Genomic DNA, 57,671 nt, shown 5'->3' with positions numbered 1-57,671 from the left:
GCCGCTTTTGATTAGCGTTCCGATCATGGCCTTCGACAAGAGCCGTCCGGTAGATCGCCCCGTATGATTTTTTAAAAGCTGTCTCGCATAGGCATGGCCTAGGTCGAGACAGCTTTTTTAGCATCGACAAATTTCTTTGCTAATTAATCTGCCTCTCCTGTTCCAGATAGCGTAGCAGCAAGATGCCTTCGCGTTCGAACTCGACGGGGTTTAAAACGCTGGCGACGCCGAGGACGGGGATGTTGACCTGGCTTTGCAGCCCGGCGCTGAATACATCGGGAGTGATGATCAAGTCGCACTCCAGCGATACGGCTTGGATCAGATCGGCGGTGATGACGGTGGTGTTAAAATGGCGGCGCAATTCGAGAACGTCTTCAATGCGCCGTTTCAATACTGCACAGCTCACCACGCCAAAACCGCAGACAACAGCAATTTTCAATCGCTTATCCATGCATGATTCCTCCTTTTGGGGTTTATAAATTATATTTGAACCACAGCACCACAGAAGCCGCGTCGCGGCTTGCATGGTAAAACAGCTAAATCGCAGCGCGATTGCTGTGGCGGCAACGTCGCCTGTGGTTTAAGATCTCACTCATACCTTTGGCAAATTAAATTTGATAATGGTGTGCTCATCCGCTTTCCTTAGCTCTTTCCGCATCAGAAATTTTACCTGAACACGTACTCGTCCGTCAGACATAGTCCTCGCAGCCTGCAACCTCAGAAATTCCAGATGCATGCGCCATCCATGGCTTAGCATCCGCGCGAAGCGTCCTGCTTCGCGTTTCTAAGTTCTGGTCTGCGACTCCTTGTCTGGCTCTCCTCATCCTAAACGTTCCGGAAAAACCTCTGACGCGGGGCTTGGGGGAACGGAGATCGAAGTCGCCGCCGTCTTTGTGCGGCCGCTCAAAAAGTGCCAGGTACTAGGCGCGACGAGGAGTGCGTAGCGCCGCGTACAATAGGTACGCAAGCAAACACCCGCAAGAAGCAACGACGTAGATGGTGCTTTTTCAGCGGCCTCACCTGAGGTTGATCAAAAAGCATCAGATACTAGGCGCGACGAGGAGTGCACAGTGCCGCGTACATGTGGGTACGCAAACAAACACCCGCAGGAGTAACGACGTAGATGATGTTTTTTCAGCGGCCTCACCTGCGATCGATCAAAAAGCATCAGATACTAGGCACAACGAGGAGTGTCAGCGCCGCGTATAGTTGGTACGCAAACAAACACCCACATAAACGATAACGTAGATATGGCTAATACTTTTTCAGCGGCCGCCCCCTGAGGCCGATCAAAAAGTATTAGCTACTAGGCACAACGAGGAGTGTGCAGTGCCGCGTACATGTAGGTACGCAAACCAGCACCCGCAGGAAGCAACGACGTAGATGATACTTTTTCATCGACCTCTCTCCTTCCAGTTTAAGATTTGCCTCACCTGCGCCTCCGTCTCCGCCCTGCAAATCCGATTCATCCGTCCCGGTCGCGCGATCAATTGCGCCACCGCATCGAGCTGCCCCATCTGCTCTGCAACCGTTCGTGCGGCGAGCGCCATGACGACTTTCACTAAATTGATCTCCCCGGCGTCAAAGGGAACCGGGCGGTGCAGTGTGACCAAGCCCATGCCCGATTGCATCACGTGCTGCTCGTCCTGCAAATGTACCAACGCCAGCCAAGGAGAGATGACCATGCAATCTTCGCTACCAAGGTTCCGGCTAACCGCGTCGACATAGCGCGTTGTGACGCAACCATTGGAGAGAAGAAGTTTGCCAGCTGCTTCTACTGCTTGAACTCGGTTCACGACGGGAATGTTGATTTTTAGATGCACTTTTGATAGTCGATTCATAAATCTTGCCTCCTTTAGATTTCTGAATGTACTTATATGAAATTTTTAATACGACGAGAATCCATTGGCTATTCATCATCTTTGCAAATTCAACTTGATAGTGATGTGATTGTTTGTGTTCTTTAGCTCTTTCCGCATCAAAGGTTTTGCCAGAAAGGTCGGACTCGTCGGACGCTAATGCCATCCTTGGCGCGTCCGACACTAGGAGCATCCGGCTCCGTCGCGGGCCAGTCATGGTTGAAACAGCCTGCGTCCGACTACATACCAGACGCAATGCGCCATCCGTGCGCAGCGTCTGTCATCGGCATCCATGCCGCTGCTGCTGTCGTACTTGTCTATTTCTCCCTGTCTGGCTGTCCTCGTCCTTAAACATTCTGGAAAAACCTTCGACGCGGGGCTTGGGGTACGAGAAACGAAACGATGAGCAAGAGACGATGAACAAAATTTTTCCTCCACCACTTCTGCTTTCTGTATTGTGTGCTAAAAATTCGATACGTAAAACGAAAAGCAGCGCCCCTCCTCCCTGGGATCGCTGCTTTACCGATATTCTGACTGTAAGTGCGTTTACGGAAATAACTGGATGCGATATAATAAGTTTATGTGTGTTCCTTTAAACCTGCTTCGTAGTGGTCAGAAATAATACGGCCCTATCCCAGATGGTGTTCTGTATTATTTTTTCTGTACATAGAGCCGCTTTTGCGCTGCAGTTGTTATTGTATGAAGTGACGCACACTCTAGAGAAAACGAATCGATCTGCTTCCCGGCGACAATTCGTTTCCTTTCCATGCTTCACCGTGCTGCGATTTTTGTTGTAGTTGCTAGCATGATTGATTTCCTGGGTAGTTAGAGTTAAAAAATGCCGCCTCCTTTTTTTGTTTTGATTAGCTTCGCGCTACATTTTTATTGCGGAACTTTTGATTCCTCTTTCATTTTAGCGGAACCTTTAGCTCCTGTCAATAATTAGGGAGATGATTGTTCATGAATTTTTCTAGTCGCTTAAAAGAACTACGAATACAAGCCGACGCATCACAAAAAGACCTCGCTGCTCTAGTCGGTATATCGCCCCGCTCATTCCGCTATTATGAATCCGGCGAGAAAGAGCCGAACATTGCTACGCTTATTACGCTTGCCGATTATTTTAAGGTTTCTTTGGATTACTTGGTCGGGCGATCTGATACGAAATAACCAAATTGAAACGGGCCAACTCTTATCATGACGATAAAAGTCGGCCCGTTTTGTTTTAGTCCTAGCACTGTCATTTTTGCAACGAAATAACTGTGTCTAATTTAGTATTTCTGTTTATCAGGAATAACGACCATCAGAAGCAAGGTACGCGTCCCCTTGTTTTCTGTGGGTGCAGTTCAATTTAGCCAGACTCTTTTTTTCTTTTAGGATCCCAAGGTAATGCTCTCACCTGTAACAACCATCGTTTGATTGTCCAAACAATAACTCAGGCATTCTTCCAGACGCGCCTGCACTTGTTCGCCGCTGCGCTGGAAGCCAAATAGCCTTGCCGTTTCCTGAATCAGGCTTTCTCTGGAAATTCCAATTGCTTCTTGCAGAATCAACTGCATCGCCTGACATATTTCTTCCGATGCAATATGCTCAATCTTTCGTTGACTTTCCGGCCGGCCTTCAATCGGCACGCGCACGCAAATCTGTTCCGGCAAAGGCAGCGGCCACAAGAAGCCGTTCCGTTCCCGAATCGCCCCTTGTTGTTGCGCTTCTTCGCAGGCCGCATCCACCGTTCGTCGAATTTTCGACCCGACTCGTGCCAGACTCCACGCGTCAGCCAAACGTTTGGCCACCACATCAATGTGGATCGGTCCTTCTTGCTTGGCCAACTTCGTCATATTGCTGATATGCGACCACCGCGCCTCTAGCTGATGGAAATCATAATGCGAGCTCACGCCGCCTACAGTATAACTCTGATAGACTTCCGTGCCGTTGAGCATCGGGCTTTCCTCGGAAAAACCAGCTTCGACCGACTCCAATGGAACTTCGATTTGATATTTCCTCATGCTGTCATCGCGCTTTATTTTGACCGGTGCATCTACTGCCAGCTCCAGCGCCGCCTTCAGGCTTTCGATTCCGGCTTCACGCCGTTGAAACCAGTCCGGCGACCAAATGCGATGAAACCGCCACCCTAACCCTTCGAGAACTTGTTGGCGCAAACGATCCCGATCACGAGCCGTCGGCGCCGAATGATACGTCCGTCCATCACATTCAACGCCGAGAATAAACTTGCCCGGCTGGGCCGGATGGACAACTCCGATATCAATGCGATATCCGCTGCAACCAACCTGCGGGATCGCCGTATAACCAAGCTGACGGATCACCTCGATCACGTCATCTTCGAATGGCGAATCCGTATCTTCCAAGCCGCCAGGATTGTTCAGTTCAAGTGCGCTTTCACCAAGTTCCGCAAAACGCAGATATTGATACAAATTCAATACGCCCGCCGCCTTCGTCGCATTTATATTCATATCACCTGCCTTGATCGAGCTCACCAACACAACCTTTTCTCTGGCCCGCGTAATCGCGACGTTCAAACGCCGTTCGCCGCCATCCTTGTTTAGCGGACCAAAATTCATCGCCATTTTTCCCTGCGCGTCTTTGCCGTAACCAACGCTGAAAATAATGATGTCCCGCTCGTCCCCTTGCACATTTTCAAGATTTTTGCAGAAAAATCCATCTAGACGATTTTCCTTAAACAGCGTTTCCAGACTTGGATCCTTCTGACGTTTCAAATCCAATACATCCTGAATCGCCATCATTTGCGACTGACTGAAGGCAACCACGCCAATGCTCTTATCCGGCCGGCGGCGATGATGTTCAATCACAATCTCGGCTACACGCTGCGCTTCGACCGGATTTATTTTCTTGCCACCCCGTTCATAAATACCATCCGGCACATACTCAAACTGAATGCCCAGCTCTTCGCTTTCACGCTGCGCCGCCGGGAAAGTTACCAACTTGCTGCCGTAAAACTGGTGATTGGAAAAAGCAATCAACGATTCATGTTTGCTGCGATAATGCCAGCGCAGCATCGACGTCGGGAAAATCGGCCCACACTCATCGAGTACGCTGCTAAAGTCGGCGCTGGAGGTTTCATCCTCGTCCTCTTCGTTATATTCCGCATCGCCGTTTTCCGCAGCGCGGAAAAAGTTCGTCGGCGGCATTTGCTTGCTGTCGCCGGCAATTACGACCTGCTTGCCCCGATACATTGCAACCACCGCATCCTCAGTAAAAATTTGCGAAGCTTCGTCAAAGATGACCAAATCAAACGAAAAGCAGTCCGGCTGGATATACTGGCTGACCGATAGCGGGCTCATCATCAGACACGGCTTCAATCGCAACAGCAAGTTAGGTATTTTTTGAAACAGTTTCATCAGCGGCATATGCCGCCGTTTCTTTTCCGCTTCCGTTCGCAGCACATTTATTTCCGCTGTGTTTGCTGAAATCACACTGCGTCCCATGGGCTTATTCTGATTGCATGCTTCCATGATTGGTAGCGGCGCCCGCGCCACTAATTTGCGATCCAGATCCTTAAATTCTTCAATTAACTGCTGATGGTTTCGACCTCTGAACTGCAGCAAGCGCGGCTCTTTTCCAAACACATCATTAACCTGAGCCTGGTAAAACGCCCGGGCAAACGCCTCCAGCAACAACGCTTCATCTTTCAGCTCTGCTTCCGCTTGCGCTACAAAGTCCTGCAGCCCCTGTCCGGCCAGTCGCCCTTTGACCTGCACATATTCCACCCAGTTGTCCAGTTCATCGACCCGTTCTTCCAACGTGCGAAAGAACCCGGCTAGTTCTTTCAACTCAACCAATGCTAATCGGCTTTCGCCATTTACCATCGGTCGCTCGCTTGCGAACTGCGCTTTGAATTGCTCAGCAAAATATAGACTGAAGGCCGCCAGCGAATTTTTCAGCTTTGTCGCCTCCGCCTCGGGCGCTCGCTGCAGATTGGTCAGATAGCGTATCACATCGTCTGACATCTTCTCGCCAGGCAGCAGCCGCCGAAGCTGCAACGTCCATTTGATCGCCTCCATCACTTCATCCCATCGCGTCGTCACGCCCGTGAAACGATGGCCGAAATGATCCTGCAACCGATTTTCCTCACGCTGAAGTTCCGCCTGAATGCCGCGCAGGCGCGCAAGGCACCGCAAATCATCCTGCATTCCCTTGACAGTATCTGGCGCGTGGCCATAACGCTGCAACAAGTCGTCCAACAACACTGCCGCCTCGCGTAATCCATCGCTGCGCGTCCGACTCCATTCTTCCAAGAGGCCAAACGACAATTGCCAGAACGGCACGCCACTGCCCAGCCAGTTTTCCTGAACTACACACGCGTTCAATTCCTGCAGTTCACATTGCCACCTCTGCCGCTGCTTCAGCAATGCTTCCACGCCAGCTTGATAACTCTTAGGCAACGCGGCCTCCGTTGACAAGTAGCCCGCCAATGACTCCACAAAGGATTCGCCATCGTTCAGCTCCAGCAATCCTTCCGCCTGCTTCAAGGCCGCTTCTACCTCGTCAAACCGCGTCGCAGCATCGCAGAAATAGCTGCCCAGAGCCGAACTTGTCTCAGACCGACGCGTTGCCAGTTTTTCGCTTAAAGCTTGTAGCGCGCGGACTGACAGCAGATCTGCAACTACGGTATCAGGCAGGCAAAAGTCTTTCGTACAGCGCACAATCTCTTTTTTCGCCGCATAATACCCTGGATTGAAAAACTTGAACACGCCCTGGTATGACCAATGATTGAATGATTCCAGCAAACGCACTGCATCCACGTCAAAAATAGTTTCTTCATAGCGAACCAGCAACTCTTCCCGCCGCCGATTGTACTCCGCATACAATGGTTTAACCGCCTCAACAATGCCGGATACTTCTTTGCATCGCTTACTGTTCAGCCATGCTTTCTCCGGTTTCAACTCGCTAAAGCAATGTTCCATAATCTCCGCCAGACGGAACAATTCCTGCGGCGTTTCCGGCACAGCACTTACTCCGGTCGCTGCTAAAAGCCCCGTCGCATATTGTCGGCATTCCTCCACTTCACGCGGCAACGCCGCCGCAAAATCGGCCAGATGCCGATACTGCGTTTTGTAGGCACGTCCGTCAGCATCCAGTTTGGGAAACATTGACCGCACCGCATCCCAGGCCGCTTGCAATTCCGCCTCAAACTCTTCCGGCAAAGAAAAATACTCTTTCTCTACCGTCTGTTCCAGCGCCTCTTTTTCTTGCCAGTATAGGCGGCTGCATTCGCCGTACCGTTTGGCTTCCGCCATAATGTCCGCCATTCCGTCCGTAGTCAGCCAAATTGCCGCCGGCACGACGCCCTGATCGATTAGCTCGGCAACCTGAATCAGCCAATCCACATCTTCCAGTGTCACCGCTAGCGGCAGACCAGTCTTTTGGCTGTATGCATTGGCATCGCCCCTTAAATCCGTCAGCGTTTCCTGAAGGCCGCGCAACAGCTTCATCCATTTTTCCCGCACTTCCGGCCGGAACACCGTTTCCTTAGCTCCCCGCCAAGGAAAATCATCGCCTTCCGTCACAACACCCCAAACCCGACTCAGGGCTTTCATTTCCGTCTGCCAGCGTTGGCAGTTTTCGCTCGTCAGTCGTTCCGGCTCGACGCCCAGCGTCAATAGCGGCGCTTTGACATGTCGGGCCACCAGCGCCATGACATCATAAACACTGCCCCCTAGCTCCAGACGTTCTTCATGTAACGCCGCCACATAATCATTTAACTCTTGGCGCAAGCGCTGCAGCTTCTGATAATCGGCCGCGCTCGGCACCGACTGCGGCTTCGGCGACTGTTCCGCCGCCTCTTTCAACTCCGCCAGCACTTCTTTTTTATTCGCCTTGCGGCTGTGCAGTTCCAGACAGTAATGTCCCAGATTGCGATCATCCAGCCTTTTATACACCACTTCGAGCGCGGCCATCTTTTCACTGACAAACAGCACTGTCTTCTTCCGCGCCAAGAATTCGGCAATGATATTGGCGATAGTCTGGCTCTTGCCCGTGCCCGGCGGCCCTTGCAGCACCAAGCTGCGACCTTGCAAGACCGCCTGGATGCATTGCTGCTGGCTGCTGTCGGCATCAAGTATCTGATATGTTTCCTCCGGCTTTTGGCACTCGTCCAGCGGCACATCCGCCACCTCTCCGCCAGCCAAACCATCGCGAGATACGCCGCTCAGCCCAAGAATTGCCGGGTGAACGGCAAGATGTGCGATGTTCTTCTCCAAGTCATGATACATACCGAGCTTTTCAAATGAAAACATCCCCAGCACCGCCAGCGGCTCGACCTCCCAGCCGTCCTGCGGCAACCAAGCCCGCACAGCCGCCAAATAGTCGCCTACCGGTAGCTCGCTTTCCGCTTCATCCAGTTCCGGCAGTTCCAGTTGATAGTCTTTTTTAAGCTTTACAGCCAACGCCGGATTCAAGATCAGATCTTCCTCTGCCAACGCCAGCTCAAACGGCTTGTTGGCATTCTCCCGGTTCAACGTCACTGGACACAACAAGAGCGGCGACGAAAACGAATCCTGCTTCGCGCCGCCTAACGGATCCGACCATTTCAGCATCCCAAGACCCAAATGCAGCACATGAACGCCCCGCTCTTGGTACTCTTCGCGCGATTTGCGAAACAGGTTGGTAAGGATTCGCTTCAAGACCGTTGGATCGGTTTCGCCGCTGATCAATTCGTCTTTTTTCGCTTGCACCGTGTCGGTCAGCAAATCCAACTGCTTGCTTTTCTCTTTTTCCGGCAACAGTTCAAGTTGCTGTTCTTCCAGTTCTGGCTCTGCCGGCATAAACACTTTCCATGACGCACCGTCGCCAGCCAAGTGCTCATACATCTTATTCAGATCCTGCTCGCGAAATTCCAACGTGGAGCTTTTATTTTTGCGATAATTCAACAGTTGATTCCGCTTCGATAGGTCAATCAGACGACTGCGCCATTCATCAATCCGCTTTTTTAACTGCGCTGGTACTGCATTTCCTTCCGGCATTTGATCTAGTCCTTTCCTCTCACGATTCAGCCTGTTATCGTCGAGCTTGTAACGCTTTATCACAATATACTTTCTACACCTTTCGTCCTATCCCTTCCCACTTTGTTCCCACGAATTACATTTTATGTCTTCCACTATACGCAGCAAAGGACGCAGCCCGTCGAAGCGCTTCTCGCTCCGTAGCTACGTCCTTTTTCTTGCATGTATGTTTTAGTCGCGCTCCTGCAGCACGGTTTTCAACAATTCCAGCGCACTCTCCTCCGCCGGATCGTTCGTCCCCAGCTCGCCGCGAAACGCGCGGGCCAGGATCGCTTTTTTTAGCTGCTCGATTCGCTCGATCACGTCGCACAGTTCGCTGGCTGTTTGCTCGTTTTCCAGCAGGTGATCGAGAATGCGAACGATTTCTTGCTGTTCTCTTGTTCCTGGAAGAGGGACTGTAATTTTGTTTATATTCTGCAATGATAATTTCCCAAGCGTTGCAGAAGCAATGCTATTTTTGATTTGCGCTTGCAATAAATTACTACTCAATGCCAACGCCAAATATTTACTATCACATTTGAGATCCGTTATTTTTGCAGCGTTTTCTGTAAGATTTGCGCCATCCATCTCTGCTGGAACCACTCCGACATCCCCAATACAAGCTCCAACAATCGTGATATAAACATCATTTTCTTTTACCGTATAGTTTTTAATTTTACTTCTAATCTCTTCTGTTATATATTCAACATTATTATATAAAACGGTTCCGTTCTTTAAGTCACCTGCTTTAATATACGGAAAGCCCGTATCAAATTTCACTAATTTTTCACCTTTTGGTAATCTTTTCCCCCCTTTTACCTTCCCAATCTTACTAACTTCAGTCCATTCCCAACTATCAGGGATTTTAATATTAAAAGACTCCTGTTCATCGATTTCTTTATCAACATCAAATACTCCATTCTCCTCCCGCCACTTCCGCGTCAGCTCGCCGGAAAACGCCTGATGCAGGATCGCGGCTTTGCGGCTGGCGAATGAATCCAGCGCCGTTTGCGCGAGTTCCTTGGCGCGGTCAAGCTTGCTGAACAGGGATTCGATTTTTTCCACAAGTCGGTATTGCTCACTAATTGGCGGGAGCGGTACTGCTATACTTAAAATATCAACTCTCGATACACCAGGTATCAAGCCTCTTGACACTTCATTTAGTTTCCCAATATAGGTATTCAAAAAATGCATTAGAAACAAATTATATATCGATTTTTTTGCTCTTAATGACATGATTTGTCGACTAAGATGAATTTTCTCTTCATTTAGCAACGCAATTTTACCTACAGTACCTTTCACAGAAAGAAGAACATCACCTTGTAACCCGAGAACAGATGGTTTTTGTGTCCATCTATTGACAAAAAAATCGCCATTGGCTATATTGCTAGCACCTAAAATATAAGGAATGCCTTTTTTTTCATCATTACAATCAGATATGGGCAAGTCTCTTCCTGAAATGAGTTCTATCAATGAGTCCATTTTTATCCAGCACCAATTTGCCGATATTTCATATGGTTGTTCTTCACTCTTCACCAGCGCCTGCTCCAGTTTTTCCTCCAGTGATAATGCCTGATTCTTCGCCATTACCGGCCACCGCCCAAATGTTTCAGTTCCTTGACGACGCTGCGGATCAGATCGATCGCTTCTTCCAGCTGGTCGGCGATTTCTTCGCCGCTACTGATCGGATCTTGCAGGTCTTCGTAGTCGACGATGCTGGCGTCGCGGATCAGGCCGAGGTCGAGACTGTTGGCCTTGGCGGCGATTTCGTCACGCGTAAATTTATTCCAGCGTTCGTCCTGCACTGCGCCGCGGTCGGCGGCGGTATAAGCGGTGATGAAGTCTGCAAAATGCGCTTCGCTCAGCGGATTGGTCTTGCCGAAGTTTTGCATGTTGGTCCGCAGGTCGTAGAACCAGACTTCTTTCGTGTTGTCCTTCTCGGTCTTGCCGCGGGTGAAGAACAGGACGTTGGTCTTGACTCCCTGCGCGTAAAAGATGCCGGTCGGCAATCGGAGGATCGTGTGCAGGTCGCACTTGTCCATCAGGTCGGCGCGGATGTTTTGGCCGTCGTTGTCCTGGAACAGCACGTTGTCCGGCAAGACGACCGCGGCTCGGGCCTGGCCGCTTCGTTTCAGCGAACGGTAAATGTGCTGCAAGAAGTTCAGCTGCTTGTTGGACGTCAGATAGACAAGGTCGTCGCGCGTCGCCCGCTCGCCGCCCTGCTTGGTGCCGAACGGCGGATTGGTCAGCACCACGTCATAATCCTTGCACTTTGCGCCGAGGCTGGACAGCGTATCGCCGAGCAAAATGTCGCCGTCGATGTCGTGCAGCATTGCATTCATCAGCGCCAGACGGTGCGTGTCGTGGACTAGCTCGACGCCGCTGAACGCTTGCTTGCGTTGAAACTCCTGCGCCGCCTCCGGCAGGTCGAACAGCTTGTCGGTGCGGTTTTTTATGTGCTGATCGGCGGCAATCATGAAGCCGAACGTGCCGCAAGCCGGGTCGTTGCAGCGCTCGCCCGGCTGCGGATCGAGCAGCTGGACCATCACATTGATCAGCGGCCGCGGCGTGAAATATTGCCCGGCACCGGATTTTTTCTCGTTAGCGTTTTTCTCCAGCAATCCTTCGTAAAGGTTGCCTAGGCCTTCTTCCTTGGCGCTGTACCAATCGAGCGCGTCGATCGATTTGATGATCTTTTCCAGATTTTTCGGCTCATCAATGTTGGAATTTGCACCGGCATAAATTTGCCGAATCCTCCCCTGGCTGTGCTCGCCCAGGTCGAGCAGCAGGCGGCGATAGAACGCTTTCAGTTCGACGCCTTCTTTGGCCGCCAGCTTGTCCCAACGATAGTCGGCCGGAATCGATTCTTCGGTTTCAGTCTCCTTGGCCATTTTCAAAAACAAGATATAAGTCAGCTCGCTGACGTATTGATGATAGGTGATTCCGTCATCGCGCAACACATTGCACAGATTCCAGAGTTTGGCGACGATTTCCGCATTGTTCATGTTGTATCCATCCTTATTTCATAGCTTCCTAACCGGAAAAGAACCCGGCAACGCGGCTTTGCATCGCCAGGGTCTTTTCATTATAGCATCGTTAACTAGCCCACTTCATACAAATGTTCATTGATCTCGTCGATCACTTGGTCCAGCTGCCCGGCAAAGATTTTGTCAATCTTGGCAAAGCCGCCCTGGCTCTTAAATGCGCCGGCGTTGAAAATGTGTTTATCGATGACGCTCTCGAGCAGCAACTGTTTTTCGATCCGCTCCAGCCAGCCCAGCTGGATCTTGGTCCAGGGGCGCAGCTGTTTTACTTTGCCCACCGCGTTTTTCACCCGCTGTTCATGGTTTAAGAGCGCCCTGCCCAGCGCCTGTTGGCGGATGAAGCTGATGATGTCGGCGGCGATGTCTTCATTTTTCAAGCTGCGCCAGGCGGTGTTGAGGTTCATTTCATTATAGCCCTGCAGGTCCAGTTCAATCTTCAGTTCTTTCAGCGCCTGGCGCGTCAGTTCCTTCGGCCGCGTGCAGACGATTTCCAGCGCCGGAATCTTATTCAGGTTTTCTTTGATATAGCGGCTGAAGCTCTCGATATAGTCTTCCGGGCGCGTTTCCCTGACACCGTAGCCGCGGCCATGGCCGGTCAATACATCCGCATGGGTCGATATGACGATGCCGTTACTGCCGCCGGCTTTGCGGTCGAGGAAGTCGATCAGCTGCACCCGTTCGCCCAGCTCGCGGATCACACTGTCCAGGCTGCCGAGCTTAATATGCTGGATTAATTCGTCCGGCGTCTGGCCGCCCGCCAGATGGCGGAACTGCGCCAGCTGTGCGTCGTCAAGCTGGCGCTTCTTGCGTTGCAGCTTGGCAATAATTTGCTCAAGCGCCGCCTGTTTTTGTTCCGGCGTCGAATAGCTAGTCAGCTCATCGACCAGCGTGGCAAAGTCGACGCTGACGTTTTTCACCACCGGCTTCATGTTGCTGGCGTCTTCGAGCACTTCGTACAATCCGACCGCATCATAAATCGTAAAATGCGTCTTGCCAATCTCGCCGCACAGACGCGTCGCCCGGCCGAGCATTTGCTCATACAGAATCCGCGATTTGACGCGGCGCAAGAAGACCAGGTTGCAAATTTTCGGCACGTCGATCCCGGTGGACAGCAGATCGACCGTGACCGCAATATTCGGGTATTGCTCGTTTTTAAACTGTTTGATCGCCAGCAGCGGATCTTTCAGCGAACCGGTGATCTTTTGGATCGCGTCATCGCAGACATCAAGGCCCATATCACCGTAAATTTCCTTCAACAGCGCGACGATCATGTCGGCATGGGCATCAGTGGCAGCAAAAATCAGCGTCTTGGCGTCGCCTTCCGGGTCGATGTCTTGCGCGATTTCCGCCAGCACGACGCGGTTGAAGTTTTCGTTGATCACCCGTTTATTGAAGCTTTCAATGTCAAAGTTCAGTTCGTCCGGCAGGTCGTCAATCGTAACGACCGTGCCGCTGGCCATGTCATAGGTATCCACCGATTCGCCCTTGGCAAATTTGATGCCGTCGTCCTTCAACTGCGTCGTCAGTTGGTGCGGCGGTTCATGGTCCACCAGATAGCCGTCGATTACCGCTTCGCGATAGCTGTATTTATAGACCGGCTCGCCGAACAGCGCTTTGGTATGTAGCGCCGGCGTCGCAGTCAGCGCAATTTTCAGCGCGTCAAAATATTCGATGACCTGGGTGTATTTGCTGACATAGTCGCTCTGGTCGCGGACTTCCAACTCGACTTCGCCCATTTCCTTGTCCAAGATATAGCCGCGATGCGCCTCGTCGATCACGATGCAGTCATAATCGTCGACCTTCGGAGCGTCGGCCAGTTCCTCGCTGCACAGCACCCGACGCACCATCCCCTGCACGGTGGAAATATGAATCTTCGTTTCCGGTTCCGGCTTGATATCTTCAATTCCTTTGATGTCATAAATGTCATAAAACTTTTCCAAACCCTCGATGACGACTTCCTTAAACGTGTCTTCTGCTTGGTTGCCCAAGGCTTTGCGATCGACGAGGAACAGGATGCGTTTGAAGCGTTTGGCTTTCAGCAAGCGGTACAGGATGCCGACGATGGTCCGCGTCTTGCCGGTGCCGGTCGCCATCGCGATTAAGACGCTGCGCCGGCCGTCTTCGATCGCCGCTTCGATCGCTTCGATCGCCTTGATCTGGTATTCGCGCAGCGCGAGACCGGTCTTGCTGCTTAAGTAGTCGGTGTCTTCCCGTTTTAACCGTGCATTGGCTTCCTGCTCATCAAACTCGAGCAGCTTCGCTAGCCCTTCCGGCGTGTACCAGCCTTGCAGCGCTTTGGCATGATTCGTCACCTGCCTGGCATCAAGAAACCATATGCCCGATTTGGTCTCAAGCTGTTTTAAATAGTCGCGACCATTAGTGGAAAACAAGAAAGGTACATAGCCATCGTCCCATTTTCCGCAGACATATTGCAGGTGTTCTTTTTTGATAAAACGCGCATAATCCTTGCTCTGTCCCAGGTCAGCCGCGACATCCCTGATGGCACGCTTCGCTTCGACAATCCCGACCAGCTTCAACCCGACGAACAGCGCATAGTCGGCGCGGCCATGATTTCCCTTACGCGAATCAGTCGGCCACTCGGCAATCGCCATGTTTTTATTTTTCACCGGGCGAGTGCCGTTCGAGTAACGCAACGTATCCGTATCGACTTCCCAACCAGCTACGCGCAATTTTTCGTCGATGATTTTCCGCGTCTCGGTTTCGTCAAGATGAAAAAACTTTGCCGCGTATTTTGATTTTTCCTTTCGCTGTTTGCTAGTTTCCGCAGTCGCCTGCACCTTCAATAAGTCCAATGTTTCTTTCAGTTTTTTATTTTCATCTTCATAGGCTTTCGTCAGTTCATTTTTTTCATTTTCCAGTTGCGCAATTTTGTCCGCAGCAGATTGCAATGTAGGTTCGACATAGGCTTGCGGCTCGAATTTCCAATCCCCATATGTCTGCATAAACCAAACCGCTAGTTTATATGCCAATTTTGTTAACCGCCGTGCATCCGTCTCTGATGTGTACACTTCATGAGCCGCTACATTACGCTTCGTACGCAGCGCATAGAATACGTCGCAGATATCTCCCGTTATAAGATCATTTCGTTTTAATATCATAATCCTACTGGCTAACCGCCCATCAGATGGTTCTTCTAAATTGTCATACGCAAACATATACTTGACCAAAGTCTCGGCAAACATCCCCAACTTAATCAGTGTGGTGTTAGAGTCTTCTTTTATATTTTTTTCAGCTAAAGCCCCTAGCTGCGCTAGTATTGGCCATTGCTCTTTTAAAAACTCAAAGTTGCCCTTACTCATGCCGAGACCTCCTGCGTAATTTATGCCCAATTCCGTTATCACTTGATCGCTGCAAATCATTTATGCTTGTAAGCATTATGGTAATATTATATTGGCGTTCAATATATAAATTACCTTCCCATTTGTGAATTTATTCGGTTTGTCTTTTAAATGACGATTTATGCCTGTCAAAATTTACTTCTATATATTTATTTTTCAAAAAGCAATGCTTCAGTAAATGGCAGGATTTACTGAAGCATTGCTTTTTAAATCTCACATGATCAACAGCGTATACTACTGCAATAGTCGCATAATCTGTTGTTCCCACTCTCTATTATGGACCACTCTAGCACGAGCAAGATTTTCTGTAATGATTTGCTTTTTTGTTAACTGAGTTAATTGCTCCCAACTATCATCAAATATATATGTAGCGTTATCAGGGTATGAGCTTTCCAAAATATTAATGTTTTTATCACTAAAACAAAACGCAACATACCCTTTAAAGCCGGCGCGGCCTATTGCAATGCAATTCGGTCCATAATTATTTATCGTTTCAAATCGGCTCAGCATTGCTCTTCTATTTCTTCGAACATGCTCTGTTTCTGCATTAATTCTACCTCTTATCCGTTCCCATGGGTAATCTCCCGGCGGTATCATTTCCCATTGAAGCCTTCGAATATTACCTCTTATATTTGGAACAAGGTTATGCGTAAGTATTTCGCACTCGCCGAAGAGTTCAAGAAACAGGTTAATCATAATTTTAATGGCATCCATATTCTCCGGCCGAACAGCGATAAACTCGGATGTAATCAGTTTATTGTGCATCGTATTTTCCATTACGGTCAGTTCATATCCTAAAGGAGCAATTCGCTCTCTTGGATATCGCTGATATGGAACATAAGCCGTACCACTATGTTCCTGTCCATGCCAATCAGTGATACTCCAATCCTGCAATCGATACGCCGTTTCCATTGGTAAATCTCTTCGAACTACATCCCTCCCCTCTGAATTGAATTTTGTCACTGGACCAAAAACAGCTGCCGGACAAACACGATCCCCTACTTGAATTTGAGCATCAAATCCACATGCTATTAATCTAGCACGATGATTTTCAATATCCGTCAATGCTACCGTAATTTCACAACCTTCTGCAAATTCATTTAAATACTTCTCCGCTTTTCTTATCTTTCTTCTTCTGATAATCATAACCATCCTCCAAAATTGTAATTTTCCATTCAAGACTTTACGCTTTCCGTTCCTATCCGCCCCTTAATCGAAGCGGCATTTTTGCCTTGTCATATATCACATACATGTAACCATCTCCTTGCCTTTACTTTACTATTTTGTTCGTTCATCATCATCAAAAAAACATTGCGACATCTCCAATTATGGATATTTGAGTAAATAAAAGCAGACCCAAAGGCCTGCTTTTATTTACCGCTTCCGATTTGATTGCGCAAGAACGCTACCCGCTAATTCTTTTGTGGTGTCATTGTATTTCGGACTGTTCAACACCTTTGACGCAACATCTTCCATGCCCCCGCCAGTCTGTTTGCTTCCTTGCCGCTGCGCCAACGCGCTTCCAGCAAGTTGTCGTTGAATTGCGCTGGAATGTTGATTTTGCAACACTTGTCCAGCAAGGCTCCCGACACGATTGCTTGTCTTTTTTGAATTCATGCTTTCACCTCCTCATTTTTATATTTTCTAACTGCCCGGTTTTTGAGCAGCAAGATTTCCACCTTGATCATTTTCACACGCTTTGTTTTGTCTTTTCCAACACCTTATTCACGTTTTTTAATCGACGCTTTATCACAAAATGCTTAAATACAAACATAATTCCTATTACCAATATAGCATTGCCACTCCAACAAGCCCTAGCAGCCTGATCCGGTATTTCCATTAACGCAAAACCACTCGACATTACAAAATATATAATCATCAACGCGGCAGCCAACACTTTTTGCTGATGTACTTCTATAATCGATTTCCATTCAGTTCGCGAACCATATATTTTATAGTGCTGCAAAACGATATCATCCGTTTTACGAAATGCTGCTTTCGGCAAAAGCATCCAACTCCCCACAACACCGATAATTTGCATTACAAATTTCATTCCTACTGCTATTTCATTGTCCATATTCATTTCCTCCTTATTTTTCGCACGATTTTCATTATGATTTTTAAAATCCACTAAAAATAGTGCTATGCTGTTTTTTTACACTCTTCAGTCTAGGCTTTTTGGCAGTGTTTTTGATATTCCGCATAATCATCTGCCATCGTTTTAATGACACGCTCAAAGGCGAAAAACACCACGCCTACAATAACATATACAACCCCTTGAACATCCGGTGGCCCCCCCTCTTTCAACGCATAAAACTTATTTTCAAATTGTTGAAGCACAAACAGCAGTACAATTATATACGTCAAAAATTTGCGCGCATTCTCCACGTTTTTTTTATCTTGAAAGACTAACGGCATTTTCATATAGATCCATAGATTCGAATAAACCGCATATGATACTAGCAATGTCATTTGCATAAAGTCCGGCCAATCCAACTTTAATATTACAAGAGTAAGATACTGCGGAATCCCTACACATGCAATGCCGCTCATCATTGCTTCAAAAAGCAAAGTCACTCGCGTTCCTATATACTCATGACGATTAAATGTTTTTTGAAGTTGTTTGATCAAGGAAAATCCTCGTTCTATTTCCATCCTCAATTTATAACTCAATGGAGTCACAATCGATAATATGATTATTAATAGAACAAATAACCAATCCCAGCTATTTCGCTTACAAATTATTGCTATTAACAATGCAAAAAATATTCCTTCTGTTGCAACAACACTCCAGCGTCCCCATCTATTTTTTCTCATTATTTGCACAAACTTCATAATCATCGCGTCTCGAATTTTGCACACGCGCGGCGAAATAATTTTCTCCCATAAATAGACTGATATCCCCCACAAAATTATAAAAAGGCCTAGCAATTCCAATGTTGCCAATATGCTTCCTTGATATTCTCCCATACGTCCTCCTTTTTTTGCATTGTACTTGAGTGCCACATCTCAAGACTTTCCGTAAACATCGCAGTCTGCTCCATATCGCTTCTTTTGATCTACGCCATAAGTAAGATTGGCGCTCAACGGAAAAAACATCAAATTCGAGAAAGCTGATATTCTTCCAAGAGTTGCTCAACGAAATCCCCAAATCGTTTTAAGTTGCGCGCGAAAAAGCTCATTCAACCTCTCCAGCTCGCATACCGGGTCCGACGGCATTTGGCGTGCGTAATCCGTCAGTTCGCGCAGCGACGTTTCGATGAATTGATTCAAGTCGTCGAGCCGCGCTTCGAGGTCTAGTTCCCCACCAGCGATTTTGCGCTCCAGCAGTGCTTCGATCTGCGCAGTCAGATCCGGACGATCGGCAAGCTGCGTTGCCAACAGCGTTTGGAACTCCAGCGGCGGCTGGCTGGTTTCGCGTTGCAGCCAGAGACAGGCGAGAATCGGGCGCAATACGTAGAAGTATTTTTTCGCCTTCACGGTTTCGCCCTTGAGGTAGTCGCGATAGTTGCTTGCCGCCATGCTCAGGTAATGGTGCAGCGCGGTTCGCCGCCCGAAGAAGGCGCTGCGGATTTCGCGCAGTTCCTGACGGATCGTTGGCTGTTCGCGATAGACGATGGGCGAGTCGAGCCATTCCATCAGCGACGGATTGTATTTGCGCAGCAAGCCGAGCGCTTTGCGTAAGTCCCAGCCGTTGACGTCGAGCAGGTCGGTTACCGGGTATTCGATGACGTCGCGCTTCTTTTCGATCGACAGATAGTCCTGGGGGCGTTGCAGGTAAACAAAGCGCACGTCATAGTCGCTGTCCTTGGAGGGAAATCCCCAGGCCCGGCTGCCGGATTCGATCGCGAACAGGATTTTGACGCGATGCGTTTGTTCGATTTCATCCAGTTTCTGTTGTATCATTTGTTGCATTCAAAATCCCGCCTTTCAAATTTTTGATGGAGAACGATTTAACACGAAGAATTGAAGAAATGCAGAAGATCGGAAGGATTCTGTTTTTATAAATCACTATTTTCTCTTCCATTCTTCCGACCTTCCCTTCTTCGTGTCGAAGCCTTTCGCTGTTTCATCAGTCGCTTACCCGCATTGCTTTGCAGCAACGAGAGCATTCAGCTGCTCCAACAACCCGCCGCCCTGGAGCGAGATGTTGCCGACCTTGTCGCAGATCTTTTCCAGAAACTCCAGTTCTTTCAGCCGATACAGCGTTTGGTTTTCATCCATCAGTTTGGCCGTATTCAGCAGGCTGCGTGTGGATGCGGTTTCTTCGCGACGGGTGATGACGTTAGCCAACGCTTTCTTTTCCGCGACCAGCACGGTATTAAGGATGGCCTTGATTTCCCCCGGCAAAATGATGTCTTTCACGCCTGCGAAAAGGAACTTCGCACCATAGTCGTCTTCTTTGCCTTTCATTTTATGCAGGACGTAATCTGCAATTTCTTGTTTTAACTTCAACAGTTCATCGAGTTTTAGCGTGCCGACATATTCGCGCAACACCATTTGCAGTTGCAGATAAATTTGCTGTTCATAATCCTTAACTTCCAACACGCTTTTTTCCGCATCGGCGATCCGGTATTGGCAGACGAAGTTGAAGCGTAGCGGCACTTTGTCTTCGGTCATGATTTCTTGTCCGTTAATTTCGATTTCCCGCGCCCGCATGTCGACTTTGACCACTTCAACTTTGGCAGCTCCGGTCCAGAAGTAGTGACGTCCCGGTTCGAGGATGCGCTGCAGCTGGTTGTCGAAAAACAGAACCCCCTTCATATGAGGTTCAACGTCATGCAGAACCGAATAGCCGCGAAACTGTGGCCGCGCGAGCAGGCTTCGGTCGATTGATGCATCAATTTTCGGTTGGCTGGTATCGATCATTTCAAAGCGGTGTTGTTTCAGCACATTCCAGAACGCATATTTTCCTGTCCCCAGTACGCCTCTGAACTTGCCGTCGATAAAATGAATGGCAATTTGGCGATCCGCTACATCGACGACGCTCAGTTCACGGCACAGTTCTTCATCGGAGAGAAACAGTTCCAGATCGTAATTTTGCAGGTAAAAAACTTGAGTAACGTCGAGGATTTCCACTTTATTGTCGAAGAACGGCAGCAGGAAGTGACGGCCCGGTTTCAACACGCCCTTGTAGTTTCCGTCTCTGAACCAGATACCCCGTTCTTGCTCTTTGATAATTATTTTCATGACGTATTCCTCCGTCTCATTCTTTCTTTTCATAGCAACCTGTCTCGTGGGAATCTTCCACGGATCGCATAGCCGGGCAAACGGTTGAGTCTCGCTTTGCCGGTTCCGGGGGCAAAGTACAGTCACGCCGCTGCGCGTCTGGGCTTCGCCTTGGGAGCCAGTAAAGCAAAACGGTATCCCCACTTGCACGAGGCATCGTTCCGGCATTGACGTGCCGCAGCGTCGCCAACAAGAAGATTCCCCGTTCCAGGTTCGTCTTGGGGATTCGCACCCCATCCCAAAAGGATTTCTGTGTTTGAATGCTTTAACCACTTAGCTAACCGTAAGGTTGTTACGGTGGAGGAGTCGAACCTCCGTATTTCAATATGGAGCCGCCGATCGTCCCGGTATGCCCGCGGGTGATGCCCCGGCACCGCAAGGCGGATGACGCCTTGGCCCAAGGAGAGGATGGCAGCCGTATTTTATAAAAGATTAGCCTTTGACGACGCCAATCGTCTTCAGCCGCTTAACCGGCGTGATCAGGTCGAGTTCGTTGGCGATGACGTCGTCGATGTTCTTGTAGGCATAGCGGGATTCTTCGGCCACGTCGCTTTTCTTGGCTTTGCCGAGGACGACGCCGCTGCCTTTCAGATCGTTCATCACCGCTTCCACCGAGAAGGAGGCTTTGGCTTTGGTACGCGACATCAATCGCCCCGCACCGTGCGAACAGGACTGGAAGCTTTCGACATTGCCTTTGCCTTCAACGAGGTAGCTATAAGACCCCATAGCGCCGGGAATAATGCCGCGTTCGCCCAGTCGCGCCCGAATCGCGCCTTTGCGATGCACCCAAACGTTCTTGTCGTAATGGTTTTCGAGCGCTGCATAGTTATGATGGCAGTTGATTTCGTCGCTGTACTGCGGCTGTATTCCCAAATGGCGTTTGACGGATTTTTCGACGACGTCCGCCACCGCTTGCAGCATATGTTTGCGGTTTTCGTGGGCGAAGTCGAGCGCCAGGTTCATCCAGGCGATGTACGATTGCCCTTCTTCGCTGCCGACTGGCAGGAAAGCCAGTTGGTATTCGTCCGGCACCGCCGCGAACCATTCTTGATTGTGCTTGCGCGCAATCGCATGAAAATGTTTGCAAATCTGATGGCCCAAATGACGGCTGCCCGAATGCAGCATAATGCCAACCTTGCCTTCGTCGTCTTCTTGCAGTTCGATAAAATGGTTGCCGCCGCCCAGCGTCCCGATCTGATAATAACCGGCATCGAGTTCCGGCAACAGCGTCTTGGCAAATGCATAACGTTCTTGGTCGGCGATAGCGACATCAATCGCAGTTGAGGCTTGTTTTGCTTTATGATGCTTAAAACCAACCGGCACGTTGCGCAGGATGTCGCCGATGATGCATTGCAGCAACGAACCGCTGCCGGTCATCGTATGTTTCAGGCTGTCCGCGTTCAGATTGGTTTGCAGGTAAGCCATACCGCAACCGATATCGACGCCGACCGCATTGGGGATGATGACGTCGTTCGCCGCGATGATGCCGCCGATCGGCATTCCTTTGCCTGTATGCGTATCGGGCATCAAGGCCACCCATTTATGCAAAAACGGCAGGTTGGACAGGTTGGTCGCCTGCTCGATGCATTCTTCTTCGAGCACGTCGTTGTCGCTCAGCCATACTTTAATCGGATATTTGTTTTTTTGTTTGTTATACATTACATACATGTGATCAACTCCTTGGCTATACTTTACTATTTTGCACAAAGCGCATCATTAAAAAAAGTTTGCGACCTTTCCGCACGCGCTTTATTTTGATATGATGAAATCATTGTTTTCTGTGAGATTTTAAAAACAAAACGCAGGAACGGTTTCAACACAAAGTTTTGAAGAAGCGCAAAGATGGGAAGATTTTTATTATAAATAACATATCCCTCCCTTCCCATTCTTCCCTTCTTCGTATTACCGTTCCCTATTGAAAACTGGTACCGAAAGGCGGCGATCCAATGGCCGGGTTTAGTGAATTGGTTAAAAATATCGATAAAATTCGTGATTATACGCGGGATTTTCTCGTTTATGGCTATAAGTGCCGCAATGATTATACGAATAAAAGCAATCGCAGTTATGATAATGAGCGTCGTCGGATCGAAAGCTATTTATCTGGTCATATTGAATGGGAAAATACGGCGCGCGGCAAAAATTTGTTTATCCGCACCAACGGCGCGGACGTATCGACAAATCCGTTGTTTTCTGTTTGGGAAGCGAAATCCTTTACGAACAACGACTGTCTGCTGCATTTTTGCCTCTTCGATATTCTGCGTGAACACCCCGGCGTTACGGCAGCAGAAGCAACTTCGTTCCTGTGCGACGAATACCTGGCCTGTTTTTCCGAAACTGCCGCCCCCGATGCGATGACGGTTCGCAATAAACTGAATGAATATGCCGCACTGGGTTTGTTTAAAAAAGAAAAGCAGGGCAAAGCCCTGCTCTACTCGCTCGCTGATAACCCTTTCGAGGAAGAGTTGCCTGCAATACTTGAAAAGCTTGCGACGCCGCTGCATTTTTTTGAAGCCATAACGCCGGCTGGCGTACTTGGGTATTTTGCCCGGCGCGACGCAGGGCAGCCGGAGGATGTGTTTTCGTTTCGCCATCTCTTCACGTTCCACACGCTTGACGACGCGGTACTGCTGGATTTGCTCGCGGCGATCCAAGCACGACGCTTGGTCCGTTTTGAAAACTGCAGCAACCGTTCGCATAATCCGCTGCGTGAGACGATCTTGCCGCTACGCATCGCAAGTAACGTGCGCCACGGTCGCCGCTATTTATTGGCATACAACCTGCGCCGCCGCGACTTCTTTTCCTTCCGGCTCGATTACATCAAAAACGTGGAACTGCTCGGCGACGCCCCCTTCTTCGACGAAAGGTTGGACGCGCTGAATAAACGTTTGGCTACGTCTTGGGGCGTATTTGTCGGACACGGCTCGCGGCGTGAACAGGTGGAAATGGTCTTGCAGATTGACGAAGTAAGCGAAGCCTACGTGCTGCATCGCCTGGAACGCGAAGGCAAGCACGGCACGGTGGAACGGTTGGGCGACAACATCTTCGCTTATCGCATTGAAGTCAGCGACACGCAGGAAATGGTGCCGTGGTTACGAACGTTCATCGGTCGCATTCGCTCGATTCGCGGCTCAAACCGCCGGGTCATCGACCAGTTTATTGCAGATATGGCGCAGATGGCTGCGATGTACGATGAATAACGGAGGTCTTGTATGGAACTGTTTAGTGAAATTCACAGCCGCTACTTTTTTATTATCAGCGAAGTTCTTAAGCGTGCCGCTTTAGCTCCGCTCAGCGCCGACGATATAGCTGCGCTCGTCGCACAGCTTGGTTTTGCCGAAACTCCGCTTAGTCTTACGCTTCCTCTCTTGGGCAGCGATGCATCCGGTTACTGCCTGCTGAAAGAAGCTGACGGTCTTTATTCGCCTGTATCGCTCAACCTGCCGTCGCAGCCTTTGACGACGCTGCAGCAACGGTGGCTCAAGACCATTCTCGCCGATCCGCGCTGTGCGCTCTTTCTACCCGCCCCGCTTCAACAACAGTTGCACGACTCTCTGTCTGAGGTCGCCCCACTGTATGACGAAGAGCAAGTCTTGGCGCTCGATAGGGCCAGTGACGGCGACGATTACGCCTCCCCCGACTATCGCAGCCGCTTCGCCGTACTGCTGCAAGCAATCCAAGCAAAGCGGGTGGTATTAATCACCTACGAAAGCGGCAAAGGCAATCGCCTGTCCGCTTATTTCGCGCCGTACAAGCTGGAGTATTCGCAGCGCGACGATAAGTTTCGCTTGATCGCACTGCGCATGCGCCAACAAAAAGCACGTAGCCTTTATAAATTGAATCTGTCGCGCATCACATCGGTAACGGAAACCGATTGGAGCGCACCTCCCGGCCTTGCTAGCGCCGTCCAAGCCTTGCGCCTGCCGGAGCCGGTCGAAATCGAAATTTCTAACGAGCGTAACGGTTTCGAGCGGATTTTCACCCAGCTGTCCAGTTTTGAAAGAACCTCCGAGTTCGACGAAGAAACGCAAACTTGCCGGATGAAGATCTACTACTATGAAGTCGACGAAATGGAGTTATTAATCACACTTCTCTCCTTCGGCCCGGTGATCCGCGTCCTTGGACCGGAGCGCTTCAAAACGCCGTTCGTCGAGCGGATCGCCAAACAGCGCCAACTTCTCTGCCAAACGAATGCGGGCGGGTCATGACTCCCCTACGGTCGCGAAAACGTGCCACTGGGACGCACCATTTTTGTCAGTTTTTCACAACATACAAAACAACCAATGCGTACTTATACATTGGCTGTTTCATTTTAGAGCTCCTCCTCACTTCTAAAGACAACTCTTACGGAATTATTTTTACGTATTTACTATTGGGATATAGATTATACCATATTCCAACGCCACCCCTTTTTGAGTAAAACTCTTCACTTTTTTTAATTCCGTCAATTTTCTCCAATAAAGAATCTATTTCTATTCTCTTTTCTGCAGCTGTTTCCCTAATGTTCTTTTCTACTTTATCAAGTTTTTTACCCTGTAATAATTCATTGTTTTCAGCAATAAATCCAGTTGTTATCTCATTCTTGCTTTGCCATATGAACCAAAGCGCCGATCTTAATAGTGCCCCATATCGCGCATCTAATGGAAGGTTTTCATTATCGCTTAACAACATATATTGTTTGAACAGGCTGTATTTTTCAAAATTGCTCACCTCTGCTTGTTCCTGGATAATTTTTCCTGATTTATTCAACATAATATATTTTGCTTTTGCCAGATTTTCAGGTAAGTCTATCACCACTGAAATTGCTATTTGAAAAAAAACAAAAACGGTTAATGCGCTGATAATAATTTTCTTTAATTTGATTCTATCAATTTCCACCTCTGAAGCTACACCATTGTAAAATAAGCACCCCCACCAAATGAGGCATAGATAATAGCCACCCTGGCTATCAATCAAATTTGCTCTTATTACATTTATGAAATAACACAAATTAATCTTATCCACAGCTACAATAAGCTTTTGACTTAAATAAATCATTTGCGTCTCTATGAAGCACAGATATACCCCTTTTATAACCATTGCAGGAATTAATAATGCACTTGAATAAAAAAATGCGTAATATAAAACGTCTTGATCACATTGCTGACCTGTATGCCTTTTAAAAAACACCTGTACTAATCCAGTAAATATTATTGCTCCTATTATATAGGAGCCCATTGCCCAAAGTGATTCGTCAATTGTAGGTTTTATCGATAGGCCATCAATCGACTTAACAATAGTCGCAAAAACTCTGTAGTATTCTTTATCCGTAAATGCAGCTAATATATTTACCATAATCACACTGTACATGTAATAAACAAATGGTGATATTGTCAGTTTTTCTTTTTTCAACCTAGTCCAGACTTGTCGCGGTGAAAAAACAACAAGTTTGGTAATATACCAATACTCCGCTAACGAACATGCCATAAATTTCATTTGCTTTAAAACAAAACTTTCTACCTGTACGTCCTCAATTTTCATATCAACACCTCCATTTATTTATCATTCTTTGCCGTCCTTTTTTTTCCTTTTCCACCAGATAACGTAATGGCAATTCTTGGTTTGCCGTAATAACAGCATCAACATCCCCCATTTTCACCCAAATGCCAAAGAACGATGACCACGCCGCCAAACGTGATCATCGTTCTTTATTTCTATACTAAGGAACACTCGAGGTCAGGCATGTATTATTCAAAAATACGACTGTCCCCACACCTCACGTCCTCCCGTCCCCCAAAGCCCCGCGTCAGAGGTTTTTCCAGAATGTTTAAGGACGAGGACTTCCAGGCAGGGCGAAATTAGACAAGTACGACAGCAGCAGCGGCATGGACGCCGCTGACAGACGCTGCGCGCGGATGGCGCATTGCGTCTGGTATGCAGTCGGACGCAGACTATTTCAACCATGACTGGCCCACAGTCCGATCTTTCTGGCAAAACCTTTGACGCGGAAAGAGCTAAAGAAAGCGACCTATCACACCATGATCAAGTTAAATTTGCCAAAGCCATAAATGACATCCCGAACCACAGGCGGTAAGTGTAGTTCCAAAAACGCTTCCTGTCTTCCCTTCTTCCGCCCTTCGTATTAAATCTGCCCCCATATGTGGTTTTTTAATTTATAAAACTTAAAGATAATTGCCGAATGCGAAATGCTGTCATAGGATTAAAAGGGCTTTTAGCTCATTGCACTTTGCAAGGAGTACGAGCGGCATAATAACTACATAGAAAGCAGGGAACCGAATGATGACAATGAACAGCGAAGCATCGGAAGCGACTAATGAAATTTGCGGCATCGAAGCAGCGCAGGCGAGGACGTTTGTCGGAGAAAATGCCGATTATTATTGGAGCAAATGGAGTGCGGCCCAAAATCCCCTTAAGCGGGCGGGATGGAACTGGTCCGCGTTTCTGGCAGGTTTTTTCTGGCTTGGTTATCGAAAGATGTATCTAGAAGTCTGGATGTTCGCCGCTTTGTTCTTGGCGTTCGATATCGCCGAGTTTCTGCTGCAAATTCCGTTCAGCAAGAGTCTCGGAATAATAGTGAGTGCCGTGCTTGGCATGGGCGGCAATACGCTTTACTTGAAACACATGCAGAAGAAGATCGCACTTCTCACTGCGCAAAATCTTACCGCACAGGAGACGGACGCCGCCTTGGCCGAAACAGGCGGAGCCAGTTGGCGCGGAGTGGGCATAGCCTCTTTAATCTTCGCGCTTTACATCGCTCTCAGTTTTGTGATCGAAGTTATCGTAAAAGCAGCTCGAATCACACAAGCCGCCAGTTAAATTCGCAAAAGCAACCAATGAAGTTCTGAACCGCAAAGCGGCTTCTGTTCTGCTGAAAGCAATGTCTCCTAAAATAAACTTCTTCGTATACACCAAAGCAGCCAAGGCGTCCTATTTCAGGATCGCCTTGGCTGTTTCATTTTTTCCACATCTTCTTTGTATTTACTTATTTCTTGGGCTATACGCACTGTATAACAGCGTTCTGTTTTTGATATCCTTAACGATTTTATCGACATCATCTTTCCATTCATCAAACGTCTCAAACTCTTCTTTGGTTATCGGATAGTATTCGGGAAGATCAAAAATGCCTGTAAGTATTTCAAAACAATACTGTCCACCATGAAATCCTACGCTATCAAAATTGCCTTGCTTAAGTGCCTTATAATCTTTCCAACTCATACAAAGATACACCTACCTTACCACGAGACCATTTTTCATTTCATCAATTGTTTCCTTAAGCATTTTTTCTGCAATTCCCATTTCTTCAAGAATAGGATTCATATAATCGCTAGCACTATCCAGATATGCCCTAGCGCTTCCTGCAATACAGATTTTCTTAAGGTCATCTATTGCTATTTCTTCTGTTGCTAATATTTCATCAGCTTTCTTGTAACGTCGTAATATTAATTCAAGCATTTTTGAGGGAGTATTTTGGTTCTGCTGTTCTATCAATGGAATTAATTTTGAAATCTGTCCGCGTAATACTCCTACAGTCGCAACGATCATATATAAACTCCACATAAAATTTATTCTCGATATATGTTTGGCTCTTGTGTGATTAACTTTCGAATCACGTCTTTAAGCTGATCCATCTTAAAACCACGTTTTTGAACAAGCTTTACGTCTTTTTCAAATTGGTTTCCATAGACCGGCTTTAGCATCTATATGCCCAACCTTCCAAACATATCCTCAGCATCTTTAGCGCGAGTCAATCCTTCTCCCTTGTCAGTGGCCTCCATAGCAGCAATGGTTTCCTTGTTCGGTTCCGGCAATCGTACAGGAAAAGGCAAGCCCCGGTTTAGCTCACACTGTCGATAGAACAGGCTGATTGCTTCACTGCTGGACATACCCAGTTGAGCAAATAAACTTTCAACGGATTCTTTTAACTTCGGCTCAATCCGCGCACGAACATACGCTGTCTTCATTGCAATCACCTTCCTTTTGTCTTATTGTACCACATTTGCGACAAATCATCCATGCACTCTCTTTTTTTCACACTCCACGTTTGAACCACAGGCGGCAAGCCGCCACAGGAATCGCTTCGCGCTTCAACGGTTTTGCCGTGCAAGCCGCAGCGCGGCTTCTGTGGTGCTAAAGCACTTGTGGTTCATTTTTTCTTCGTACCTCCCCCTCACGTTAAAACTTGCTCCGCCTTTCTTCGTCTACGTCCTCCCGTCCCCCAAAGCCCCGCGTCTGAGGTTTTTCCAGAACGTTAAAGACGAGGAGAGCCAGGCAAGGAGTCACAGACAAAACCTCAGAAACGCGAAGCAAGACGCTTCGCGCAGATACTATAATCATCTGAAAAACAAGGTACGCGTCCCTTTGTTCTTGCTGGCACGCGGGCTCAGACGTACCGCTATTTTCTGCTTGTTCTTTTCCGCCCCTATTGTGCTAAGCATAAACGAGGGAACGGTTCCGTTATTAAATGGAAACCGTTCCCTCGTTTGTTGTTTGCGATATTGCAATCAGTGATTCCTTAGCAAACGTCAGTCGCCTATTGCAACAAAGCAGAAATTGCGATCGTCTGCATCTCCGTTTCCGTCACCTGTTTTTATCTTCACTTCATTTTGATTCAAGGCAACAACTACAGCATTATCGCGTGTGTTGCCGCCATGGTCGTCAAATTTATCCCAACCGGGATAATTTTGCGTTACGGTGACAGCTGGAATGGTTTTAAAAGCCTGTGAGAAATTAATCAGGTATAATCCGCGTTCCAGGTGAGTTGAAGTAAAATTTGCACCAGAATAAATCGTACCGTTTAGATTGATGCTTCCCCAAATAATCGATGCCATGTATAGGCCTCCCTACTATTTATAATATGCCTATTGGCGGATGATAAAAGAGTATGTCCGCATTTCCTCCCCAATTCAGATGCTCACGACCTCCTTTTTACATATTGGAATATACGGGCTTCGTGTGACTAAAACATGGGTTAGGCACTAGTTGATTATATCACAAATTGGAAAAATAAGGAATAAGTGGGTTGGATAAAAAGAAAGGATTTTGCTGCGAACACTCGGGGGCAGACTTGACGCTACAAAATCATCAACTTATTTGCGCCCCTCACATCGTATACTTCCCGGTTCTCCGTCTCCAATTTCTCCGTGTTCTCACCTAAGCCCCTTTCGTCGACGCAATTTTTTCAGCGTCTGGATCAACAAAACCTTGCCGCCGGCAAGAATACCAATCCCCTACGGACGCGACATCCTTATCGCACCGTCGGCCTGCGGCATCCCTGCTGCAGGTTGTCCTTCTTTTCTCGGCAAAACCATGTCGCTCTCGCATCGTCCCCTAAAAAAACCGGAATTTTCGGGGTCAGGCAAAAATATGACTTATTTCATTTTCCTACACCTCACGTCCTCCCGTCCCCGCGTCAGAGGTTTTTTCGGAAGAAGAGAACCCTACGCGGGGTTTTAACCTACGGCGACAAAGTCCAGCGGACGAGTCCGTGTTCAAGTAAAACTACTATCTTTTAAAAGGAAATCCCTCATTAATCAAGAACCATATATTTACAATTATTTTTTTAAGGAGGCGCTTATTCATGTCTCTCCCTTTGAGAATTGGTACGTTCAACTGTGAGAATCTCTTCCAACGTTCTAAACTATTAAATCTAAAAGATGAAGAGTTATCCCGTATTTATTTAGGAAAAACAGCAGAGTTACAAACGTTGTTAGACGCCAAGTTATATGACGACTCCGTTCGGCAACAGGTTTTCGAAATTTCTAGCCAGCTAGTCAAATTTATCGACTTTCGCATTGACTTTGGAAGTTTAGGCGCGTGGAAAAAGCGCAAAGAAGATGGCATTACCGGCTACAGTATTTTTAAGAATTGCCTTGGACGTGATTCTTGGTCTGGCCAAATGCTATTCCGTCCCGATTTTTTTACCGACACGCAACGAAAAAATACTGCTCAAGTAATTCTGGATGCAAATGTCGACGTACTATGCCTAGTAGAAATTGAGAATATGACGACTATCAATGCCTTTAACTCTCAAGCATTACAGCATAAGTATTCCCAATATATCTCCATTGATAGTCCAAATGATCCACGCGGCATTGACGTTGCGTGTCTAAGTAAATTTCCTATTCTTCAAATTAAAACTCATGTTTTCGATGATTTCTCTACCTATCATCCTATATTTAGCCGTGACTGCCTAGAAGTTAAATTGGACTTAGGAACTTATGGACACCTTACAGTCCTTTGCAATCATTTTAAAAGCCAACGTGCTTTCTCAGCAGCAGATGCCGATGCCTCTGCCGCTAAACGAAAGGCACAAGCGCAACGTGTTGTGGAGATCATTAATAATTATGATTTAGAAACTGAAATGATCGCTGTTATGGGCGACTTAAATGAAGACTCTTCAAATCCTTATAACTCATTAAAACCTTTATTTGATTGCGACAATCTATATCCCGTTGTTGACCCCTCATTATCAATCGATCAACGCTACTCACATTATTATGCTGGTGGAACTCACGGCAACAAGCTTTCACAACTTGACTACATTTTCATTTCAAAACCTTTATTTGCTGCTAAAAATCGCTACGGCTTTGTTCGTGAAGGAATATTCGGCATTAACACCGCAACATCTGAACTTGGCGCTCCAGCAATCAATTTATATTCTACCGTCACTAGTGAAGACACTTCCGCATCTGACCATGCTGCTTTTTGGGTTGAATTCAATCTATAATGTCGATTGCTCCATGGATGGCTCTAGCAATCGACCATGCCTGGCCGACGAGTCCGACGAGTCCGTGTTCAGGTAAAACCACCACCGCGGAAAGAGCTAAAGAAAGTGCACCACTACCAAATTAAATTTGCCAAAGCAATTCACCCTATCGTGAAGCACAGGCGGCAATCGCAGCTCTGCCTGTGCTTCAAAATAATTTTCTTCGTCTCTAAATAAAATAACCGTGACCAGCGCACTCGCCTCAGTCACGGTTATTTTCCGTTTCTTCCCTTCAATCATCGTTTTCCCAATACGTCTCACAAGACTCTCGCAATTCGAACAGGCGTTATCACTTCTCTTTTTCTCCTAACCGATAACCATTTACCAGTTCATAAACCAGCGCAGCTAAGCAAAGACCCACAAATCCAAACATGATAGCAACTGCCATTTGTTCCATCTCAATCACTCCTTTGTTTTTATTTTTCCAATTTAATAAAACTATCGGAAAAACGACTATAAATTTGTTTCTCGATACGCACTGATTTTTCCTCCTATTTTTTTGTAAAATAAGGAAATTTTACAAATTTGGTGATAACTATTCATAGAAATTTTTTTCGGCCATTTTTCTTGGCATTTTTTCCCTTACAGGCTACACTATAGATAATTATTCTTCCCGACGTTTCGCAATGCTACTTAAGGAGGAGATAGCCGGTGGACACGCCCATGCTCTTAGAGTATCTTTGGGTCTTACTCATCCTGATTCTCCTGGAAGGCATCCTGGCGGCTGACAACGCACTTGTCCTCGCCGCTCTGGTAAAGCCCCTGCCGCCCGATACACGACGCAAGGCCCTGTTTTACGGCTTGGTCGGCGCTTTCTTCTTTCGTTTTCTTTCTCTCTTTCTCGTTTCAGTCCTGGCGAATTACTGGCAGTTCCAGGCGCTGGGCGCGGCTTATCTTCTCTACCTTGGCCTGAGTCACATCATCCGTCGCCTTGTCCTTCACCAGTCGTCGCAGACGGAGGAATCCTCCGACGCTGCATCGAGTCTTTGGCTGACCGTGGTCAAGGTGGAGATTGCCGACGCGGCCTTCGCCGTAGATGCAATCTTCGCCGCCATGGCCTTAGCTGTCACTCTGCCGGACAGCGGCTTGCCGGTTTTCGGCGGCATGGATGGCGGAAAATTCGCCCTGATCTTGCTCGGCGGCCTGATCGGCATCGTCATCATGCGCCTCGCTGCGGAATTTTTCGTCAAGCTGCTGCTTTCCCACCCTGGCCTTGAGTTGGCGGCTTTTGCCATTGTCGGCTGGGTCGGCGTCAAACTGACGGTGTTCACGTTATCCCATCCGCAGATCGCGCTGCTGCCGGAGACATTTCCATCTCATCCTTTATGGAAGGCCGTCTTTTGGGCCGTCTTCTTACTCTTGTTTTTCTGGGGCTATCGTTGGAAACCGGCTGACAAACGCGCGCCTTTCTGACCGCAGCACAAGAAAAAACAAGTGCGCTTAGAAACAGCGCACTTGCTTGAGACTATCGACAAAACGAAATCCCGCGGGACGTTTTTTACACGAAGAGGGGAAGGTGGGAAGATTTTATTATTATTCTTCCTTTCTTCCTACCGGGCCGATCGAATCGGCCCGCTTCGCTTCTTCGTGTTATTGTTTCTTTTCATCCTTCTCTTCTTTCGTATCCATTCTATTTTTAAAATTGTCTACACTCTGAAGCAAGTGCGCTCATGACCAGCGCACTTGCTTTTTTTCATTTTTTCAGTTCGATCCGTACCGCTCGCCGTTCTTTTAAAATGTAACAGTCTTTTACCCCTACGACCCGCTTGTCATCGGAGGTCAGCTGCGCCTGGTTTTTCTGTACATCGTAGCGCAGTTCGAACGAGGTCTTGCCATCGAGGTCAAGTTCGATCGGAATCTCGATCAGCGGCGGCAAAGCGCCGGGCGGCGCAAAGTCGATCTGCACAAAGCCCTCGCTTCGCTCGGTAAGCAAGCCGTCAAAGACCATGCGATGCTGCCGGATTTCATAGCCGTCGCGAGCTATCGTCCGAACGATCTCGCCGCCGCTGTAACCGGGTGCAATGGTCAGTCCGGTCGCATCGACTAGACGATGCGAAAACAGATTCATGCCAAAAAAGGTTGCCAGCGCCACCACGAGCGATGCGACCGCCGCCAGATAACCCAATACACTTTTCATTCCGCTCACTTTGCTTCCCCCTCTCATCCGATCATACTGCCGGTCGTCAGCAGCTTCAACAAACGCAGTAATCCGCCGAAAATGCATCCGCCGCCGATAACGGCCATAAAAATGAAGGCTGGATATAAAAAGAGCAGGCGCGCGGTCTTCGGATGACGCAAAAACTCCGTTCCTTTTATATGATAGGAAATGGCGCCGCGCGGGCAGCGATCGATGCAACGGCCGCACTTGGTGCAGCTGCTTCGCGTCTCTCCGGCTGCCAGGCTCGCTTCATTTAATGAAAAGGTCGGACACTCTTTAAGGCAGATCTTGCAGTCCACGCAACGCGCCCGGTCAATGCGTACGGCAAAGCTGTTGCAACGGTTGAACAACGACTGAAACGCGCCAAAGGGACAAAAGAGACCGCACTGCGTCCGTTTGCCGCTTTTGAGAGGCAGGTATATGACCAGGCCCAGAAAGAGCGAAACGAAAATGACGGCCTGCAAACCGGTTTCGAGCGAATTGACCGCCGGATATTCGGTCACGGTCTTGAACGGGCAGAGCCACTCGCAATACGCGGGCGACAGCGTTGCCGCGGAAAGCAACACGACCGCCAGCAGCACCGCCCACGGCAAATACGTCCAGCGTTGGTCGAAAGAGCGGATCGAAGGCTTCTTGCAAAGCGAAGCCATGCCTTCGTCCATGCCGCCGAAAAAGCAGATCCAACTGCACCAGCCGCGCCCGACGGCCAGCGAAAAGCCGATCCAAAGCACGATCATCGTCGCAACGCCTGCGTACCCGGCAAACATTGAGCCGGGGAAGATGATCGTCTGCGTCAAAGCAGCCGGAATGAGCAAAGCCGGAATCACCAGCGGACAAAGCGGCGCTTCGCCGTCCAAGATATTGGCCGTCGACAGTTCCATCGTGCCTCGCATCTCAAACATGTTCGCCAGAAACGAGACGACGAACAGCACCGACGCTGCGACAAAAAAGATTGAGCGGTAGCGATGCGTTCGCCCGCTGCGCAGCATTTTAAAAAAGATATAGTTTGCAAACAGATATGTGATCCCGGCGGCGATCGCCTGCAGCGGATCTTTGAGGTTATGCCCGTGCAGCAAAAGCAGCGCCGTTAAAAGAAGCATCGGCAGGCTGAGTAGCGCCGCCTTTCCCCAACTTAAGCCCATTTCGTTTTGCTTTGTTTCGCTTGCAATCCCTGTCATGGTATTAATCCTCCTGCCATCATCAAGATGCCCCGGTACAGATAAAAAACCGCTGCAACCAGGGCCGCCAAGCGCCCGATGGTCTTAAGCTCCGCGCGCCTGCGGCAAAAGCCGAGCAACGGCAGCGGCAAAAAATAAAGTGACGTGCCGATAAAGAAACTGAAAAAGTACAGCAGACTATCACGCAAGGTTTGCGTCTGAGCCGCCGCCGCAAAGGCCAGGAGAAACGGCGGACAAAGATTGAGCCCCGTGAGTAGCCCTAACGTCGCCGGCCAGGCAGCCGTCTTTTTTTTCACCATTTGCCCCGCACAGGCTTCGCTTTTAAAACCGCGTCCGTATGCAAGCAAAAGCAGCGCAAGCAGCACATAGATGCCGCCCATCGCCGCTTCGCGCATCAGGCCGCTTTGTCGCCAGAGCTGCCCCGCCCACCAGGCGGCCACGGCAAACAAAAGATAGCCCAGCAGCCGCCCGCCAAGAAACTGCAGCGTCAAACCAGCGCTGCGCCTGACGTCCTGCGCTTCGCCAAGCAAAAAGGGCAGCAGCACCGGCGAACAATACGCCAAACAGGTCACGCCGGTCGCCAAGCCCAGTAAAAATCCTTCCCACATCCTACGTTTTTCCTCCCCGTGCATAAAGCGCTTGCCGTTCTAATCCTACTCCCCAAACGGCATAAAAAGAGAGGCGGCTTCGCCTCTCCCATTAACAGTTAAATACATAAACATCGCCATAGAAAAGTGCCTAATTCTGAACAACATCACGTAATGGAAATTTTCAAGTCTTTGTAAAAGTTCTCATGTACTCCGAGAAGAATTAGCGTCAATGTATCTGGATCAAAAGAATACGCAAGAAGAAAAAGCTGGTTTTGCACCTGAAACTTGTGAACTCTAATGCCAACAAGATCACCTTTCTTCTCTTCTCCGAGGATTAAATTGGAGGTAATAGCGCGAATAGCATCATTTACTTCTTTGCGCTGATTGGCATGCAACTTTTTGTAAGTTCTTTTAAAACTGGGTTTCTGAAATAGGTTCATTCGACGAACTCAAATGGTTCCGACTTTTGTGTTTTGCCAATCAGAACATCTCTAATAAATTCGATAGGGAGATCTGGATTATCCAGCGCTGCCTTTCCTATTTTAGCCCAATATGCAATTTGAAGAGGAACGGTTCTAAACTCGGCTGCCGCACATTCTTTTGCTTCTTCGTACAGTGCGTTGTCGACTCTGATTGGGATACTCATAAAAACACCTCCCTGTAACTATTGTAGCATGTCGCGACAATGAAATGAAGTCCTCCTGCTCATAAAAGCGCTTTAATTGTTCGATCATATCGGGTAGACTGAAAGATATAATCGTTCGCGCAAAGACAACTTATTTTTCAAAACGCTTGGTATTGGGGATGATCGGATGCACTCCAGCACGCAACAGGAGCAGGTGAAGTTCTGGGTATTGCCGCAATTGAATAATTTGGAGTTATTGCATGCAAGCTATACCAAGCATTCTTTTGCCAAGCACATGCATGAGGGTTTTGCCCTTGGCGTGATTGAACGCGGCGCACTGGCTTTTTCATACCGGGGGGAAAAGGTGATTGCCCCTGCAGGACACATCAATTTGGTCATCCCCGGTGAGGCGCATGACGGAAGCGCCGCGTCAAGCAGCGGCTGGACGTACCGGATGTTTTATCTTACGCCGTCGCTCATGGCGCAAGCAGCTTATGAGGTTTCCGGGCAACTAAAAGCGCCGCCCTTTTTTAGCGCCGGAGCACTGCGCGATGATGCGTTGGCCGCCGCGATCCGAAACCTGCATCTCTTATTGGAAAATCCGGCGGTTCCCCTGTTGGAACAGGAATCGCTCCTCTTGGCGCTGTTAAGTCGTTTTATTTTGCGTCATGCCAAAGAACGTCTTCCGCTAGAACGCGTCAGCAGGGAAAATTTGCTCGTCAGCCGGGCGCGACACTATCTCGAAGATATGTATGCCCGCAATATTTCAATCAAGGAACTGTCTGCGCTCTGCAACCTCAGTGCATTTCATTTGATACGCGTCTTTAAGGATTGCGTCGGCGTCCCGCCCCATGTGTATCTGAAGCAGGTTCGGATCAGACGGGCAAAAGAGCTCTTGGCGCAAGGCCTGCCAGCGACATTTGTCGCACAGGAAGTCGGCTTTGTCGACCAAAGTCATTTTTCCAAACAGTTTAAGCAGATCACCGGAATTTCTCCCGGTAAATACAGCAATATCGTACAAGCGCTTTTGCCGAGAAACGATAGAATGGAATAAAACCGTTACGGGTTTTTAAACTGTATGGAATGGGAGATGGCTGCTATGTTATGCGCTACGGATTTGTGGAAAGAAACGTATCCCGGAGCAAGCGCCGGTTATCTGGTGCTCGGCAATGTGAGCAATCCTGATTGTTGTGAAAGCTTGGAGGAAAGCAAACGAAAGTTAGAGGCCAAGCTGCGGACGCGCTTTTTGCGCAAAGATGATTTGTCGCTTGATCCGGCGATGGCCGCTTACAGCAACTACTACAAGCGGCATAAAAAAACCTATCATGTGCTGCAACAATTGGAGTCGATTATTTTCAAAGGCAAGAGCATTCCCCGCGTCGCGGGATTGGTGGAAGCGATGTTCATGGCCGAATTGAAAAACGGCTTGCTGACGGCAGGACACGATTATGCGGCGCTCCAGGGGTCGTTGCTGCTGGACGTGGCTGCGGGCGACGAAAGCTATGTTTTGATTAATAAACGCGAGCAACTGGCCAAAGCAGGCGACATGAAAATGTCCGACAGCCGAGGCATGATTTCAAGCGTCATCCACGGGCCGGATTTTCGCACCCGCATCGTGCCGGAAACAAAAAAAGTCGTCTTTACCGTGTATGCACCATCCGGTATTTCGCAGCAAGCCGTCGCCAATCATCTGACGGACATTTACGCCTTTGTAAAACAATGCGCGCCGGATACCGCCATCGAAAGCCAAGGCGTTGTCGGTTAAAACGTTTCTCTGCTCGTTTCACGCTGCAAAGAAAAAGTGCCGGATTGCAAAACCCTGTCGCAATCCGGCACTTTTTTATTTATCGACTTTCTTGCGCAAAGGCTAACGCTGGTTCGTAGCCTGTTTGTCGATGCCGCTGACCAATTGTGCGATTGTAAGAATCATCCGGCATGATTGTTCAAAAGAGTCGACCGGCAAGAACTCACAGTTGGAATGAAAATTGTGCGCGCCTGTGAAAAAATTCGGCGTCGGGATGCCGCGCGCCGAGAGCGCGGAGCCGTCCGTTCCGCCGCGCATCGCCAGCGTTTTGGGCGGGATGCCGAGCCGCTCCATCGCTTGATAGATGTAGTCGATGCATTGTTTGTTCTCTTCGGTCAGCGAGTCTGCAATGTTGCTGTATCGGTCTTTGATTTCAAAAGAAATTTCCGCTTTCGGATGGCGCGCCGCAATCAGTTTCATTAAATCGGCGATGTAGGTTTTTCTTGCTTCATAGAGATTTTTATCATGATCTCTGATGTTGATGTTCACGACCGCCGTATTCGGATTCGCCGTAATGCCGCTGATCAAAAAGTATCCCATCTTGCCGTCCGTGTGTTCCGGCGTGTCTTTTTTGTCGAAATGGTTGATGATATCATTCGCCACCAAGCTCGGATTGACCAGCACGCCTTTGGCGGACATCGGATGCGCCGTTACGCCTTTTATCTTTATCACGGCACTTCCGGCGTTAAACGTCTCATAGACGACCTCGCCTATTTCGCAGCAGTCCAACGTATACGCGAATTCGACCGGGAAATCCTTGAGATCCATCGCCTTAGCGCCCAGCAAGCCGATTTCCTCATCCGGCACAAACGCGATGAAGATGTCGCCATGGTAGAGCGACGGATCGTCTTTCATTCTTTCCACAGCAGTCATGATCGAGGCTATGGCCGCCTTGTCATCCGCGCCGAGTACGCTGGTTCCGTCCGACACGATGATGTCCTGACCGATATAGGAAAGAAGTTCCGGATGTTCCGCTCTTCTTATCCAGATATCCTGCCCTTTATTGAGTAGAATATCCTGACCGTCATATTTTTCCACGATTTGCGGCTTGATGTTCGGATTCATATGCACATCGACCGTATCCAAATGCGCCAGAAAACCGATCGCCGGGACACTCCCGCTAAAACCATCCGGCAGGTTCGCCTCAATTTTCGCGATAAGAATCGCCTCTTCCGTCAGTTTCGTATCGCGGATTCCCATTTCCTTCAGTTCCTGTTGCAAAAGCTTTGCAAGCGCCATCTGGCCCGGCGTGCTCGGTATTTGGCTAACGCCCGCCTTGCTCTGACTTTCTACTGCAGCATAGCGAAAAAAACGCTCTACGAGTTTCGTCTTACTCTTCATTGCAACCATCCTCTTCCCCTACTGTATTTAAACCCCCAGCAAAAACATGCCCATCGTGACGAGCAACGCCGCCGCCATGCCCGGCAAGTTGCGTTTCGTCATCTCGATCGCGCTGACGTTCGCCATCCCGGCAACAATGATCGTTGCGGCCGCGACAGGCGACAAGACGCGCCCAATGTTTCCGCTGATAAAGGCCATCAGGCCGATCTGAGGAATTGTCATGCCCAGTTGTTCGGCATGCGGCGTAATCGTATTATTAAACGCCAAAACCATCGAATCGCTGGAACCCGACAGGGTTGCCATCAAAAACGGGCCGACCGCAGCGGCGAGTTTGGCGATGTACTGCGAGTGTTTCATCATTTCAATCAGGCTCGTTGTCAAACCCAACAGGTTCATACCTTCCACGAAGACTGTGGCGCACGCGATCAGTCCGATCACATTGCCGTAGGAACTGCCCAGCCCTTTGAAGAACTCTTTCGAGATCACTTCCGGCTTGGTCCAGGTGACAAAAAATGCAACGATCGTACTGATCACCATCGCCTGCAATACGGAAACGGGCGGGAGAACCGCAATCAGCGGGCTGCCCAAGATCAACAGGACAAGCGGCAAGACCGGCATGCTCGCCTTTAGATAGTTCACCTTGAACGCCGCAGCCTCCGGCGCATTGCCGACCGCCGCAGAAAAACCGCGGTCCTCTTTGCGGATGCGCGCCACAAGAGTCAGTACGATGGCCGAGACGATGGCCCCCGTAATCGGAATTTGCGCCATTTTCATCACAACGACCATTACGTCAAGCTCGCTTAGTTTGGCGATCACGATATTGTGCACGACGCCCGGATTATAGACGCCGCCCCAGGAACCGGCCAATACGGCGCTGCCGGCAATCACAGGGCTGACTCCCGCACCCGTTAAGGTCGGAATCAGGATCGACCCCACTGCCGCGACGCAACCGGACGCGCTCGGCAACGCGATATTGATCAGAAATGTTGCCAGGACTGCGCCCGGAATCAAAATGGCGCGATATTTTGCCAACGTACGCGACAACATCTGGACAAGATGCTGGTCGCAGCCCGTCACCTTCATTACTTCGGAAAAACCAAGCACCGAGCAAATGGTTGTGACCAAAAGCCCATTGACCAGCGCTTTACCGAACGCATCGATACTCGCCATCGGATTTAGCGCCAGTGAAGACATCAGCACTCCAGCCAAGAATAATACAACCTTGTTCTCATACCCTTTAGCAATAAAATAAAAAGTAATAATGACAATGACGACACCAATAAAAATCATAGAAATAGCCTCCCCTTATTCCATTCCCCTTTTCTTTTTCCCGCAGCCTTTCTTCTGCGTTTTACCCTTTCGCGAATAAATAAAACATATTCTTTTACATTCTGTCCTTTTCCTCGAAGTCCTTTCGACATTATCTCGTTTTTATTGACAAGCCGCTTTCTGCTCTTTGCGCTGCAAAAAAGCCGGACTGCAATAGCATTGCAATCCGGCCGAGACTGTCGACAAAACGAAATCAAGCGGGACGTTTTTACACGAAGAGTCGAAGAAGGGAAGGTCGGAAGATTTTTTTAATTTTTCTTCCTTTCTTCCCGCCGGGCCGATATTATCGGCCCGCTTCGATTCTTCGTGTTGTCGTTTCCTATTTTTCAATTGTCTACACTCTGAATCGGACTGCAATATTATTGCAGTCCGGCCTTTTTTTGTTCGCGTTCTTATGCAGGGTTCGTGTACTGTTTGTCGTCGACAAGGATATGCTGTACCAGCCAGTCTAAGACAAAACCCAGGATGTCTTTGAGATAGAGATTCTGTTCGTTGTCGATTTGGCTCAGATCGATCGCATTCATCTTCTCGACAAAATCGAGGTGCATCGCTTTGTGCGAGAGAAACTTGGGATAACGGTTGTCCATCATAAATTGCTCTTCGTCTTTAAAATGTTCGACCGTATAGCTTTTCAATTCCTCAATGATCGCTACGATCGGATCGTATTTATCGGTGATGAATTGATTGTTCAGCAATTCTTGAATATCGCCTGCAATTTCAAAGAGTTTTTTGTGTTGTTCGTCAATCGATGCGATTCCGAGTGCATAGTCTTCTTTCCAGTTCAACATGGCGTCACTTCCTCATTTTTGCATATTTTTCAATAAATAAAGTTGCATATTTTTCACATCTGTCTTTATTTTTTAAAAGTATACCACAAGTGTATGATTTAGGTAAAGGCATATTTTTATTTGCTTTCATGCCCAATAAACTCGTGAATTTTCTTCTCTACCTTTGCTGCCGCAAGCGGTTCGTATGCTTTGCCAAACGGATCCATAAAGCCATGTTGCGCCGCAAGCACCTCGACCTGAACGCCGTCCTTCTCACCTAGCAGCGTTGCCAGCGGCGTCACGGAAAACGAGGGTTCGTTAGCAGCAAAAAAGAGGCGCACCGGACACGCAGGCTGCAGCGCCTGATAATCGCGAATCCGCGATCCGTAGCAGCCGATGACTCCGTCCCATTGGCCTCGACTGCTGCAAAGCCAGGCAACCGTCGCGCCGACGCTGTAGCCGAGCAAAACGATACGCCGATAGTTGGGCCTCTCTTGCGCCGCCAAAGCTTGAATCGCCTCAGCCGCCTGCGCAAAGCCGACCTGTCGGTTAAAATGTTCATACGCTGCCGCTGCCTCGCCATAGGAAAACGGTTCCGCACGCTGCAACAGATTCGGCGCCAGCACATCCAGGCCGCAATTCTTCAGTTCCTCCGCCGCCTGCCGGATATGCGAATTCAGTCCGTATATTTCATGCACCAAAATGACTAATGTATTCGACCCCTGACCATGTCGCATCACTTTCACCTTAGCGAAGCCCCAGCCCATAAATCCGGTTGGCATTGGCAAAGAATACTTTCTCCTGCTCGCTTTCGGGGATAAGGTGCGCGACGAATTCAAGATAGTTTTCAATATTGGCCAGCGGCCAGTCGGTTCCGTAGAGAATCCGGTCATACGCGTCGAGATATTCGAGCCAGCCTTTCAACATATCGATATAAGCGTGTTTTCTTCTGAAAAATTCGTCCATATCGTCGATCCGCCCTTCTAAGATGCCGGAAAGATCGGCCGCCACATTCGGATTCTTCGCCAAAACCGCGACCGCATCGGCCAACCAGGGATTGCCGATATGGCACATCACAAACTGCACCTCGGGATAGCGCACCGCCGCTTCATCGAGCACTAGCGGGTGGCTGTATTTCAAAAGCGCGTGGCTGGTAGCGGTCAAGCCGGTATGTACCGCGACCGGTTTCTTATATTGCATCGCAAGCTGATAAAACGGATCCACGGTCGGCTCGTAAATATAGAAGTGATTGTAGCCCGGATACAGCTTGATGCCGACGCAATTCTTGCGTTTCAGGTGCTGTTCCACCAGGTCGGCCTGCTGCGGCGATTCAGAAGCATTAAAGCAGCTGCTGTCGAGACCGATGCAGTAACTGAGATAATCGGGATATTGATGCGCATCCAGTTCCAGACTATGATTACCCATCACCACGCCATGGACGATCCGTTGCGCGTCATATTGCTCCTTGAGATGCGCGTCGCTGTTTTCATGTCCCGCCGCTTTGGCAATCTGATCAAAATACTCCGCCTGCGAAAAATGAATATGTGCGTCGATGATTTTCATTCGTATCACTCCTTCCTCATGGCGATAAGGTTTCAACACAAAGGCACAAGGCGGCCCGTGTTAAGCATGTTTTTACATTTCACGCAAGCGCTGCTGGATTTCGAGCAGCGTTTCGGCGGGCACGCCGCCGTCCAGCGCCGAAAGCAGGCTCAAATAAAAATCATCGGCCTGTTCCGTCATCTGCGTGATCATTGCGCCGAACGCGCCTTGCACCAGTGTGCCGTAGGTATCCTGCAAGCGCTTTTGTTCTACCGCGAGGTATTCGTCGGCAGCTGCGCTAAGCACGCGTTGCATTTCTTCACTCATTATTTTGTTTTCCTGTTTTTCAAAAAACGCTTTAGGATTTTTAAAACAGCTCAGTGCTTTTGCAAAAGCCGCTTGCGGCAAATTTTGAAAAGCCGAGACAAATTCCATTTGCACCTGCGCTGTGTTTTCGAAGAGCGAGAACGATACGTCCGCATTGACGTCCGCTAGTCGCTCCGCAATGCTCATTTGCTGCTCAGCGATTATTTTTTCGCCAAAACGATCCAGACGTACGGTTGTCGCACGCAATTCCTGCGCAAATTCAAAGCCCAGCTCTTCGCGCAGTTCGTCCAATGCATGCTGCAAAACTTTTTTCAGATTGCGTCCGTCATCGCGCAGCACGCTGGGATTGAAGGCGTCGCGGAAAAAATCATTGAAGCGCAGAAAGACGCGCTGTTTTATATAGTAGACCAGGACCTCCGCCTCCTGGCAGAGTCGGTTTTTGCAGTTCTCGGCGCTCTGCTGCGCCAAAAGCGCATGCATCGCCGCCTTCTCGGCTTCGATGTTCTTTCGTTTCTCGTCTTTGACCGACGCATCTTCTTTGCTGCTTTCGATCAGCTTGGCGACGAACTGCGCGACACGGCTCAACTCTTTTTCCGACGCGGCAACGGTCAGGTTCGCCAAATCATCGCTGATGAAATGGTAGAACGCCTCTTCGAAGGCAGCCATGCCGGAAGACGGCGAAACACCGGCCTCTTCTTTTTCCTGCAGTGCGTTCAGACTCGACAACGGATAAAGATGCGGGTTTCTGACGCCGTATTTGATCAGCTGCTCTTCGACATAGGCGACGACGAGTTCCTGTTCCTCGTCATGCGCCGCCAGGTCGATCGCATTGATGATGAAAAACATCTTGTCCAGTTGGAAAGCGTCCTTCACGCGTCCCAGCTGAATCAAAAACTCCCGGTCCGCTTTGGAAAACGCATGGTTGTAATACGTGACGAAGAGGATCGCATCCGAATTCTTGATGAAATCGAACGCGACGCCGGTGTGGCGAACGTTGATCGAATCGGCGCCCGGCGTGTCGACCAGCGTGATGCCTTTGCGCGTCAGCGGGCAGTCATAATAAAGGTCGACCCATTCGACAAAACAGGATTTTTCCTCCAATGCGACATAGTCGCTGAATTGCTCGAGCGTGGTTTCCAGTACGCCGCCGAGTCGCTCGCCGAGAGCGGCGTAGCCGCGGACAAAGGCCTGCAGAAAACGAAGGTTCGTTTTTTCCGCCGCCCCTTGCTGCTCGCTCTGTCCGCTAATCGTTTCGACTTTGCCCAGCGCATCCGATAAGCTATCAGCCTCGCTCTCAAACAACTTTAGCGCATGATTGACGTCTTCGAGCATCGCCTGTTCTTCTTTCAGCTTGATGCGCACCGTGCCGTGCGGATTCTCCGCATCGACCGGCTTGATCTTATTGATCGCCGCGGTAGTCGGATTGGGCGAAACCGGCAGTACCCGCTCGCCAATCAGTGCATTGGCAAACGAGGATTTTCCGGCGCTGAACGCGCCGAACAGAGCCACGCTGAAGCCTTTGTTCTCGAGGCGGGAGGCCTTTTCGACCAATTCTTCCGCCAGCTTGTGAAAACCGGGCAGATCCTTTACCAGTCGAGCCGTCTGCTGCAGCCTTTTTGCGGTATCCTTCATCTTGCCCGACGCGTCCGCCGCCAGCGGCGCGCTTTTGACGCGAAGCGGCGCAACCTCTGCAGCGCTCGCTTTCTTGCGCGGCTCACGCAGCACGACCGTCTCGCCGGAAACGACTTCACACGCTTCCTCAACCGCTTCAAAGAGCTGGCAGCAGTCTTCTTCCTCTACGCCTGCCGCCTCAAGACGCGTTTGTATTTTCTCTTCTTTGGCGGCCAGCGCGCTTTCGCATTTCCTTACTTCTTCCAATGCGCCAAGATAGCGTTCCATGCCGGCCGATTTTTGTGCGAGACGTTCTTCAACCGCTGCGTTTTTCGCCTTTAGCGTCTGCAGAAGTTCCTCTTTGTACGCCAGCGCGGCACTTTTCGCCAGCAGTTTGATCTCGGTCGCGACGCTGTCGGTATAATTGATGACCGTCGTACCGGATACGCGTGCGCCGTCTTTCACGGCTGCACTCAACAGACCGCTGGAAAAATGGACGGTCAGCCCCTGCAGCCGTTCGAGCAGCGCCTGGCTTTCGAGCCGTCTTTCCTTCGCAAAACGCAGCAGAAAATCACGCAGATGCCACTCCAGTTGCGACTTGGTCTTTTCGAACAGTTCCTGATAAAAAAGGTTCAAACGCCGTTCGCGCTCCTCCAGCGTCTTTTGCTTCGTAAAAAGCCAGCCCACTTTGAAATCGACCTGGCAGGATTCGAGATACGCTTCCGCCAGCGCTCTGGTTTCAAAGCGCATCAGATACGCACTGCCGAGAATCTTGGCCATCTCGGCGTCAAATTCCCGCTCCGCCGCTTCGACGCCAACGCCCAGCTCTTTCTTTTCTTCCAGCAAACTATTGTAGTTTTCCGCCAGTTCCGTCTGCTCTTTTACCGACAGTTCATTTAAGATTTCGCGAGAGGGCTCCAGCGCAAGATTCATCGCTTCCTTTTGCTTCGCGAAATGGTCTTTCAGGATTTTTTGCAAGGATTTTAAAATCGACTGCAGCAGCAGCGCATCTTTTTCCTGCAGACGTTCCGCCAAAAATTCCTGCAGCGCAGGAAATTGATTGTACTCATGTTCGTCTTGCTTCAACGATGTGTAAAAGACATGGGCAGGCGTTACGCCCCAGGATGTGAACGCTTCCGTTACGCTGGCCCTGAATGCCTCAAACGACAGTTCCTGCTTTGAATGCTTGTCCACCTGGTTAATGACGAGATAGACCTCTTTGCCGGCTTCGCTCAGTTCTTTCGTAAACATAAAGTTCAATTCCGACTGCACATGGTTGTAATCCATCACGTAAAAGATCAAATCCGCCAGATGAATCGCCGATTCGGTGGCGATGCGGTGCGCGTCGTCGGCAGAATCGATGCCCGGCGTATCAAGAATCACGGTTCGTTCCGGCAGCCGGGACTCGGCATGACTGATTTCGATTTCGCGGATCTGATCGCCGTCCTTGCAATATCTTTTCACCATTTCATAATCATACGGCGCAAGATACATGCGCGGCTTTTCGTTTTTGAAAACAACTTTGGCATATTCTTCACCGCTTTTGACTTTTACCAGGTTGGCGCTGGTCGGAATCGGACTGGACGGCAGCAGCTCCTCGCCGATCAGGCGATTGATGATTGTCGATTTCCCTGCGGAAAAATGGCCGCAAAAAGCAATGGCAAACTCTTCTTTCAGCAACTTGCCTGCCAGCTCTTTTACCTTGTTGCCGTTTTCCTGATCCTTGCATGCTATCAAATATTCATAGGCAGCGAGCAGCTTGCCCTTTAGCGCCCGGATGGCCGCTTGGCGATTCGCAGTTTGCAGCATAAAAACGTACCCCTTATAACAAACTTTATAATACGCTCTATTTTACACGACGCAGCCATCAATCGACAATGATATATTATCGGCGACTGCGTCGCTTTTATTATCAGCACGGCAACGCGGCTCACATTCAACCGCCTGTAAAAATATGGTATACTTGAAAAAAGCGTCATAAAGGAGGTCTTTCTCATGTTTGGCCTGTTAGAACGCTTGTTGCACGCCGCCCGAACGTATACTCTTTTTGATTACGCTTGTCTTAAGATCGCGCTTGCCTCATTCGGCATTCTGCTCGGCGCATATTTCGCAGACTTTTTTCTCCGCTATGCGACTTGGCTTTGGATTTTTTTCATCGTCTCCTACCTCACCATTGTCTATCGAACATTGGCCGCGTTAAAAAGAAGCTAAGCAGTTGCTCGCGCCGGCGCGTCCCGTTTACGCCCTATCCTTTCTCAGCATAAAAAACAGGCTGCCGGCGTAACGCCGATAGCCCGATACGAAACGAGGCGGTTCCGTTTGCCGAGTCGTTAGATGTTGATAATCGTTCTAAACTCGTCCTGACTAAAAAAGTACGAGTCGTAGACAACCTTTCCGCTCATTTGAACGATCTGGTCTTCGTCAGAGAAAAACCGCTCCTGATGTTTGATGGTTTCCTGGGAAATAATCTGGTTCTTTTGATTGACAATCGTAATCTCCAAAGCATTTCCCGTTTCATTTCGCCAACCGACCATTTTCATCCCTCCTTCCTTCCATGGAGGCGCTTTAGGCAAAGTCTTCTTGTACCCCGCTCGCAAAACTTGCAACGCGTAAATCATTTTCCATTAAATGGATTTTACTGTAAGGTCATTCTAATCCTTTTCGTATTCTTTTTCAAGCAAATTTTCTTTATAATGCAGTCTCCTCTTGACGCCTTCGCGCAACGCGTTTATAATAACGTGCATATACACCATTTGTTTTAACAGGAGGATTTCTTATCATGCAGTCGCTTCTTTCGCTCTATCCGAAAACCTCCAGTCCCTGCAATTGCATGAACCTGCGCCGTGCTTCGCGGGCCGTGACCCAATTTTACGACGACAGGTTGAAACCCTGCGGCTTGACAGTTACGCAGCTCGGTTTGCTGCGTCATATTGCAGGCTGCAACCCGCCCACCATCAGCGAAGTGGCAAAGCAGATCCGCATTGACCGCACCACGCTGAACCGCAATTTGAAACCGCTCAATGAAGCCGGTTTCATTGTCATCACCCCCGGCCAGGATTCGCGCATCCGTCTGATTACGTTGAGCGCAGCAGGCCAACAGGCAATGGAGGAAGGCAGCTGTCTTTGGGAACAAGCGCAGCTTGCGTTGCAGGATTATCTCGGCGACGCTGATCTCGGTAAACTTGGTCAGTTGCTGCTGAAACTGGAGGAGTTGGTTCCGTAAAAAAGCGGCCTCTCTTTTTAGCGCGAAAGGTGTATGTACACATTTAAATTTTCGAGGAGGTCATCATATGAAAAACAATGCCAACAACTACTCACTCTTGAACCTGGATGAAAGGGATTCGGCCGCCAAACTGTTCGTCGGCGAATCGCTCCAATTAAGCGGCTGCGAGGTTTCTTTCAACCGTCTTGCGGCAGGCGAAGCCGCACCATTCGTCCATGCCCACAAGAAAAATGAAGAACTCTACATCATCACCGCCGGCAGCGGCCTGTTCTATCTGGACGGTGAAGAAATTGCAATCCGCTCGGGCAGCCTGATCCGCGTCGCCCCGGCCGCCAGTCGCGCCTGGAAAGCAGGCGATAACGGCATGGAGTTCATCTGTATCCAAACCGAAGCCGGCAGCCTGCATCAGGCTACCCGCCAAGACGGCATTATTTGCGACGCCGAGCAGCCGAGTTGGGCTAAATAAGAATACGAAGTCTGTTAACACGAAGGCTTTCTTACAGTCTTCGTGTTAAAAATTTTCTTACCCATAACGTTTTCACTGCCGTAAGCTTGGCAGGGTTTCGCCTTGCTGTCGCGAACGGTCTTGGCAATGAGCAAAGGAGGCGCGCTATGAAAACCAGAAGCGAATACACCTGCCCACTTGAACTGACGCATGACATCACCAAAGGAAAATGGAAGCCGATCATCTTATGGCAGCTGCGCAAGGAAGCATATTCGCTGTCCAAGCTCAAAGCATCCATCACGGGCATCAGCCAAAAGATGTTGATCGAACAATTGCAAGAACTGCAATCATTTGACATGATCCATCGCGAGCAAAATGAGGGCTATCCGTTAAAAGTTTCCTATTCGCTTAGCGAGCGCGGGCGCAAAATGCTGCAAGCGATTGTAATCATGCAGGAAATCGGCGTTGAGCTGATGCTGGAAGACGGCCGGGAAGATTTTTTGCGTGAGCTTGGCCTGTTATAGTCACGAAAAAGTAAGTAATCCTCACCCGGCCATTTCCATGATACAGTAAAGCTAATGCAAAACTTGCCGGGAGGATGAACGCATGTTAAAAAATCCAGAACAAACAATCGGCCTTTTGATCGACAAGCAAACCGTTTCCTTTATTTCCTCCGTCGACTGCGACGGTTTTCCCAATACCAAGGCCATGTTGCCGCCGCGCAATCGGGAAGGAATTCGAACGTTTTATTTCACGACCAATACGTCCTCCTTACGCGTCGCACAATATCGAGTCAATCCGAAAGCCAGCATTTATTTTTGCGACAAACGCTTTTTCAGAGGCGTGATGCTGATCGGTTCAATGGAGGTTCTTGAAGATGCAGACAGCAAAGCCGCCATCTGGCAAGACGGCGACACGCTCTATTATCCACAGGGCGTAACGGATCCCGATTATTGCGTCCTGCGCTTCACTGCGCAAAAAGGCCGCTTTTACAGTCATTTCAAGTCCGAAGATTTTACCGTGTCTTAAACTATAAACGCTTTTTATCCGCTGCAATTTTTAAACCGGATCATCTTACGTTTCAAGCCAAATATTTTTTAAAACCTTTGACGCCGTCTTCGTAACCGCAGGCTTTATACAAGGCATGCGCACCCAAACGATCGGCGCGCGACAGGAGCATCATGTAGTAACAGCCGCGGCGACGCGCCTCCTCTTCCATCGCCGTCAACAGATGCCGCGCGACGCCCTGCCTTCTGGCAGACGCGGTGACGATCATATTTTCGAGCACTAAGAAAGGCCTGCAATCTCCGAATAAATCCCGGCAGAATATGCCGTATATCGATCCCAACAATTGTCCATCAACCACGCCTCCGAGCAGTACGCACTCTTCATGTGATTGCAGGCGAAAAAATTCTTCTTTCATCTTCGCCGGATCGTTTCTCCGGGCGCCTAATTCTTCATACAGCGCCGCCAGTTGCGGCAGATCTCTTTCTTCTATCTTTCGTATCTCCATCAGTCGTTCCCCTCTTCTCAGCACTTTTCTCTAACAGTATCCGATTCGGCTACGCCTGACGATAGACGGCAGCTGATAGTTGCATCACGCTTCGCTGAAACTATCGCTTCCGCTTTTTTTCTCTTGCTTGAGACTGTCGATAAAACGAAATCAAATGGGACGTTTTCACACGAAGAGTCGAAGAAGGGAAGGTCGGAAGAGATTTTAAATTCTTCCTTTCTTCTCTCCGGGCCGATAGTATCAGCCTGCTTCGCTTCTTCGTGTTATCGTTTCCTTCAATCCTTCTAGTCGTTCCTGTTATCGTATTCTGTTTTTTTTACTTGTCTACACTCTAAAACAAGAGCCCAAGCATTTTTGCTTGGACTCTTGTTTTTTTAGTTCACAGCCCTATTTTAATAAACCGCGTTACTCATTTTGTCCGCGTCGTCAGATAGACGCCCGCAATAATGATCGCGCCGCTGGTTACTTTAAGCAGGCTGACCGGTTCATGAAGGAGGAGCGGAGACTGGATCATTGTGAACACCGGTACTAGGTTGACGAAGATCGCGGTTCGTGACGGACCGATGCGCTCGACTGCGATCAGTTGAAAGAGATAGCCAAGCACCGAGGCAAAGATCGCCATATAGGCGACAGCCAGCCAACCGGAGCCGGAAACACGCGCCAACTCGGCCAGCGACGTTTCCCAGATCGTAAACGGCAGCGCAGCGGCCGTACAAACGAGAAACGTGTACGCAGTGATCATGAGCGGCGACAACGCATAATCCGTCATAAAACGTCGGCAGAGGATCGAGTAGACGGCCCATGAGCAGACAGCGGCCAACATCAATGCGTCACCCGGATTCAAATGAAACGCACGCAAGACTTCGATGTCGCCGTTGATCACAACCAGCAGGATGCCGCTAAAGGCCAGGACAATGCCGAATGCACGCAGCCAGGTTATCTTTTCGCCAAGAAAGAGCATCGCAAGCAGAGCCGTAACCATCGGCAGCGTCGAGCCGATCAGAGACGAGTTGACGGCGCTGGTAAACTGCAGACTGGAAAAGAACAGCACATGATAAGCGAACGTACCGATCAGCCCCAGTGCGATCAGCGGCGGCCACTGGCGTGCCGTCGGCAGCAGCGAACCACGGTTCCATTTTGCAGCGATCACGAAAATGAACGGCAACGCGATCAGGAAACGAAAAAAGGTCAGGCTATTCGGAGCGAACTCACGAATCGCCAGTTTGCCTGCGATAAACGCGCCGGACCAAAACAGCGCGCAAAGAATCATCATCGCATAAATACGCGAAAGAGACATGGCGGTTCCACCTTCCATCGCGAAACGCTCTACTCTTGCGCCTCGCCGTCTTTTATTCCATGTAAAGAAGCGGTGTGCTTTTGCAATATCCCGCTTAGAATTTTCATTGCTTCTTCCAACTGGCGAATGTTTTCCGGTGCAATAATCGCCAGGCGCACCGCATTGGTTGCTTTGGCATTGCCGACCGCAAAGCGTTCCGCACCATAAACGCGAACGCCGGCCTGATACGCCTCAGCTTCAAAATTTTCGCCGCTGACGTGCGACGGCAAGAGCAGCCAGCGAAAAATCCCCTCCGCTTCCCCCAGCACCGGATAGCCTTGCAGATAACGATCGACGATCGCATTGCGCATTCGGTTGCGCGAACGGTGTTTTTCAACAATCGCGTCCAGCGTACCGGAAACCATGATTCTGGTAGCAAGCTCGGCCATCAGCGGCGGCACCGAGATGTTCAGATTGTACAAGGCCGCGGTCAACGGCTGGCGAAATTGCGGCGGCGCGGCAATGAACGCAATGCGCAGTCCCGGCGCAACGGCTTTGGAAAGACTCGACACATAGACGACCTGATCTGGGGCATAGGAAGCAATAGCCGCGGTCGGCTCTTTTTTCAGCAAACTGTGGATTGCGTCTTCAATCACGATCAACTTTTCTTGTCGCGCAACTGCGGCCACAGCTTTCCGGCTGTTATCCGACAGGGTCTGCGTCGTCGGATTGTGATAATCGGGTATCAGATACAGTCCGCTTAGTTTCTCATTCTTGCAGGCAAAACGCAATCCCTCTTCCGTCACTTCCTGTTCCGTTTGCAGGATCGGAATCAATCGGATGCCCAGCATATTCGCCGCCGTCTTCACCCCCGGATAGGTAAATTCATTCGTCCCAATCCGATCGCCGGCTTGAAACAGACCAGCCAGAATCGCGGCGATCGCATTTTGCGCGCCGTTTGCCAGAAGCAAATTTTCTGCCTGCGCGGCATAACCGGCTTTTTGCATCAGTTTTGCCGCGCTTTCCTTCTGCCACGACGTGCCGCCCGAACGGCCATAGCGAAACAGTTTGCCAAAGTCCGGTTCTGCGACCATCTTTTTCATCTGCGCCACAACTTCCTCATGCATTGCCGTTTCACAAAATACCGAGCCCAGTTCAATTACTCCATCGCCTTCGTCATGCAGCAGATATGAATTCGCCGCCGCATCCGACGCAACGAAGGTTCCGTTGCCGATCGTCGCGCAAATCAAGCCTTTTTGTTCGCATAGCTTGAACGCGCGCGAAACCGTACTTACATTGATTTCAAGAAAATCAGCCAATTCGCGCTGCGGCGGCAGGCGAGTGCCGGGCGTCAGCAGACCATTTTTAATATCGCTTTCCAAACGTTCGGCGATTGCCTTGTAAAGCGGTCCTTTTGCCTGCCTGAAATCAGGCGTCCAACTCATCGGATAATCGGTAAAGGAGTTAACCGGCATCCCACATCACCCCAAACATTGTTTTGCATACAATTATCTCATTGCATGCATTCGCTCGTCAATGCTATAATCCTATACACAACAACCATGTAAGTCAAGAATTTTCCATCGTGTTGTAAATCACAGTTTGCAAGGAGAGGTTATCCGTGAATATCGAAAAAGCAATTTGCAAAGTGGAACCGGTCTGGAGTGCCGGTGAATTTGGCCAGGGCATCCTGGCAAGCGGTCCGATCCTTCTCGGCGTGGTTCCGTTCGGTGTTACCTGCGGCATCATGGGTCTGACCGCCGGTCTGACAGGCTTGGAAACCGTTTTGATGTCATTGCTGGTCTTCGCCGGCTCGAGCCAGTTCATCGCGATTACGATGCTGGGCGCCGGAATCATGAGTTGGAGCGCCCTCGTCCTTACGACGCTGCTCGTCAACCTGCGTCATCTCCTGATGGGCGCTTCACTGGCGCAATATATCGTGAAGCAGTCGCCAATCCGCCAAGTGCTCTTGTCTTTTTTATTGACGGATGAAGCCTACGCGTTGACGGTCAGCCGCATTTATCAACACGGCTACAGCGCCGCGTACCATTTTGGCGTCAGTCTCAGTCTTTATTTCACTTGGGCACTATCCACCCTTGCCGGAGTTTTACTCGGCAGCTACATTCCCGATCCGCTGGCCTTCGGTCTCGATTTCGCGATGCCGGCCACCTTTTTAGTCCTGCTCTTCCCACGCATCACAGACCGGATCAGTCTGATCGTCGTCATCGTTTCCGCTCTTATCGCTGTTTTCGGAGCCGCCTATCTGCCGGGAAAATGGTATATCATCGCAGCTTGTTTCGGCGCGGTTCTCGTCGGCGGGCTGTTGGAAGGAGCGAAAGCAAATGCGCACTGAAATTCTCTTAATCATCCTCGGCATGGCGCTGGTCACCTTTGCCACGCGCTTCAGTTGTGTGGCGCTCTTTCAAAAAACAGGCATGCCCGCCTGGCTGGAACGCTGGCTCAAGCACATTCCAAGTGCGGTTCTGACCGCATTGATTGTTCCGGCGCTGCTCCTGCCCAAAGGACAGATTGACGTATCGCTTGGCAATCATTATCTCTTGGCCGGAATCGTTGCCGCCATTGTCGCCTACAAGAGCCGCAACATCGTCGCCACACTGCTGCTCGGCATGGGAACGATGCTGGCGCTGCACTTTGTCTGATAAAATACAAAACTAGCAAAGCAATGAGCAGCACGCAAATCGCGTACTGCTCATTTTTATTGCAGCCTGTGAAATCAAAATTGCATTGCATAGGTGTTTTCCATGATCCGGATCATCCGGTACAACATTTCATTATACGGCGTCGACACGCCCACTTTTTTTCCTTCGCGACAGACGGCCCCGTTAATGTATTCGACTTCGGTCATCTTTTTATTTTTCATATCCTGCGCCGTAAAAGGAAGATGCGCATAGAGTTCAGGATTGATCGGCGTTTTGCCGCCGTTGACGCAAAGTTCGTCTTCCGTAAATGCAATGCCTTTCGCCTTAGCGACTGCAATGACTTCGTCTCTTACCATTTTCATCAATTCTTCTGTTCCTTCTGCGCCAAGCGCCTGCCCCATCGTTAAGCGCAGCAAACCAAAAATGACATTCGTTGCATTATTTCTTAACTTCAGCCAAATTTCATTTTCAATGTCCTCGCGCAAAATCACTTTGATTTTGCTTTTTTCAAAATAAGCCGCTATCTTTTTCATATCATCCTTTATTATTTTTTGCGTAGGACCAAAACAAATTTTTGAATTCGGTCCAATCAAACCTTGCACATGACCCGGCGCCAACATTTTTCCGGCGAATTCCAAAATGCCATGTAGAATCTTATCCCGCTTATAATATTTTTCCAAGACTTCCACATTGCCAATGCCGTTTTGCAACGTCATCACATAACTGTTCTCATCCGCCAAGCATTGTGCACTATGCGCCGCCGCTTCGCTATGATAGCCTTTGACCAAAAAAAGAATTACATCCATTTTATCCTTTATCTCGTCCGGCGAGCACACGGCATTTACAGCGACCTTTTCTTCCACGCCGTTAATGGTCACTTTCAAGCCGTTCGTCCGTACAGCATTGGTAATTTCCTGGTTGGGATCGATCAGCCACACTTGTGCGCCGCCTTTTAGCAAGGCGGCCCCCATCAGACTGCCCATCACTCCGGCTCCGACAATCGCAAATTTCATCATTCTCGCTCCTCTTCTCTCTTTCAATTTATTGCACTTGATTGGCCAGTGCGATCCGGTTTTTGAAATAATGGATGACCGATGAGAGAATGACCACCGATAAAATCGAATACATTCCCTTCACAGGTCCAATGGACCAAACGCCGAACAACACGATGACCGAGTCGGTAATAAAGGTGACTTTTCCAGGATTCCAGCCCCATTTTTTCTGCAAGTACAAGACCAGCACGTTGACGCCGCCGAGCGAAGAACGGTTTAAAAAGAGAACCGACAGTCCAAGCCCCAACAAACCTCCGCCCAATACAGCGCCAATATAATCAGGAAGGATAAAATCCGGCAGCCAAGAATTGCAAGCAGACATGGCCGAAAGCAACGCCGCCGCAAAAAAGGTAGCAAGCGTAAATTCCCAGCCCATACGCAAAGATAAAACGGCACGCTTACGAGCAATAATGCAATCGAGAACGGCATGCCGGATACATACGCCACCCCCAGCGCAATCCCGGTCGTTCCTCCGGTAACAAGATGCGCATGACTTAAGATGATGACGCTGGCACAGACAATCAGACAAGCAAAAATTATGTTTATTATCTTGCGCAAATGGTTTTCCTCCTTTTCGATATTACCACTATGATATAGTCTCCACTTACTGGATAGTCAACGATAATTTTCATCAGCGAAAAATTTATAATTTGTTTAATCTTTATTCGCCTTCCATCTGCTACAATTTAACTGTAACCGAAAATTCGAAAAGGAGACTGCAATTATGAAAACAAAACTCTTCAGTCTGATCGCCGGTTTGCTCTTGTTTCTGCTTCCCGTTAGTTGCCAAGCCGCCGACTACAGCAACTACCTCACGGTCAACGAGGTGCAACTCATCACCGGCCTGTCTGATCTGACGCTGAAGTCCATCGACGCGAAAAAAAGCGGCGAAGCCGCCGATCTTACCTACTTAACCGCCAATGGCCTGCCCGTGATGATGGTTCAAATTTTAAACGGCAGCGACTACGAACGTTATTACAGCGATTTGCGCTGCCAGGACTACCGCGCAATGGACTATGCGTTTTGGGGACCTAAGGACGCTACGCCGGACAATCCTCCTACGCTGCTCGCATTTCGCAAAAATGACGTCCTGATCGTGATCGGCAGCGGACTCAACGCCGACAACCAGCCTTTTCTAAAAAATTATATGTTTGAAAAAGCAGCCAACCTTATCGCGTCACGTTTATAAAGAAAAACCGAGGAATCCTATTGTAAGGATCACCTCGGTTTTTTCTTTGCTATTTTGCTTCTTCTTTTTTATTCAGTACTCCGGTTTCAATCAATTGCTGGATGATATTTTCCTGTATCGCCAACGATTGAATAAAGCCTTCGAGCGGCATGATAATCCGCTTACTCACATCAACCACCGTTTGCCCATCCTCACTTTTAAGATGCGGCTGCAGCGTCATCAGGTCAATTCGCACCAAATTCCCCGTGACATGAACGGCGCTAACGCCATCCGCAAAAACTTCTTGTTGCATAGTACTCTCCTTTTATGGTCAATGATCTTTAGTGGTTTGTATTGACGCCTTTGCCGATAATCGTCAACGGCAAATACCCTATAACTGTTTTGTCCAGTTGGCTGATAGCCGAATTCAAATAACCATGGCGTAAGCCAAAATTGCCGCTTGTTCCGGTTGCGACTCCGGCATCCGTGCGCTCAGCGCTGAGCCGCGCTACATTATATGGCTCTTGCACCTTCTGCTGCGATACCGTCAAAATGCCGTTTGCATATGAAATCGTGTAGTTGTTTGAAGCAAGATTTCCATTCAGACCGATTGTATAGTTGCCCTGCGGCGACGAAGCCGTCGCTGTTGTATTATAAGTTAAAGTTCCCGAAAAATCGGCCACTGTATCGCCCGTCGCCAAACCGCCGTATGTGGCGCTAAACGCCGGATTTGCAGCGCCTTCAATCTTGGCAATATCGTTCGCTTTGACGGTCAGTACAGCAGGCGTAATATTGGCGGTCGTCGTAGCCGTGCTGTTGGCCAACGTATAATTGCCCGCGTCACTGCCGCCGGTAATCGACATGCCGCTTACGTTCACGGTCTTATTCGCACCCGCATTTTTATCAACAAACGCGGCCGTTCCTCCAAGCGTCAGGTTGTCGCCGGCCAACCAGCCATCGTAGGTTACGTTGGCATTGGTTGTTCCGTTGTAAACTCGGTCAACTCCCGTTGCCGTTGCTGTCAATGACGCTTTGGCAATGTTGGCAGTCGTCGTGGTTGTACTGTTTGCCAGCGTATAGTTGCCCGCGTCACTACCGCCGGTGATCGACATGCCGCTTACATTCACGGTCTTATTCGCGCCCGCATTTTTATCGGCAAAGGCGGCCGTGCCGCTAAGCGTCAGGTTGTCGCCGGCCACCCAGCCGCCGTAACTCACGTTGGCATTGGTCGTTCCATTATAACCCCGGTCAATCCCTGTTGCCGTCGCCGTTAGCGACGCTTTGCTAATGTTGGCGATCGTCGTAGCCGTGCTGTTGGCCAGCGTATAATTGCCCGCGTCACTGCCGCCGGTAATCGACATGCCGCTTACGTTCACGGTCTTATTCGCACCCGCATTTTTATCAACAAACGCGGCCGTTCCTCCAAGCGTCAGGTTGTCGCCGGCCAACCAGCCATCGTAGGTTACGTTGGCATTGGTTGTTCCGTTGTAAACTCGGTCAACTCCCGTTGCCGTTGCTGTCAATGACGCTTTGGCAATGTTGGCAGTCGTCGTGGTTGTACTGTTTGCCAGCGTATAGTTGCCCGCGTCACTACCGCCGGTGATCGACATGCCGCTTACATTCACGGTCTTATTCGCGCCCGCATTTTTATCGGCAAAGGCGGCCGTGCCGCTAAGCGTCAGGTTGTCGCCGGCCACCCAGCCGCCGTAACTCACGTTGGCATTGGTCGTTCCATTATAACCCCGGTCAATCCCTGTTGCCGTCGCCGTTAGCGACGCTTTGCTAATGTTGGC

General features: G+C 49.2%; 53 protein-coding genes and 1 pseudogene (1 of these 54 running past the window's edge). 17 read left to right on the top strand and 37 right to left on the bottom strand.

The annotated features are described in order from the left end of the window. On the top strand, window positions 1-67 hold the 3' portion of the coding sequence (locus tag QTL79_RS12455; protein WP_346355295.1) for a hypothetical protein. It extends 395 nt beyond the left edge of the window; only the last 67 of its 462 coding nucleotides appear in the window; its start codon lies beyond the left edge, outside the window; it ends in the stop codon at window positions 65-67. Window positions 68-139: 72 nt separating this feature from the next. Here QTL79_RS12455 and QTL79_RS12450 read toward each other — a convergent pair whose 3' ends face one another. Together QTL79_RS12450 and QTL79_RS12445 are read right to left on the bottom strand one after the other, a co-directional pair. Then, entirely contained in the window at window positions 140-451 is a 312-nt protein-coding gene (locus tag QTL79_RS12450) for a PTS sugar transporter subunit IIB (protein ID WP_346355294.1), read from the bottom strand. A gap of 943 nt (window positions 452-1,394) precedes the next feature. Next, window positions 1,395-1,841 (bottom strand): PTS sugar transporter subunit IIA, encoded by a 447-nt coding sequence (locus QTL79_RS12445; protein WP_346355293.1) that lies wholly within the window; start codon window positions 1,839-1,841, stop codon window positions 1,395-1,397. Window positions 1,842-2,819: 978 nt separating this feature from the next. On the opposite strand from QTL79_RS12445, the gene QTL79_RS12440 reads away from it, so the two are divergent. Next, window positions 2,820-3,026, top strand: coding sequence for a helix-turn-helix domain-containing protein (locus QTL79_RS12440; RefSeq protein ID WP_346355292.1), 207 nt, complete (start codon window positions 2,820-2,822; stop codon window positions 3,024-3,026). A 203-nt stretch (window positions 3,027-3,229) separates the two neighbouring features. On the opposite strand, the gene QTL79_RS12435 is transcribed toward QTL79_RS12440, so the two are convergent. The 11 genes from QTL79_RS12435 to QTL79_RS12385 form a co-directional block, all read right to left on the bottom strand. Next, complete coding sequence (locus tag QTL79_RS12435; RefSeq protein ID WP_346355291.1) at window positions 3,230-8,857, bottom strand: DUF3320 domain-containing protein; 5,628 nt, start codon at window positions 8,855-8,857, stop codon at window positions 3,230-3,232. Between the two features lie 210 nt (window positions 8,858-9,067). Beyond that, window positions 9,068-10,462: a restriction endonuclease subunit S gene (locus QTL79_RS12430; RefSeq protein ID WP_346355290.1), complete on the bottom strand. Its 1,395-nt coding sequence runs from the start codon at window positions 10,460-10,462 to the stop codon at window positions 9,068-9,070. Continuing rightward, the gene (locus tag QTL79_RS12425; protein ID WP_346355289.1) at window positions 10,462-11,880 is read right to left on the bottom strand and encodes a class I SAM-dependent DNA methyltransferase; all 1,419 of its coding nucleotides are present in this window, start codon (window positions 11,878-11,880) and stop codon (window positions 10,462-10,464) included. Before QTL79_RS12425 ends, QTL79_RS12430 begins: the two co-directional genes overlap by 1 nt. 95 nt (window positions 11,881-11,975) lie before the next feature. Then, window positions 11,976-15,239, bottom strand: coding sequence for a type I restriction-modification system endonuclease (hsdR, locus tag QTL79_RS12420; RefSeq protein ID WP_346355288.1), 3,264 nt, complete (start codon window positions 15,237-15,239; stop codon window positions 11,976-11,978). A gap of 273 nt (window positions 15,240-15,512) precedes the next feature. Further along, window positions 15,513-16,424: a hypothetical protein gene (locus tag QTL79_RS12415; protein ID WP_346355287.1), complete on the bottom strand. Its 912-nt coding sequence runs from the start codon at window positions 16,422-16,424 to the stop codon at window positions 15,513-15,515. 228 nt (window positions 16,425-16,652) lie between these two features. Further along, a complete protein-coding gene (locus QTL79_RS12410; protein ID WP_346355286.1) occupies window positions 16,653-16,895 on the bottom strand; it encodes a hypothetical protein in 243 nt (80 codons plus the stop codon). A gap of 73 nt (window positions 16,896-16,968) precedes the next feature. Then, window positions 16,969-17,355 carry a hypothetical protein gene (locus QTL79_RS12405; protein ID WP_346355285.1) on the bottom strand — a complete coding sequence of 129 codons (387 nt, stop codon included), beginning with the start codon at window positions 17,353-17,355 and terminating at the stop codon, window positions 16,969-16,971. 92 nt (window positions 17,356-17,447) lie between these two features. After that, a complete protein-coding gene (locus tag QTL79_RS12400; protein WP_346355284.1) occupies window positions 17,448-18,248 on the bottom strand; it encodes a hypothetical protein in 801 nt (266 codons plus the stop codon). Between the two features lie 165 nt (window positions 18,249-18,413). Continuing rightward, window positions 18,414-19,193, bottom strand: coding sequence for a nucleotidyltransferase domain-containing protein (locus QTL79_RS12395; RefSeq protein WP_346355283.1), 780 nt, complete (start codon window positions 19,191-19,193; stop codon window positions 18,414-18,416). 165 nt (window positions 19,194-19,358) lie between these two features. After that, window positions 19,359-20,468, bottom strand: a complete 1,110-nt coding sequence (locus QTL79_RS12390; protein WP_346355282.1) for an SPFH domain-containing protein — start codon at window positions 20,466-20,468, stop codon at window positions 19,359-19,361. 471 nt (window positions 20,469-20,939) lie between these two features. After that, window positions 20,940-22,175 carry an RtcB family protein gene (locus QTL79_RS12385; protein WP_346355281.1) on the bottom strand — a complete coding sequence of 412 codons (1,236 nt, stop codon included), beginning with the start codon at window positions 22,173-22,175 and terminating at the stop codon, window positions 20,940-20,942. A gap of 278 nt (window positions 22,176-22,453) precedes the next feature. Here QTL79_RS12385 and QTL79_RS12380 point away from each other — a divergent pair, with 278 nt between their 5' ends. Both QTL79_RS12380 and QTL79_RS12375 read left to right on the top strand, forming a co-directional pair. Further along, the gene (locus tag QTL79_RS12380) at window positions 22,454-23,704 is read left to right on the top strand and encodes a helix-turn-helix transcriptional regulator (protein WP_346355280.1); all 1,251 of its coding nucleotides are present in this window, start codon (window positions 22,454-22,456) and stop codon (window positions 23,702-23,704) included. A gap of 12 nt (window positions 23,705-23,716) precedes the next feature. Continuing rightward, complete coding sequence (locus QTL79_RS12375; protein ID WP_346355279.1) at window positions 23,717-24,712, top strand: WYL domain-containing protein; 996 nt, start codon at window positions 23,717-23,719, stop codon at window positions 24,710-24,712. 136 nt (window positions 24,713-24,848) lie between these two features. Here QTL79_RS12375 and QTL79_RS12370 read toward each other — a convergent pair whose 3' ends face one another. After that, window positions 24,849-26,024, bottom strand: a complete 1,176-nt coding sequence (locus QTL79_RS12370) for a YIP1 family protein (protein WP_346355278.1) — start codon at window positions 26,022-26,024, stop codon at window positions 24,849-24,851. Between the two features lie 756 nt (window positions 26,025-26,780). On the opposite strand from QTL79_RS12370, the gene QTL79_RS12365 reads away from it, so the two are divergent. Continuing rightward, on the top strand, window positions 26,781-27,320 hold the full coding sequence (locus tag QTL79_RS12365) for a DUF2628 domain-containing protein (RefSeq protein WP_346355277.1): 540 nt from the start codon (window positions 26,781-26,783) through the stop codon (window positions 27,318-27,320). A gap of 162 nt (window positions 27,321-27,482) precedes the next feature. On the opposite strand, the gene QTL79_RS12360 is transcribed toward QTL79_RS12365, so the two are convergent. The 4 genes from QTL79_RS12360 to QTL79_RS12345 form a co-directional block, all read right to left on the bottom strand. Continuing rightward, the gene (locus QTL79_RS12360; RefSeq protein WP_346355276.1) at window positions 27,483-27,719 is read right to left on the bottom strand and encodes a hypothetical protein; all 237 of its coding nucleotides are present in this window, start codon (window positions 27,717-27,719) and stop codon (window positions 27,483-27,485) included. A gap of 12 nt (window positions 27,720-27,731) precedes the next feature. Beyond that, on the bottom strand, window positions 27,732-28,046 hold the full coding sequence (locus QTL79_RS12355) for a hypothetical protein (protein WP_346355275.1): 315 nt from the start codon (window positions 28,044-28,046) through the stop codon (window positions 27,732-27,734). 155 nt (window positions 28,047-28,201) lie between these two features. Further along, window positions 28,202-28,465, bottom strand: a complete 264-nt coding sequence (locus tag QTL79_RS12350) for a type II toxin-antitoxin system RelB/DinJ family antitoxin (protein WP_346355274.1) — start codon at window positions 28,463-28,465, stop codon at window positions 28,202-28,204. 561 nt (window positions 28,466-29,026) lie between these two features. Next, window positions 29,027-29,332 carry a hypothetical protein gene (locus tag QTL79_RS12345; protein ID WP_346355273.1) on the bottom strand — a complete coding sequence of 102 codons (306 nt, stop codon included), beginning with the start codon at window positions 29,330-29,332 and terminating at the stop codon, window positions 29,027-29,029. A gap of 749 nt (window positions 29,333-30,081) precedes the next feature. Here QTL79_RS12345 and QTL79_RS12340 point away from each other — a divergent pair. Both QTL79_RS12340 and QTL79_RS12335 read left to right on the top strand, forming a co-directional pair. After that, complete coding sequence (locus QTL79_RS12340) at window positions 30,082-31,230, top strand: endonuclease/exonuclease/phosphatase family protein (RefSeq protein ID WP_346355272.1); 1,149 nt, start codon at window positions 30,082-30,084, stop codon at window positions 31,228-31,230. 690 nt (window positions 31,231-31,920) lie between these two features. Beyond that, window positions 31,921-32,682 (top strand): TerC family protein, encoded by a 762-nt coding sequence (locus QTL79_RS12335; protein ID WP_346355271.1) that lies wholly within the window; start codon window positions 31,921-31,923, stop codon window positions 32,680-32,682. 280 nt (window positions 32,683-32,962) lie between these two features. On the opposite strand, the gene QTL79_RS12330 is transcribed toward QTL79_RS12335, so the two are convergent. The 5 genes from QTL79_RS12330 to QTL79_RS12310 all read right to left on the bottom strand — a co-directional run bounded on the left by QTL79_RS12330 (window position 32,963) and on the right by QTL79_RS12310 (window position 35,841). Beyond that, complete coding sequence (locus tag QTL79_RS12330; RefSeq protein WP_346355270.1) at window positions 32,963-33,415, bottom strand: hypothetical protein; 453 nt, start codon at window positions 33,413-33,415, stop codon at window positions 32,963-32,965. 14 nt (window positions 33,416-33,429) lie between these two features. After that, window positions 33,430-34,605 (bottom strand): 4Fe-4S binding protein, encoded by a 1,176-nt coding sequence (locus QTL79_RS12325; protein WP_346355269.1) that lies wholly within the window; start codon window positions 34,603-34,605, stop codon window positions 33,430-33,432. Then, complete coding sequence (locus QTL79_RS12320) at window positions 34,602-35,213, bottom strand: urease accessory protein UreH domain-containing protein (RefSeq protein WP_346355268.1); 612 nt, start codon at window positions 35,211-35,213, stop codon at window positions 34,602-34,604. Before QTL79_RS12320 ends, QTL79_RS12325 begins: the two co-directional genes overlap by 4 nt. Window positions 35,214-35,359: 146 nt before the next feature. Further along, complete coding sequence (locus tag QTL79_RS12315) at window positions 35,360-35,635, bottom strand: type II toxin-antitoxin system RelE/ParE family toxin (RefSeq protein WP_346355267.1); 276 nt, start codon at window positions 35,633-35,635, stop codon at window positions 35,360-35,362. Beyond that, window positions 35,632-35,841: a TA system antitoxin ParD family protein gene (locus QTL79_RS12310; RefSeq protein WP_346355266.1), complete on the bottom strand. Its 210-nt coding sequence runs from the start codon at window positions 35,839-35,841 to the stop codon at window positions 35,632-35,634. The genes QTL79_RS12315 and QTL79_RS12310 overlap by 4 nt, the downstream gene beginning before the upstream one ends. 166 nt (window positions 35,842-36,007) lie before the next feature. Here QTL79_RS12310 and QTL79_RS12305 point away from each other — a divergent pair, with 166 nt between their 5' ends. Then, entirely contained in the window at window positions 36,008-36,874 is an 867-nt protein-coding gene (locus QTL79_RS12305; protein WP_346355265.1) for an AraC family transcriptional regulator, read from the top strand. Window positions 36,875-36,919: 45 nt separating this feature from the next. Further along, the gene (locus QTL79_RS12300; RefSeq protein ID WP_346355264.1) at window positions 36,920-37,585 is read left to right on the top strand and encodes a hypothetical protein; all 666 of its coding nucleotides are present in this window, start codon (window positions 36,920-36,922) and stop codon (window positions 37,583-37,585) included. 102 nt (window positions 37,586-37,687) lie between these two features. Here QTL79_RS12300 and pepT read toward each other — a convergent pair whose 3' ends face one another. The 6 genes from pepT to QTL79_RS12270 form a co-directional block, all read right to left on the bottom strand. Further along, a complete protein-coding gene (gene pepT / locus QTL79_RS12295; RefSeq protein ID WP_346355263.1) occupies window positions 37,688-38,965 on the bottom strand; it encodes a peptidase T in 1,278 nt (425 codons plus the stop codon). Between the two features lie 27 nt (window positions 38,966-38,992). Then, window positions 38,993-40,255: a C4-dicarboxylate transporter DcuC gene (dcuC, locus tag QTL79_RS12290; RefSeq protein ID WP_346355262.1), complete on the bottom strand. Its 1,263-nt coding sequence runs from the start codon at window positions 40,253-40,255 to the stop codon at window positions 38,993-38,995. Window positions 40,256-40,686: 431 nt separating this feature from the next. Beyond that, complete coding sequence (locus QTL79_RS12285; protein ID WP_346355261.1) at window positions 40,687-41,082, bottom strand: bacteriohemerythrin; 396 nt, start codon at window positions 41,080-41,082, stop codon at window positions 40,687-40,689. Between the two features lie 116 nt (window positions 41,083-41,198). Continuing rightward, on the bottom strand, window positions 41,199-41,843 hold the full coding sequence (locus QTL79_RS12280; RefSeq protein WP_346355315.1) for a dienelactone hydrolase family protein: 645 nt from the start codon (window positions 41,841-41,843) through the stop codon (window positions 41,199-41,201). Then, window positions 41,809-42,624, bottom strand: coding sequence for an amidohydrolase family protein (locus tag QTL79_RS12275; protein ID WP_346355260.1), 816 nt, complete (start codon window positions 42,622-42,624; stop codon window positions 41,809-41,811). Before QTL79_RS12275 ends, QTL79_RS12280 begins: the two co-directional genes overlap by 35 nt. Before the next feature lie 72 nt (window positions 42,625-42,696). Next, the gene (locus tag QTL79_RS12270) at window positions 42,697-46,350 is read right to left on the bottom strand and encodes a dynamin family protein (RefSeq protein ID WP_346355259.1); all 3,654 of its coding nucleotides are present in this window, start codon (window positions 46,348-46,350) and stop codon (window positions 42,697-42,699) included. Between the two features lie 186 nt (window positions 46,351-46,536). Between QTL79_RS12270 and QTL79_RS12265 the strand changes: the two genes are divergently transcribed. Continuing rightward, window positions 46,537-46,752, top strand: a complete 216-nt coding sequence (locus tag QTL79_RS12265) for a hypothetical protein (protein ID WP_346355258.1) — start codon at window positions 46,537-46,539, stop codon at window positions 46,750-46,752. 119 nt (window positions 46,753-46,871) lie between these two features. Here QTL79_RS12265 and QTL79_RS12260 read toward each other — a convergent pair whose 3' ends face one another. After that, on the bottom strand, window positions 46,872-47,075 hold the full coding sequence (locus QTL79_RS12260) for a hypothetical protein (RefSeq protein WP_346355257.1): 204 nt from the start codon (window positions 47,073-47,075) through the stop codon (window positions 46,872-46,874). Between the two features lie 245 nt (window positions 47,076-47,320). Here QTL79_RS12260 and QTL79_RS12255 point away from each other — a divergent pair, with 245 nt between their 5' ends. The 4 genes from QTL79_RS12255 to QTL79_RS12240 all read left to right on the top strand — a co-directional run bounded on the left by QTL79_RS12255 (window position 47,321) and on the right by QTL79_RS12240 (window position 49,238). Next, on the top strand, window positions 47,321-47,764 hold the full coding sequence (locus QTL79_RS12255) for a MarR family winged helix-turn-helix transcriptional regulator (protein WP_346355256.1): 444 nt from the start codon (window positions 47,321-47,323) through the stop codon (window positions 47,762-47,764). 67 nt (window positions 47,765-47,831) lie between these two features. Continuing rightward, window positions 47,832-48,230 (top strand): cupin domain-containing protein, encoded by a 399-nt coding sequence (locus QTL79_RS12250; RefSeq protein WP_346355255.1) that lies wholly within the window; start codon window positions 47,832-47,834, stop codon window positions 48,228-48,230. 146 nt (window positions 48,231-48,376) lie between these two features. Further along, on the top strand, window positions 48,377-48,733 hold the full coding sequence (locus tag QTL79_RS12245; protein ID WP_346355254.1) for a winged helix-turn-helix transcriptional regulator: 357 nt from the start codon (window positions 48,377-48,379) through the stop codon (window positions 48,731-48,733). An 82-nt stretch (window positions 48,734-48,815) separates the two neighbouring features. Further along, entirely contained in the window at window positions 48,816-49,238 is a 423-nt protein-coding gene (locus tag QTL79_RS12240; RefSeq protein ID WP_346355253.1) for a pyridoxamine 5'-phosphate oxidase family protein, read from the top strand. A gap of 52 nt (window positions 49,239-49,290) precedes the next feature. Here QTL79_RS12240 and QTL79_RS12235 read toward each other — a convergent pair whose 3' ends face one another. The 3 genes from QTL79_RS12235 to QTL79_RS12225 form a co-directional block, all read right to left on the bottom strand. Continuing rightward, complete coding sequence (locus QTL79_RS12235) at window positions 49,291-49,722, bottom strand: GNAT family N-acetyltransferase (protein WP_346355252.1); 432 nt, start codon at window positions 49,720-49,722, stop codon at window positions 49,291-49,293. 409 nt (window positions 49,723-50,131) lie between these two features. Continuing rightward, on the bottom strand, window positions 50,132-51,019 hold the full coding sequence (locus QTL79_RS12230; RefSeq protein WP_346355251.1) for a DMT family transporter: 888 nt from the start codon (window positions 51,017-51,019) through the stop codon (window positions 50,132-50,134). Window positions 51,020-51,048: 29 nt separating this feature from the next. After that, on the bottom strand, window positions 51,049-52,473 hold the full coding sequence (locus QTL79_RS12225; RefSeq protein ID WP_346355250.1) for an aminotransferase-like domain-containing protein: 1,425 nt from the start codon (window positions 52,471-52,473) through the stop codon (window positions 51,049-51,051). Window positions 52,474-52,619: 146 nt separating this feature from the next. Here QTL79_RS12225 and QTL79_RS12220 point away from each other — a divergent pair, with 146 nt between their 5' ends. Further along, a complete protein-coding gene (locus QTL79_RS12220) occupies window positions 52,620-53,351 on the top strand; it encodes an AzlC family ABC transporter permease (RefSeq protein ID WP_346355249.1) in 732 nt (243 codons plus the stop codon). Beyond that, window positions 53,341-53,658 carry an AzlD domain-containing protein gene (locus tag QTL79_RS12215; protein WP_346355248.1) on the top strand — a complete coding sequence of 106 codons (318 nt, stop codon included), beginning with the start codon at window positions 53,341-53,343 and terminating at the stop codon, window positions 53,656-53,658. Before QTL79_RS12220 ends, QTL79_RS12215 begins: the two co-directional genes overlap by 11 nt. Window positions 53,659-53,732: 74 nt before the next feature. On the opposite strand, the gene QTL79_RS12210 is transcribed toward QTL79_RS12215, so the two are convergent. Together QTL79_RS12210 and QTL79_RS12205 are read right to left on the bottom strand one after the other, a co-directional pair. After that, on the bottom strand, window positions 53,733-54,674 hold the full coding sequence (locus QTL79_RS12210) for a ketopantoate reductase family protein (protein WP_346355247.1): 942 nt from the start codon (window positions 54,672-54,674) through the stop codon (window positions 53,733-53,735). Window positions 54,675-54,699: 25 nt separating this feature from the next. Beyond that, window positions 54,700-55,268: pseudogene (locus QTL79_RS12205) on the bottom strand (YitT family protein). 166 nt (window positions 55,269-55,434) lie between these two features. On the opposite strand from QTL79_RS12205, the gene QTL79_RS12200 reads away from it, so the two are divergent. Further along, the gene (locus QTL79_RS12200) at window positions 55,435-55,899 is read left to right on the top strand and encodes a hypothetical protein (RefSeq protein ID WP_346355246.1); all 465 of its coding nucleotides are present in this window, start codon (window positions 55,435-55,437) and stop codon (window positions 55,897-55,899) included. Between the two features lie 49 nt (window positions 55,900-55,948). On the opposite strand, the gene QTL79_RS12195 is transcribed toward QTL79_RS12200, so the two are convergent. After that, window positions 55,949-56,191 carry a hypothetical protein gene (locus tag QTL79_RS12195; protein WP_346355245.1) on the bottom strand — a complete coding sequence of 81 codons (243 nt, stop codon included), beginning with the start codon at window positions 56,189-56,191 and terminating at the stop codon, window positions 55,949-55,951. Between the two features lie 28 nt (window positions 56,192-56,219). Beyond that, window positions 56,220-57,671: YDG domain-containing protein (locus QTL79_RS12190; protein WP_346355244.1), on the bottom strand; the 1,452-nt coding region annotated here is incomplete at its 5' end.

Source organism: Azotosporobacter soli, from assembly GCF_030542965.1.
GTDB lineage: Bacteria > Bacillota > Negativicutes > SG130 > SG130 > Azotosporobacter > Azotosporobacter soli.
The sequence above is the reverse complement of the archived record's forward strand: the minus strand, read 5'-3'. Positions and strand labels throughout refer to the sequence as shown.

Excerpts from the sequence above, each read along its gene's own strand:
- QTL79_RS12450 (WP_346355294.1), bottom strand. The coding sequence starts at position 451 with ATGGATAAGCGATTGAAAATTGCTGTTGTCTGCGGTTTTGGCGTGGTG.
- QTL79_RS12445 (WP_346355293.1), bottom strand. The coding sequence starts at position 1,841 with ATGAATCGACTATCAAAAGTGCATCTAAAAATCAACATTCCCGTCGTG.
- QTL79_RS12440 (WP_346355292.1), top strand. The coding sequence starts at position 2,820 with ATGAATTTTTCTAGTCGCTTAAAAGAACTACGAATACAAGCCGACGCA.
- QTL79_RS12435 (WP_346355291.1), bottom strand. The coding sequence starts at position 8,857 with ATGCCGGAAGGAAATGCAGTACCAGCGCAGTTAAAAAAGCGGATTGAT.
- QTL79_RS12430 (WP_346355290.1), bottom strand. The coding sequence starts at position 10,462 with ATGGCGAAGAATCAGGCATTATCACTGGAGGAAAAACTGGAGCAGGCG.
- QTL79_RS12425 (WP_346355289.1), bottom strand. The coding sequence starts at position 11,880 with ATGAACAATGCGGAAATCGTCGCCAAACTCTGGAATCTGTGCAATGTG.
- hsdR (WP_346355288.1), bottom strand. The coding sequence starts at position 15,239 with ATGAGTAAGGGCAACTTTGAGTTTTTAAAAGAGCAATGGCCAATACTA.
- QTL79_RS12415 (WP_346355287.1), bottom strand. The coding sequence starts at position 16,424 with ATGATTATCAGAAGAAGAAAGATAAGAAAAGCGGAGAAGTATTTAAAT.
- QTL79_RS12410 (WP_346355286.1), bottom strand. The coding sequence starts at position 16,895 with ATGAATTCAAAAAAGACAAGCAATCGTGTCGGGAGCCTTGCTGGACAA.
- QTL79_RS12405 (WP_346355285.1), bottom strand. The coding sequence starts at position 17,355 with ATGGACAATGAAATAGCAGTAGGAATGAAATTTGTAATGCAAATTATC.
- QTL79_RS12400 (WP_346355284.1), bottom strand. The coding sequence starts at position 18,248 with ATGGGAGAATATCAAGGAAGCATATTGGCAACATTGGAATTGCTAGGC.
- QTL79_RS12395 (WP_346355283.1), bottom strand. The coding sequence starts at position 19,193 with ATGCAACAAATGATACAACAGAAACTGGATGAAATCGAACAAACGCAT.
- QTL79_RS12390 (WP_346355282.1), bottom strand. The coding sequence starts at position 20,468 with ATGAAAATAATTATCAAAGAGCAAGAACGGGGTATCTGGTTCAGAGAC.
- QTL79_RS12385 (WP_346355281.1), bottom strand. The coding sequence starts at position 22,175 with ATGTATGTAATGTATAACAAACAAAAAAACAAATATCCGATTAAAGTA.
- QTL79_RS12380 (WP_346355280.1), top strand. The coding sequence starts at position 22,454 with ATGGCCGGGTTTAGTGAATTGGTTAAAAATATCGATAAAATTCGTGAT.
- QTL79_RS12375 (WP_346355279.1), top strand. The coding sequence starts at position 23,717 with ATGGAACTGTTTAGTGAAATTCACAGCCGCTACTTTTTTATTATCAGC.
- QTL79_RS12370 (WP_346355278.1), bottom strand. The coding sequence starts at position 26,024 with ATGAAAATTGAGGACGTACAGGTAGAAAGTTTTGTTTTAAAGCAAATG.
- QTL79_RS12365 (WP_346355277.1), top strand. The coding sequence starts at position 26,781 with ATGATGACAATGAACAGCGAAGCATCGGAAGCGACTAATGAAATTTGC.
- QTL79_RS12360 (WP_346355276.1), bottom strand. The coding sequence starts at position 27,719 with ATGAGTTGGAAAGATTATAAGGCACTTAAGCAAGGCAATTTTGATAGC.
- QTL79_RS12355 (WP_346355275.1), bottom strand. The coding sequence starts at position 28,046 with ATGATCGTTGCGACTGTAGGAGTATTACGCGGACAGATTTCAAAATTA.
- QTL79_RS12350 (WP_346355274.1), bottom strand. The coding sequence starts at position 28,465 with ATGAAGACAGCGTATGTTCGTGCGCGGATTGAGCCGAAGTTAAAAGAA.
- QTL79_RS12345 (WP_346355273.1), bottom strand. The coding sequence starts at position 29,332 with ATGGCATCGATTATTTGGGGAAGCATCAATCTAAACGGTACGATTTAT.
- QTL79_RS12340 (WP_346355272.1), top strand. The coding sequence starts at position 30,082 with ATGTCTCTCCCTTTGAGAATTGGTACGTTCAACTGTGAGAATCTCTTC.
- QTL79_RS12325 (WP_346355269.1), bottom strand. The coding sequence starts at position 34,605 with ATGACAGGGATTGCAAGCGAAACAAAGCAAAACGAAATGGGCTTAAGT.
- QTL79_RS12320 (WP_346355268.1), bottom strand. The coding sequence starts at position 35,213 with ATGTGGGAAGGATTTTTACTGGGCTTGGCGACCGGCGTGACCTGTTTG.
- QTL79_RS12315 (WP_346355267.1), bottom strand. The coding sequence starts at position 35,635 with ATGAACCTATTTCAGAAACCCAGTTTTAAAAGAACTTACAAAAAGTTG.
- QTL79_RS12310 (WP_346355266.1), bottom strand. The coding sequence starts at position 35,841 with ATGAGTATCCCAATCAGAGTCGACAACGCACTGTACGAAGAAGCAAAA.
- QTL79_RS12305 (WP_346355265.1), top strand. The coding sequence starts at position 36,008 with ATGCACTCCAGCACGCAACAGGAGCAGGTGAAGTTCTGGGTATTGCCG.
- QTL79_RS12300 (WP_346355264.1), top strand. The coding sequence starts at position 36,920 with ATGTTATGCGCTACGGATTTGTGGAAAGAAACGTATCCCGGAGCAAGC.
- pepT (WP_346355263.1), bottom strand. The coding sequence starts at position 38,965 with ATGAAGAGTAAGACGAAACTCGTAGAGCGTTTTTTTCGCTATGCTGCA.
- dcuC (WP_346355262.1), bottom strand. The coding sequence starts at position 40,255 with ATGATTTTTATTGGTGTCGTCATTGTCATTATTACTTTTTATTTTATT.
- QTL79_RS12285 (WP_346355261.1), bottom strand. The coding sequence starts at position 41,082 with ATGTTGAACTGGAAAGAAGACTATGCACTCGGAATCGCATCGATTGAC.
- QTL79_RS12280 (WP_346355315.1), bottom strand. The coding sequence starts at position 41,843 with ATGCCAACCGGATTTATGGGCTGGGGCTTCGCTAAGGTGAAAGTGATG.
- QTL79_RS12275 (WP_346355260.1), bottom strand. The coding sequence starts at position 42,624 with ATGAAAATCATCGACGCACATATTCATTTTTCGCAGGCGGAGTATTTT.
- QTL79_RS12270 (WP_346355259.1), bottom strand. The coding sequence starts at position 46,350 with ATGCTGCAAACTGCGAATCGCCAAGCGGCCATCCGGGCGCTAAAGGGC.
- QTL79_RS12265 (WP_346355258.1), top strand. The coding sequence starts at position 46,537 with ATGTTTGGCCTGTTAGAACGCTTGTTGCACGCCGCCCGAACGTATACT.
- QTL79_RS12260 (WP_346355257.1), bottom strand. The coding sequence starts at position 47,075 with ATGGTCGGTTGGCGAAATGAAACGGGAAATGCTTTGGAGATTACGATT.
- QTL79_RS12255 (WP_346355256.1), top strand. The coding sequence starts at position 47,321 with ATGCAGTCGCTTCTTTCGCTCTATCCGAAAACCTCCAGTCCCTGCAAT.
- QTL79_RS12250 (WP_346355255.1), top strand. The coding sequence starts at position 47,832 with ATGAAAAACAATGCCAACAACTACTCACTCTTGAACCTGGATGAAAGG.
- QTL79_RS12245 (WP_346355254.1), top strand. The coding sequence starts at position 48,377 with ATGAAAACCAGAAGCGAATACACCTGCCCACTTGAACTGACGCATGAC.
- QTL79_RS12240 (WP_346355253.1), top strand. The coding sequence starts at position 48,816 with ATGTTAAAAAATCCAGAACAAACAATCGGCCTTTTGATCGACAAGCAA.
- QTL79_RS12235 (WP_346355252.1), bottom strand. The coding sequence starts at position 49,722 with ATGGAGATACGAAAGATAGAAGAAAGAGATCTGCCGCAACTGGCGGCG.
- QTL79_RS12230 (WP_346355251.1), bottom strand. The coding sequence starts at position 51,019 with ATGTCTCTTTCGCGTATTTATGCGATGATGATTCTTTGCGCGCTGTTT.
- QTL79_RS12225 (WP_346355250.1), bottom strand. The coding sequence starts at position 52,473 with ATGCCGGTTAACTCCTTTACCGATTATCCGATGAGTTGGACGCCTGAT.
- QTL79_RS12215 (WP_346355248.1), top strand. The coding sequence starts at position 53,341 with ATGCGCACTGAAATTCTCTTAATCATCCTCGGCATGGCGCTGGTCACC.
- QTL79_RS12210 (WP_346355247.1), bottom strand. The coding sequence starts at position 54,674 with ATGATGAAATTTGCGATTGTCGGAGCCGGAGTGATGGGCAGTCTGATG.
- QTL79_RS12200 (WP_346355246.1), top strand. The coding sequence starts at position 55,435 with ATGAAAACAAAACTCTTCAGTCTGATCGCCGGTTTGCTCTTGTTTCTG.
- QTL79_RS12195 (WP_346355245.1), bottom strand. The coding sequence starts at position 56,191 with ATGCAACAAGAAGTTTTTGCGGATGGCGTTAGCGCCGTTCATGTCACG.